At 53.4% G+C, this 57671-nt stretch carries 45 protein-coding genes, 5 pseudogenes and 1 riboswitch (2 of these 51 cut by a window edge); of the genes and pseudogenes, 17 read left to right on the top strand and 33 right to left on the bottom strand.

All coding sequences use genetic code 11. The features are described from left to right. Nucleotides 1–675, bottom strand: partial view of an alanine racemase gene (gene alr / locus ACQ86O_RS07855; protein WP_431224765.1) — the 5' portion only. Its footprint begins 405 nt before the window's first position; only the first 675 of its 1080 coding nucleotides appear in the window; the start codon lies at nucleotides 673–675; its stop codon lies beyond the left edge, outside the window. Between the two features lie 18 nt (nucleotides 676–693). Continuing rightward, nucleotides 694–2106, bottom strand: a complete 1413-nt coding sequence (dnaB, locus tag ACQ86O_RS07850) for a replicative DNA helicase (protein ID WP_431224764.1) — start codon at nucleotides 2104–2106, stop codon at nucleotides 694–696. 177 nt (nucleotides 2107–2283) lie between these two features. On the opposite strand from dnaB, the gene ACQ86O_RS07845 reads away from it, so the two are divergent. After that, on the top strand, nucleotides 2284–3273 hold the full coding sequence (locus tag ACQ86O_RS07845; protein WP_431224763.1) for a quinone oxidoreductase: 990 nt from the start codon (nucleotides 2284–2286) through the stop codon (nucleotides 3271–3273). A gap of 292 nt (nucleotides 3274–3565) precedes the next feature. On the opposite strand, the gene pspG is transcribed toward ACQ86O_RS07845, so the two are convergent. Beyond that, nucleotides 3566–3784, bottom strand: coding sequence for an envelope stress response protein PspG (gene pspG, locus ACQ86O_RS07840; RefSeq protein ID WP_431224762.1), 219 nt, complete (start codon nucleotides 3782–3784; stop codon nucleotides 3566–3568). 158 nt (nucleotides 3785–3942) lie between these two features. Beyond that, nucleotides 3943–4992: a tRNA dihydrouridine(20/20a) synthase DusA gene (gene dusA / locus ACQ86O_RS07835; protein WP_431224761.1), complete on the bottom strand. Its 1050-nt coding sequence runs from the start codon at nucleotides 4990–4992 to the stop codon at nucleotides 3943–3945. A 405-nt stretch (nucleotides 4993–5397) separates the two neighbouring features. On the opposite strand from dusA, the gene ACQ86O_RS07830 reads away from it, so the two are divergent. After that, nucleotides 5398–5679, top strand: a complete 282-nt coding sequence (locus ACQ86O_RS07830) for a DUF5339 domain-containing protein (RefSeq protein ID WP_431224760.1) — start codon at nucleotides 5398–5400, stop codon at nucleotides 5677–5679. A 271-nt stretch (nucleotides 5680–5950) separates the two neighbouring features. On the opposite strand, the gene ACQ86O_RS07825 is transcribed toward ACQ86O_RS07830, so the two are convergent. Continuing rightward, nucleotides 5951–6523, bottom strand: coding sequence for a sugar O-acetyltransferase (locus ACQ86O_RS07825; RefSeq protein WP_431224759.1), 573 nt, complete (start codon nucleotides 6521–6523; stop codon nucleotides 5951–5953). 242 nt (nucleotides 6524–6765) lie between these two features. Here ACQ86O_RS07825 and zur point away from each other — a divergent pair. Beyond that, a pseudogene (zur, locus tag ACQ86O_RS07820) lies at nucleotides 6766–7274 on the top strand (zinc uptake transcriptional repressor Zur). Between the two features lie 112 nt (nucleotides 7275–7386). On the opposite strand, the gene ACQ86O_RS07815 reads toward zur, so the two are convergent. From ACQ86O_RS07815 to ACQ86O_RS07800, 4 genes and pseudogenes are all read right to left on the bottom strand, one after another. Continuing rightward, a complete protein-coding gene (locus ACQ86O_RS07815) occupies nucleotides 7387–7596 on the bottom strand; it encodes a CsbD family protein (protein WP_431224758.1) in 210 nt (69 codons plus the stop codon). A 312-nt stretch (nucleotides 7597–7908) separates the two neighbouring features. Continuing rightward, nucleotides 7909–9256: pseudogene (dinF, locus tag ACQ86O_RS07810) on the bottom strand (MATE family efflux transporter DinF). Nucleotides 9257–9369: 113 nt separating this feature from the next. Further along, nucleotides 9370–9978, bottom strand: coding sequence for a transcriptional repressor LexA (lexA, locus tag ACQ86O_RS07805; RefSeq protein ID WP_431224757.1), 609 nt, complete (start codon nucleotides 9976–9978; stop codon nucleotides 9370–9372). Between the two features lie 124 nt (nucleotides 9979–10102). Continuing rightward, entirely contained in the window at nucleotides 10103–10471 is a 369-nt protein-coding gene (locus ACQ86O_RS07800; protein WP_431224756.1) for a diacylglycerol kinase, read from the bottom strand. Between the two features lie 141 nt (nucleotides 10472–10612). Between ACQ86O_RS07800 and plsB the strand changes: the two genes are divergently transcribed. Then, nucleotides 10613–13078, top strand: a complete 2466-nt coding sequence (gene plsB, locus ACQ86O_RS07795) for a glycerol-3-phosphate 1-O-acyltransferase PlsB (RefSeq protein ID WP_431224755.1) — start codon at nucleotides 10613–10615, stop codon at nucleotides 13076–13078. 46 nt (nucleotides 13079–13124) lie between these two features. Here the strand turns inward: plsB and ubiA are convergent, their stop codons facing one another. From ubiA to ACQ86O_RS07760, 7 genes and pseudogenes are all read right to left on the bottom strand, one after another. Then, entirely contained in the window at nucleotides 13125–13883 is a 759-nt protein-coding gene (gene ubiA / locus ACQ86O_RS07790) for a 4-hydroxybenzoate octaprenyltransferase (RefSeq protein ID WP_431224754.1), read from the bottom strand. Further along, nucleotides 13817–13978 (bottom strand): hypothetical protein, encoded by a 162-nt coding sequence (locus tag ACQ86O_RS07785; protein WP_431224753.1) that lies wholly within the window; start codon nucleotides 13976–13978, stop codon nucleotides 13817–13819. The genes ubiA and ACQ86O_RS07785 overlap by 67 nt, the downstream gene beginning before the upstream one ends. A gap of 29 nt (nucleotides 13979–14007) precedes the next feature. Then, nucleotides 14008–14529, bottom strand: coding sequence for a chorismate lyase (ubiC, locus tag ACQ86O_RS07780; RefSeq protein ID WP_431224752.1), 522 nt, complete (start codon nucleotides 14527–14529; stop codon nucleotides 14008–14010). A 233-nt stretch (nucleotides 14530–14762) separates the two neighbouring features. Further along, entirely contained in the window at nucleotides 14763–15665 is a 903-nt protein-coding gene (gene malM / locus ACQ86O_RS07775; RefSeq protein WP_431224751.1) for a maltose operon protein MalM, read from the bottom strand. 111 nt (nucleotides 15666–15776) lie between these two features. After that, nucleotides 15777–17072, bottom strand: a complete 1296-nt coding sequence (locus ACQ86O_RS07770) for a maltoporin (protein ID WP_431224750.1) — start codon at nucleotides 17070–17072, stop codon at nucleotides 15777–15779. Nucleotides 17073–17101: 29 nt separating this feature from the next. Continuing rightward, nucleotides 17102–18217 carry a maltose/maltodextrin ABC transporter ATP-binding protein MalK gene (gene malK, locus ACQ86O_RS07765; protein ID WP_431224749.1) on the bottom strand — a complete coding sequence of 372 codons (1116 nt, stop codon included), beginning with the start codon at nucleotides 18215–18217 and terminating at the stop codon, nucleotides 17102–17104. Beyond that, nucleotides 18210–19174: pseudogene (locus ACQ86O_RS07760) on the bottom strand (alpha-amylase family glycosyl hydrolase). Before ACQ86O_RS07760 ends, malK begins: the two are co-directional and overlap by 8 nt. Nucleotides 19175–19536: 362 nt before the next feature. Between ACQ86O_RS07760 and malE the strand changes: the two are divergent. Genes malE through malG form a run of 3 tightly spaced genes read left to right on the top strand, consistent with a single transcriptional unit; the run spans nucleotide 19537 to nucleotide 23308 of the window. Further along, nucleotides 19537–20733 (top strand): maltose/maltodextrin ABC transporter substrate-binding protein MalE, encoded by a 1197-nt coding sequence (malE, locus tag ACQ86O_RS07755; RefSeq protein WP_431224748.1) that lies wholly within the window; start codon nucleotides 19537–19539, stop codon nucleotides 20731–20733. Further along, the gene (malF, locus tag ACQ86O_RS07750) at nucleotides 20708–22405 is read left to right on the top strand and encodes a maltose ABC transporter permease MalF (protein ID WP_431224747.1); all 1698 of its coding nucleotides are present in this window, start codon (nucleotides 20708–20710) and stop codon (nucleotides 22403–22405) included. The genes malE and malF overlap by 26 nt, the downstream gene beginning before the upstream one ends. Before the next feature lie 12 nt (nucleotides 22406–22417). Then, nucleotides 22418–23308 (top strand): maltose ABC transporter permease MalG, encoded by an 891-nt coding sequence (gene malG, locus ACQ86O_RS07745; protein ID WP_431225677.1) that lies wholly within the window; start codon nucleotides 22418–22420, stop codon nucleotides 23306–23308. Between the two features lie 136 nt (nucleotides 23309–23444). Here malG and psiE read toward each other — a convergent pair whose 3' ends face one another. After that, nucleotides 23445–23852, bottom strand: a complete 408-nt coding sequence (psiE, locus tag ACQ86O_RS07740) for a phosphate-starvation-inducible protein PsiE (protein WP_431224746.1) — start codon at nucleotides 23850–23852, stop codon at nucleotides 23445–23447. 224 nt (nucleotides 23853–24076) lie between these two features. Here psiE and ACQ86O_RS07735 point away from each other — a divergent pair, with 224 nt between their 5' ends. Continuing rightward, on the top strand, nucleotides 24077–25510 hold the full coding sequence (locus tag ACQ86O_RS07735; protein ID WP_431224745.1) for a capsule assembly Wzi family protein: 1434 nt from the start codon (nucleotides 24077–24079) through the stop codon (nucleotides 25508–25510). Between the two features lie 57 nt (nucleotides 25511–25567). Here ACQ86O_RS07735 and pgi read toward each other — a convergent pair whose 3' ends face one another. Beyond that, the gene (pgi, locus tag ACQ86O_RS07730; RefSeq protein WP_431224744.1) at nucleotides 25568–27214 is read right to left on the bottom strand and encodes a glucose-6-phosphate isomerase; all 1647 of its coding nucleotides are present in this window, start codon (nucleotides 27212–27214) and stop codon (nucleotides 25568–25570) included. Between the two features lie 358 nt (nucleotides 27215–27572). Then, nucleotides 27573–27765: riboswitch (Lysine riboswitch) on the top strand. A gap of 110 nt (nucleotides 27766–27875) precedes the next feature. Here pgi and lysC point away from each other — a divergent pair. Further along, nucleotides 27876–29243 (top strand): lysine-sensitive aspartokinase 3, encoded by a 1368-nt coding sequence (gene lysC / locus ACQ86O_RS07725; protein ID WP_431224743.1) that lies wholly within the window; start codon nucleotides 27876–27878, stop codon nucleotides 29241–29243. Between the two features lie 137 nt (nucleotides 29244–29380). Next, nucleotides 29381–30301: a ketopantoate/pantoate/pantothenate transporter PanS gene (gene panS / locus ACQ86O_RS07720; protein ID WP_431224742.1), complete on the top strand. Its 921-nt coding sequence runs from the start codon at nucleotides 29381–29383 to the stop codon at nucleotides 30299–30301. 92 nt (nucleotides 30302–30393) lie between these two features. Here the strand turns inward: panS and ACQ86O_RS07715 are convergent, their stop codons facing one another. The 7 genes and pseudogenes from ACQ86O_RS07715 to ACQ86O_RS07685 all read right to left on the bottom strand — a co-directional run bounded on the left by ACQ86O_RS07715 (nucleotide 30394) and on the right by ACQ86O_RS07685 (nucleotide 37982). Next, nucleotides 30394–31080, bottom strand: coding sequence for a fimbria/pilus chaperone family protein (locus ACQ86O_RS07715; RefSeq protein WP_431224741.1), 687 nt, complete (start codon nucleotides 31078–31080; stop codon nucleotides 30394–30396). A gap of 46 nt (nucleotides 31081–31126) precedes the next feature. Further along, complete coding sequence (locus ACQ86O_RS07710) at nucleotides 31127–32110, bottom strand: fimbria/pilus outer membrane usher protein (RefSeq protein ID WP_431224740.1); 984 nt, start codon at nucleotides 32108–32110, stop codon at nucleotides 31127–31129. Nucleotides 32111–32545: 435 nt separating this feature from the next. Beyond that, on the bottom strand, nucleotides 32546–33469 hold the full coding sequence (locus tag ACQ86O_RS07705; RefSeq protein ID WP_431224739.1) for a fimbria/pilus outer membrane usher protein: 924 nt from the start codon (nucleotides 33467–33469) through the stop codon (nucleotides 32546–32548). A gap of 91 nt (nucleotides 33470–33560) precedes the next feature. Then, the gene (locus ACQ86O_RS07700) at nucleotides 33561–34211 is read right to left on the bottom strand and encodes a DUF1120 domain-containing protein (RefSeq protein WP_431224738.1); all 651 of its coding nucleotides are present in this window, start codon (nucleotides 34209–34211) and stop codon (nucleotides 33561–33563) included. 66 nt (nucleotides 34212–34277) lie between these two features. Then, nucleotides 34278–34919 carry a DUF1120 domain-containing protein gene (locus ACQ86O_RS07695; protein WP_431224737.1) on the bottom strand — a complete coding sequence of 214 codons (642 nt, stop codon included), beginning with the start codon at nucleotides 34917–34919 and terminating at the stop codon, nucleotides 34278–34280. Nucleotides 34920–35094: 175 nt separating this feature from the next. Continuing rightward, entirely contained in the window at nucleotides 35095–35706 is a 612-nt protein-coding gene (locus ACQ86O_RS07690; RefSeq protein ID WP_431224736.1) for a hypothetical protein, read from the bottom strand. A 628-nt stretch (nucleotides 35707–36334) separates the two neighbouring features. Beyond that, nucleotides 36335–37982 (bottom strand): annotated as a pseudogene (locus ACQ86O_RS07685) (Na/Pi cotransporter family protein). A gap of 329 nt (nucleotides 37983–38311) precedes the next feature. On the opposite strand from ACQ86O_RS07685, the gene ACQ86O_RS07680 reads away from it, so the two are divergent. Both ACQ86O_RS07680 and ACQ86O_RS07675 read left to right on the top strand, forming a co-directional pair. Then, on the top strand, nucleotides 38312–39571 hold the full coding sequence (locus ACQ86O_RS07680; RefSeq protein ID WP_431224735.1) for an FAD-dependent oxidoreductase: 1260 nt from the start codon (nucleotides 38312–38314) through the stop codon (nucleotides 39569–39571). Then, complete coding sequence (locus ACQ86O_RS07675; protein WP_431224734.1) at nucleotides 39568–39840, top strand: ferredoxin family protein; 273 nt, start codon at nucleotides 39568–39570, stop codon at nucleotides 39838–39840. The genes ACQ86O_RS07680 and ACQ86O_RS07675 overlap by 4 nt, the downstream gene beginning before the upstream one ends. Here the strand turns inward: ACQ86O_RS07675 and ACQ86O_RS07670 are convergent. The 5 genes and pseudogenes from ACQ86O_RS07670 to ACQ86O_RS07650 form a co-directional block, all read right to left on the bottom strand. Then, nucleotides 39837–40772, bottom strand: a complete 936-nt coding sequence (locus ACQ86O_RS07670) for an electron transfer flavoprotein subunit alpha/FixB family protein (RefSeq protein WP_431224733.1) — start codon at nucleotides 40770–40772, stop codon at nucleotides 39837–39839. The two genes, ACQ86O_RS07675 and ACQ86O_RS07670, sit on opposite strands and share 4 nt — an antisense overlap. Then, entirely contained in the window at nucleotides 40769–41575 is an 807-nt protein-coding gene (locus tag ACQ86O_RS07665; RefSeq protein ID WP_431224732.1) for an electron transfer flavoprotein subunit beta/FixA family protein, read from the bottom strand. Before ACQ86O_RS07665 ends, ACQ86O_RS07670 begins: the two co-directional genes overlap by 4 nt. A 12-nt stretch (nucleotides 41576–41587) precedes the next feature. Then, nucleotides 41588–42922: an MFS transporter gene (locus ACQ86O_RS07660; protein ID WP_431224731.1), complete on the bottom strand. Its 1335-nt coding sequence runs from the start codon at nucleotides 42920–42922 to the stop codon at nucleotides 41588–41590. Between the two features lie 227 nt (nucleotides 42923–43149). Beyond that, nucleotides 43150–44604 carry an FAD-binding oxidoreductase gene (locus tag ACQ86O_RS07655; RefSeq protein WP_431224730.1) on the bottom strand — a complete coding sequence of 485 codons (1455 nt, stop codon included), beginning with the start codon at nucleotides 44602–44604 and terminating at the stop codon, nucleotides 43150–43152. Nucleotides 44605–44675: 71 nt separating this feature from the next. After that, nucleotides 44676–45460, bottom strand: a pseudogene (locus ACQ86O_RS07650) (SDR family oxidoreductase). 464 nt (nucleotides 45461–45924) lie between these two features. On the opposite strand from ACQ86O_RS07650, the gene ACQ86O_RS07645 reads away from it, so the two are divergent. Together ACQ86O_RS07645 and ACQ86O_RS07640 are read left to right on the top strand one after the other, a co-directional pair. Then, entirely contained in the window at nucleotides 45925–47205 is a 1281-nt protein-coding gene (locus ACQ86O_RS07645) for an MFS transporter (RefSeq protein WP_431224729.1), read from the top strand. A gap of 21 nt (nucleotides 47206–47226) precedes the next feature. After that, nucleotides 47227–48675: an FGGY-family carbohydrate kinase gene (locus ACQ86O_RS07640; RefSeq protein WP_431224728.1), complete on the top strand. Its 1449-nt coding sequence runs from the start codon at nucleotides 47227–47229 to the stop codon at nucleotides 48673–48675. A gap of 34 nt (nucleotides 48676–48709) precedes the next feature. On the opposite strand, the gene ACQ86O_RS07635 is transcribed toward ACQ86O_RS07640, so the two are convergent. Continuing rightward, nucleotides 48710–49276: a glycerol-3-phosphate responsive antiterminator gene (locus ACQ86O_RS07635; RefSeq protein ID WP_431224727.1), complete on the bottom strand. Its 567-nt coding sequence runs from the start codon at nucleotides 49274–49276 to the stop codon at nucleotides 48710–48712. A 117-nt stretch (nucleotides 49277–49393) separates the two neighbouring features. Then, on the bottom strand, nucleotides 49394–53074 hold the full coding sequence (gene metH, locus ACQ86O_RS07630; RefSeq protein ID WP_431224726.1) for a methionine synthase: 3681 nt from the start codon (nucleotides 53072–53074) through the stop codon (nucleotides 49394–49396). Nucleotides 53075–53443: 369 nt separating this feature from the next. On the opposite strand from metH, the gene iclR reads away from it, so the two are divergent. The 3 genes from iclR to edd all read left to right on the top strand — a co-directional run bounded on the left by iclR (nucleotide 53444) and on the right by edd (nucleotide 56849). After that, on the top strand, nucleotides 53444–54274 hold the full coding sequence (gene iclR, locus ACQ86O_RS07625) for a glyoxylate bypass operon transcriptional repressor IclR (RefSeq protein WP_431224725.1): 831 nt from the start codon (nucleotides 53444–53446) through the stop codon (nucleotides 54272–54274). A gap of 230 nt (nucleotides 54275–54504) precedes the next feature. Next, nucleotides 54505–55038, top strand: a complete 534-nt coding sequence (gntK, locus tag ACQ86O_RS07620) for a gluconokinase (protein WP_431224724.1) — start codon at nucleotides 54505–54507, stop codon at nucleotides 55036–55038. Next, complete coding sequence (gene edd, locus ACQ86O_RS07615; RefSeq protein WP_431224723.1) at nucleotides 55035–56849, top strand: phosphogluconate dehydratase; 1815 nt, start codon at nucleotides 55035–55037, stop codon at nucleotides 56847–56849. The genes gntK and edd overlap by 4 nt, the downstream gene beginning before the upstream one ends. Nucleotides 56850–56882: 33 nt before the next feature. Here the strand turns inward: edd and aceK are convergent, their stop codons facing one another. Further along, nucleotides 56883–57671 carry the final stretch of a bifunctional isocitrate dehydrogenase kinase/phosphatase gene (gene aceK, locus ACQ86O_RS07610; protein ID WP_431224722.1) on the bottom strand. The gene runs 972 nt beyond the window's last position, so the window shows 789 of its 1761 coding nt (coding positions 973–1761); its start codon lies off the right edge, out of view; its stop codon occupies nucleotides 56883–56885.

Below are 57671 nucleotides of genomic sequence, written 5' to 3'. Positions count from 1 at the left end.
GGCGTACTGCGTTTCCAGAGGTGATACACCGTACAGAATAATGCCCGGCCGCACCCAATCGCGGTGGGCCTGTGGCCACAGCAAAATCCCGCCGGAAGCGGCAATCGATTTGTGGCCCGGTTTGCCATTGGCAAAGCGCTCGAAACAGTCGATTTGCTTCTCGGTGGCGCCTACTTCCGGCTCGTCGGCACGGCTGAAATGGCTCATGATATTTACCGGCTGTACCACATTACGGCAGGCACACAAACGCTGGTAAAACGCCTCAGCCAGCTCCGGACGAACACCCAGGCGATGCATACCGGTGTCCAGCTTCATCCATACCTGCACCGGGTGCGTCAGTTCAGTCTGCTCTAACGCTTCGAGCTGTTCGATACTGTGCACGGTGGTTTCGATATTATTCGCCACCAGGGTTGGCAAATCTTCGGCACAGAAGAAACCTTCCAACAGCAGGATCGGCTTGACGATGCCGCCAGCACGCAGCATCAGCGCTTCGCCGATGCGTGCCACACCGTAACAATCGGCATCTTGCAGGGTATGGGCTGTTTCCAGCAAGCCATGTCCATAGGCGTTTGCTTTCACAACGGCAATCAGGCGGCTTTGCGGAGCCAGGTGGCGTACCTGTTGCAGATTATGTCGCAGAGCGCGGCGGTCGATCACAGCAGTTGCCGCTTTCATTTTCAGTTCCTTAGCTGATTATTCATCATCATATTGTGGCCCCGCATAGTTATCGAAGCGCGACCATTGGCCGTTGAAGGTAAGACGCACCGTGCCGATAGGGCCGTTACGCTGCTTACCCAGAATAATTTCAGCAATCCCTTTCAGATCGCTGTTCTCGTGATAAACCTCATCACGGTAGATGAACATAATCAGGTCAGCATCCTGCTCAATGGAACCAGACTCACGCAGGTCAGAGTTGACCGGGCGTTTATCCGCGCGCTGCTCCAGGCTTCGGTTCAGCTGCGACAGTGCAACCACTGGCACCTGTAGCTCTTTTGCCAGCGCTTTCAGCGAGCGGGAGATTTCGGCAATTTCCAGCGTACGGTTGTCGGATAGCGCTGGTACGCGCATCAATTGCAGGTAGTCGATCATGATCAGGCTAAGCCCATCATGTTCGCGGAAAATACGGCGCGCACGCGAGCGCACTTCGGTTGGCGTCAGGCCTGAGGAGTCGTCAATATACATATTGCGCTTCTCCAGCAGGATCCCCATGGTGCTGGAGATACGCGCCCAGTCTTCGTCGTCAAGCTGACCGGTACGGATCCTGGTCTGATCCACACGAGACAGTGAGGCCAACATACGCATCATGATCTGGTTGCCTGGCATCTCAAGGCTGAAGATCAGCACCGGTTTTTCCTGCGTCATCGCGGCATGTTCACACAGGTTCATTGCGAAGGTGGTTTTACCCATCGAAGGACGCGCAGCAACGATGATCAGATCCGATTTCTGCAAGCCCGCAGTTTTCTTGTTGAGATCCTGATAGCCGGTGTCAACACCGGTTACGCCGTCATGTGGCTGCTGATAAAGTTGCTCGATACGCGCAACGGTATCTTCCAGAATGCGTTCGATCCCTTTGGGGCCTTCGTCTTTACTGGCTCGGTTTTCAGCGATCTGGAAAACGCGCGACTCGGCCAGATCGAGCAGATCTTCACTACTGCGACCCTGCGGATCGTAACCCGCATCGGCGATCTCGTTGGCGACGGAGATCATTTCGCGCACCACCGCACGCTCACGCACAATGTCGGCATAAGCGCCAATATTGGCGGCACTTGGGGTGTTCTTCGACAGCTCCGCCAGATAGGCAAAACCACCGACCGAGTCCAGTTCACCCTTTTGTTCCAGTGATTCGGACAGCGTGATCAGATCGATCGGCCGGCTCATCTCCAGCAGGCGCTGCATTTCGGTAAAGATCAGCCGATGCGGGCGGCTGAAGAAGTCGTTGGCGACCACCCGCTCGGCTACATTATCCCAGCGTTCATTATCCAGCATTAAACCGCCCAACACGGACTGTTCCGCCTCCAGCGAATGTGGCGGCATCTTCAGCCCTTCCATCTGGCGGTCTCTGGGTTCGTACGTATTTGGTTTATTGGTTGGTTTTTTGCCTGCCATGAAGCGTATTCTTTATCCAGTTGCGAAAGATGGATCCTGACGCGAGAGTATACGTGATTTTTAGCCACGATTCCTGCGCATCATCATGGCGAAAAAGGATTAATCTCTGGGCTGCAAACTGGATAGTTGATGGTGAAAAGCGTAGGGTAAAACCAGGTATTTTAGCGAGGTAACAGCATGGCAAAGCGCATTCAATTCTCCGCCGTCGGCGGCCCGCAAGTACTGCAGTATGTTGATTTTACTCCTGCCGACCCTGCCGCTGGCGAGGTTCAGGTTGAGAATAAAGCTATTGGTATCAACTATATCGATACTTATGTCCGTAGCGGCTTGTATTCTCCAGCTCAGTTTCCTAGCGGGTTAGGCACTGAAGCTGCCGGGGTTGTCATCAAGGTTGGAGCAGATGTCAGCGCAGTCAAGCCCGGCGATCGTGTGGTTTATGCCCAATCTGCACTGGGTGCCTATAGCGAAGTTCACAACGTGCCGCTGGAAAAAGTGGCGATCCTGCCGGATAACCTGAGTTTCGAGCAGGGCGCAGCCTCTTTCCTCAAAGGCCTGACCGTGCATTATCTGCTGCGTCAAACCTATGAGGTTAAGCCTGGTGAAATATTCCTGTTTCATGCCGCAGCCGGTGGCGTTGGGTTGATAGCCTGCCAATGGGCCAAGGCGCTGGGGGCCAAACTGATTGGCAGCGTGGGCTCAGACGAGAAAGCCGAACTGGCAAAACGTGCTGGGGCTTGGGCCACCATCAATTATCGCCAGGAAAATATCGCCCAGCGCGTAGCGGAACTGACTAACGGTGAGAAAGTCAACGTGGTGTATGACTCGGTAGGGAAAAGCACCTGGCAGGATTCCCTGAACAGCCTTAAACGCCGCGGATTGATGGTCAGCTTTGGTAACGCATCTGGCCCGGTTACTGGCGTCGATCTGGCGTTGTTGAACCAGAAAGGTTCGCTGTATGTCACCCGCCCTTCCCTCAATGGCTACATCACCACCCGCCAGGAGTTACAGTATGCCAGCAATGAGCTGTTCTCGTTGATCGGTAGCGGTGCGATTAAGGTTGAGGTAAAGCAGGAACAGAAGTTTGCGCTGGCAGATGCGCAACGGGCACATCAGGTGCTGGAAAGCCGCAAAACCAGCGGCTCCAGCCTGCTGATCCCCGGGCTTTAGGCAAAAGAAAAGGGCCCCGTAAGGAGCCCTTTCCAGATACAGCACTTTGTAGGGGTAGAGCAGAGTCCGCTAGAGATGGGGGTTGCTTTTGCAACACTATTATCAGCTCTCGCGGTGATGAAATCATTAGCATCACTGCTGCGGGAGCCATCCTAGCAGCCGCAAAAAGTAAAAAACATGCTTAATGTGCCGCATTCGCATTTAAAACATCAGGTTGTGATCCCTGCCGCATTAAGAAAGTAACCCGGTGCATTAATTTCAGCGTGACTGACTGAAAATTCAGCAGAAAATATCAATAACGGCGTATCTGCGGTTTCTGCATTGAACGGTATATCCACACGCCGACCACTGCCAGGATCAGCCAGGGCAACAACTTGATCACCATGGCAAACAGTCCGCCTAACAGCATAAAGGCCGCGGCCGCAAACAATGCAGCTATCACACCCAGCAATGAAATACCGGTTACCATCAACATGATGACAAAACCAATAATAAAGAAGAGTTCCAACATAGAGGGCTCCTTGGCTAAACAATGTCTCTGCATTGCTATTTACAAGAAGCGTGCCAACTTGGCAGTGAAGATAACCTGTTGAAATGCTATAAAAAGGGCACCAGATCCCGTGGCGCCCTTAGTCAAAAAAACCAACTTTTAGTCAATTTTTTTGCAGATTACGCCAATTCGGTACGCGGTGATCGTACCAACGCCAATGCTTGCTCAACGGTACGCACGTCGGCGCCCGGTTTATGGGCATTCTCGCTCAGGTGGCGGCGCCATTGCCGTGCTCCAGGAACCCCTTGGAACAGGCCGAGAATATGTCGGGTGATATGGCCCAGATAGGTTCCATTCGCCAGTTCACGCTCGATGTAGGGATACAGCGATTCGATAATCGCCACGCTGTCCAGAACTTCGGTCTGAGAGCCGAATATTTCGCTATCGACCCGCGCCAGAATGCCGGGATTTTGATACGCCTCGCGGCCCATCATCACCCCATCCAGATGCTGCAGGTGGTGTTTCGCCTCTTCCAGAGTTTTCACCCCACCGTTGATTGCAATGGTCAACGCCGGGAAATCACGTTTCAACTGGTAGACTCGCGGGTAGTCAAGTGGCGGCACTTCACGATTCTCTTTCGGGCTGAGGCCGGACAGCCAGGCTTTACGGGCATGAATGGTGAACATATCGCATTCACCCCGCCCCGCCACGGTGGAGATGAAATCACACAGAAATTCATAGCTGTCCTGATCGTCGATGCCAATTCGGGTTTTCACCGTCACCGGGATCGACACCACATCGCGCATGGCCTTGATACAATCGGCAACCAGAGTGGCTTGCCCCATCAGGCAGGCACCAAACATACCGTTCTGTACCCGATCAGACGGGCAACCTACATTGAGATTGATCTCATCATAACCACGCTGCTCGGCCAATTTGGCACAGTGCGCCAATGCCGCTGGATCGCTGCCACCCAGCTGCAGCGCCACAGGATGTTCCTCTTCGCTATACGCCAGATAGTCACCTTTACCGTGGATAATCGCGCCGGTGGTCACCATCTCGGTGTACAGCAGGGTTTCCTTGCTCAGTAAACGATGGAAATAGCGGCAATGACGATCGGTCCAGTCGAGCATCGGCGCGATGGAAAAACGATTAGCAGCGTATTTGTTGGTTCCGCTTGGCTTTTGCACTGATTTGGCAGGGATTACTTTTTCCTGGTTTTGGTTCATGTTCGCTCGTTCTATGTATTTTCTCATTCTTCCCCACGCTGAAAGCCCCTTCTGTCTATGGAGGGCCGGAGCTATAGGGGGAGACGCATGACTTACTATAACATAGAGCAGCGAACGAAGTCTGACCGGGCATAGGCGGTGAAAGCGCGGGGGAATGCATCTGCATAAAAATCATATAGTCATAATGCATTCAGTAAAATATTTGCTGATACGGAACAACGGCATCTTGGTGCTGTGATGGAACCTATATAGGTTAACGCTGGCCGATTGAGCTTATATTTAAAATAGAATGGGCTAAAAATCGAAACAAATTCCTATTTTTTTGCGCTCACTTGTCTTGTTACCCGCGTTTCAAGATAATCTTGCCACCATCATTGGGATGGAATATTGATAGCAGGATGCTCTATGAAAAAGTTAATTTTTATTTTCAGTATGTTAGCCATTTCCTCCTCTGCTTTAGCGGGTGAGATGACTGATACTTGTAAAAAATACGTAGAAGAAGTTGACGCATTAATCGTGAAAGGCTCTGAAAATGAAGCTGCCAAGCCCCAGATGGATGCGTTAAAAACTCAGATGGAAGAAGCCAAGAAACAAATTTCTGCGCTGCCAGAAGCCCAACAGGACGCTTCTTGCAAGCAAGGGATTGATATGATGAGCCAGATGAAAGCCTCCATGGGCATCAAGTAAGTTTTTAGTCGTTATCTCTACGGGCCTCATCCGCCCGTATTCGAATAAAGCCCCTCATAAAAGCCAGCCCTTTCCAAGGACCCATTTTTTATCCAGATAATTTTTCAATAAAATAACCCTGGATAAAGAGCTTAAAGGCTAACAAATTAATTAATGGTGCAGGTCATTAATTCTTGTAATACCGTTCTCTGCGTTTATCTGTAAACACTCATTACCAACGCATGGGTATACTCGCCAGCCTATTCCACTAATCCCTGGCGAGCTTAGAGAATTACGCCAATTCTCGGATCACCCGGCACGGTTGTCCCAGCGCCAATACGTTAGCCGGGATATCGTCGGTGACGATGCTGCCTGCGCCAACGGTGGTACCATCGCCAATAGTCACTCCGGGCAGGATCACGACGTTGCCGCCAATCCAGACGTTGCTGCCAATGACCACCGGCTTGGCCGAAGTGCGAAACGGGAAAGCAGGATCACCGGTAAACCGTTCGCTGGCCTTGAGAGGATGGCTCGGCGTATAAATCTGTATGTTCGGCCCAATCAGCGTGTTATCGCCAATAGTGATGGTATTGCAGTCGAGAAAAACCGCATTCACGTTGATAAAACTGTTCCTGCCGATACTGATATGCTGGCCGTAATCGCACCAGAACGGCAATTCTATCCAGCTTTCATCACCCCAGGCAGCAAACAGTTCACGCAGCAGGCATTTCTTCTCTTCTGCCTGCAGCGAGTCGAGCGCAGCCAACTGTTTCGTCAGGCTCCGCGCCCGGTGGTACATGGCAATCAATTCATCATCACGGCTGTTATACAACTCACCACGCAACAATTTCTCTCTTTCTGTCATCCTCAAGCTCCTGAAAAGGGTTTGGCTCGGCTACGGGTTATACCGCCGCGCTACCCAGTGGCCTATACCAGAAAGCCGCAAAGATGATTTACTCCGGCAAAACAGTACTGGATCGTGAGATACCTCTCATTTCTGACACAGTTAACCGGTTCATGCCGCGTAATCCTGGGAAAACAGGGCAACCCTCGGCGATTGCACTTAAACATGATAAAATCAGTTTCTTTGCGTACCGGGATAGTGCTATGAACCCAACCAACCAGCAAAAGCTACTCGCGCAGGCGGAACGGCTCTGTCAGCAACGTAACGTGCGGCTGACACCGCAACGGCTGGAAGTGTTACGCCTGATGGCTGAGCAGCCCGGTGCCATCAGCGCTTACGATCTGCTGGATCTGTTGCGCGTAGCGGAACCACAAGCCAAACCCCCACGGTTTACCGCGCGCTGGATTTCTTGCTGGAACAGGGTTTTATTCACCGCGTGGAATCAGCCAACAGCTATGTGCTATGCCATCACTTCGAGCAACCGATGCACACCTCGGCATTGTTTATCTGCGATCGTTGCGGGCAGGTGACAGAGCGCACCACCGAAGGGGTAGAAGATACGTTGAAGAAACTCGCGCTGGAGTCAGGTTTTGTATTACGTCACACCGTGGTAGAAGCCCACGGCCTGTGTTCGGCTTGCATAGAAGTAGAAGCTTGTGAGAACAAACACGATTGCGACCATGATCACAGCATTGTGATAAAGAAAAAATAAGCGGATGGTCTAAGAGGACGGGTACATCCTTGTTCCCGCAGCCTTGGCATCAGGGGATAACTGCCAAGGCCGGATGGTGCCGTAGCGCCGCGATTATGGGCGGCTCATCGCGCTACCAACGATACTTGCTGTGATCTTCCCAGGCTTTAACTTCCTTCTCGGCTACCTCTTTCTGATAACCATAGCGTTCCTGGATTTTACCGACAAGCTGTTCACGTTTCCCTTCAATGACAGTCAGATCGTCATCGGTCAACTTGCCCCATTTTTCCTTCACTTTACCTTTAAACTGCTTCCAGTTACCGTCGGCTTGATCTTTGTTCATAATCTCTCCGTTACCAGTGTTAGTCAGTTTTAGATAAATCTGGCTGGGCTTAACTGAATAAGATTTGAGGGTAATAAATGCACCCTGTTGCCAATTAAGCGCGGGCTTAATTCGCCAGCCACGTGATTAACTATAGCGGTTAATCACGCATCCAGCCAAAATCACAGCATTAAACATGGATAGGAAAAATCTTAATAGCAAAAAACTCTGCTAAAACAGGGAGAAAAAGCCCTGAAAACATCGACAGCACTTGTAACAAAATATAAATTCCGCACCAGATCCATCAGTTAATCTGATAAATACGCAGAATACCTATCTGCCACTCACCGGGGATTGGAACCAGGTGCCTTGCACGCTATGACGATGCCATATCCAACCCAAAGCGGCCCCGCGTAATGCTAAAAACACTGCCAACGCCAACCATAGACCGTGGTTGCCCAGCACCGGCAGGGTGAACAGAGTCAGACCATAGCCTGCAGCAGCCACCGCCATACTGTTGCGCATTTCTGCGCCACGGGTGGCACCAATAAACATGCCGTCCAGCAGATAGCACCAGACCCCTACCAGAGGCAGCACCACCTGCCAAGGAAGATAATGATTTGCCAAGGCACGCAGTTCTGGCAGCGAGGTTAAACCCGCGATAATCTGCTGCCCGGCAAAGATATAAATGACGGCAAAACCACAGGCTACCAGACCCGCCTGACGGCAGGCAGCACGCCATACTTTCTGCAATTGGCGACTGTCCCGTGCGCCATAGGCATGGCCGGAGTGCGCCTCTACCGCATAAGCAAAACCGTCCAGGGCATAGGCGGTAAAAGTCAGCAGATTCATTAGCACCGCATTCACCGCCACCACTTCCCCCCATGCGCGCCCCTAAAATGGTTAATGAAGCAAAGCACAGTTGGAGTAATAGCGACCGCAGCATAATGTCACGGTTAAGTGCCAGCAGGCGGCGCAGATTACCGCGCCAGGCGGTACGCAACATCGCCAGTGAGATACCCCGCAATCGCAGAACCCGCCATGAAAGCCACAACCCCAGCAACAGCGTAGCGTACTCGGCAATCACCGTGGCAGCGGCGGCGCCCTGCACATTCCAGCCCAGCCCCATCACCAGCCAGATATCCAGCACAATGTTCAGCAGGTTACCGACAATCAGCAAGGTTACCGGTGCACGCACGTACTGCACGCCAAGCAGCCAACCGAGCAGCACCATATTGGCCAATGCCGCCGGGGCGCTAAGCCAGCGGATCTCCAAAAACCGTTTTGCCTGCGCCAACACTTCCCGATCGCCACCGACGATGTTCAATGCCAGGGTGATCAGCGGGGTGCGCAACAATACAATTACCAACCCGGCCACTAACGCCAGCAATAGCGGCTGCATAAAAGCACGGGCCAGCCGCTGCGGATCCTTTGCCCCCAACGCCTGTGCCGCCAGCCCGGTGGTGCTCATGCGCAGGAACAACAGCAGCATAAACAGAAAGCTGGTCGCCATCGAGCCTACCGCCACTCCGCCCAGATAGACCGGGCTGTCGAGATGACCGATGACAGCGGTATCCACCAGACCTAGCAAAGGAACGGTAATATTGGAAAAAATCATCGGCAGTGCCAGACGCCACAGAGCCTTGTCGGCATCACTGGTGAAGGCTGAAAGCAGGCGCATAGCAATATGTTCCGTAACTAGATAAATAGAGGGTAGTGCAGAAATGACATCGCCCCAGAGCTGGGGCGATATACCCATTGATTATCAATGGGTAGCGGTACTGGGAGTTATGTTTAGATCCAGTCGCCGTTGCGGATCACACCCACCGCCAATCCTTCGATTGTGAAGTTCTGCTGACGCAGATCGACCACAATCGGCTGAAATTCGCTGTTTTCTGGGAGTAGTTCAACGACATTACCGTGTTTTCTCAAACGCTTGACCGTGACCTCATCTTCAATACGTGCGACAACCACCTGCCCATTACGCACATCCTGAGTTTTATGCACTGCCAGCAGATCGCCGTCCAGAATGCCGATGTCACGCATTGACATGCCACTCACGCGCAACAGGAAATCGGCGTTAGGCTTAAACAATGAGGGATCCACTTTATAGTGCCCTTCAATATGTTGCTGTGCCAGCAGCGGCTCACCAGCAGCCACCCGGCCTACCAGCGGCAAACCCTCTTCGTCTTCCATCAGCAGGCGGATGCCGCGTGAAGCGCCGGAGATGATTTCGATCACGCCTTTACGAGCCAGCGCCTTCAGGTGCTCTTCTGCAGCATTTGGTGAACGGAAGCCCAGACGCATTGCGATCTCGGCACGCGTCGGTGGCATGCCCGTTTGCGAAATATGATCGCGAATCAGGTCGTAGACCTCTTGCTGCCTGGTAGTTAGTGCTTTCATTCCGCCCCCTGTTTGTTTATACAGTCTTGCTGTGAGTATATACAGGTAAGTCTGGATTGGGAACCGAAGAATAAATAAAAATCAGGGATTAGCGCGCCGGTTCGCAACATTAATAGCTTCATTTTCAAACAAAATGCTGCCAAAGCACCGATCCCCAGACAAACAGCGCCAGAATAATCGCCAGCATGACTGCCGCCGACCCCATATCCTTTGCCCGCCCCGAAAGTTCGTGATATTCCGACCCCACGCGATCGACAATCGCCTCAATGGCGCTGTTGAGGATTTCGACAATCATCACCAGCAGCACCGATCCGATCAATAAAATGCGCGCTATGGCACCCACATCCAGCCAAATCGCCAGTATGATGGCCACCACGGTTGCGACCAGTTCCTGGCGGAATGCAGCTTCGTTCTGCCAGGCCGCGGTTAATCCTTTATATGAATAGCCCGCAGCTTTAATGATGCGTGTCAGGCCGGTTGCTTGATTTGCCATGTTTAATCTCAAAAGGTGAGTCATAATTCGAATGTGTATTTCCATTGCCACTTCAGGCGCTGGATTTGCCAACACCACAGATCTGCTACCCGGTTTCTGGTATGCTTGCGGCGCATTGCTAACAAGAGGCTACACGTTGTTATGTCAGGTTGGCGTAAAATCTATTATAAATTATTGAATTTACCACTAAAACTGTTGGTAAGAAGTAAGGTTATCCCTTCAGACCCGGTAACGGAGTTAGGGTTGGATCCCTCACGGCCGATTCTGTACGTTTTACCTTATAATTCCAAGGCAGATTTGCTCACCATGCGCGCCCAGTGCCTGGCGCAGGATTTGCCCGATCCCCTTAACCCGCTGGAAATCGATGGCACCATACTGCCAAGCCACGTGTTCATCCACGATGGCCCACGCGTATTCCGCTATTACACACCGAAAGAAGAATCGGTAAAACTGTTCCACGACTATCTGGATCTGCACCGCAGCAATCCGGATCTCGATATCCAGATGTTACCGGTGTCGGTCATGTTTGGCCGCTCACCGGGCCGCGAAGGCCACGGCACGCCGCACTTGCGCCTGCTGAACGGTGTGCAGAAATTCTTCGCCGTATTGTGGCTGGGGCGCGACAGCTTTGTCCGTTTCTCCAACACCGTTTCCTTGCGCCGCATGGCGACCGAACACGGCACAGATAAAACCATAGCGCAGAAACTGGCACGCGTGGCACGTATGCACTTCTCACGTCTGCGTCTGGCCGCCGTTGGGCCTAGTCTGCCAGCCCGCCAGGATCTGTTCAATAAGCTGCTGGCTTCCAAAGCGATTGAAAAAGCGGTCGAAGACGAAGCGCGCAGCAAGAAGATCTCGCACGAAAAAGCCCAACAGAACGCTATTGCGCTGATGGAAGAGATTGCAGCCGATTTCTCATATGAAACGGTGCGCCTCTCCGATCGCGTGCTGAGCTGGACCTGGAACCGGCTGTATCAGGGTATCAATGTCACCAACGCCGAGCGCGTGCGTCAATTGGCGCAAGATGGTCACGAAATAGTCTATGTGCCTTGCCACCGTAGCCATATGGATTACCTGTTACTGTCCTACGTGCTCTACCACCAAGGCCTGGTGCCACCGCACATTGCTGCGGGGATTAACCTGAACTTCTGGCCTGCCGGGCCAATCTTCCGTCGTCTGGGCGCCTTCTTTATCCGTCGAACCTTCAAAGGCAACAAACTCTATTCCACCGTTTTCCGCGAATATCTCGGCGAGCTGTTCACCCGTGGTTATTCGGTAGAGTATTTTGTCGAAGGTGGGCGTTCCCGCACGGGTCGTCTGCTGGAACCGAAGACCGGTACCCTGTCGATGACTATTCAGGCCATGCTGCGCGGGGGCACTCGTCCTATTACGCTGGTGCCGATTTACATCGGTTATGAGCATGTAATGGAAGTGGGCACTTACGCCAAAGAGCTGCGTGGGGCGACCAAAGAGAAAGAGAGCCTGCTGCAGATGTTGCGCGGCTTGCGTAAGCTGCGCAATCTGGGTCAGGGCTACGTGAACTTTGGCGAGCCATTGCCGCTGACCTCGTATCTTAACCAGCATGTTCCGCATTGGCGCGAGTCCATCGACCCCATCGAAGCACAACGTCCAAGTTGGCTGACGCCCGCGGTCAACGATCTGGCGGCGCAGATTATGGTGCGTATCAACAACGCCGCCGCTGCCAACGCCATGAACCTTTGTTCAACCGCGCTGCTGGCCTCACGCCAGCGTTCGCTCACCCGTGAGCAGTTGCTGGAGCAGTTGGATTGCTACATGCAACTGATGCGCAATGTGCCTTACGCGCGCGATGTCACCGTACCGACACAAACGCCGGACCAGTTACTGGATCACGCTTTGAACATGAACAAGTTCGAAGTGGAGAAAGACAACATCGGCGATATCATCATTCTGCCGCGCGAGCAGGCCGTGCTGATGACGTACTATCGCAACAACATCCATCACATGCTGGTTCTACCGTCACTGATTGCATCTATTGTTATGCATCATCGCCGCGTATCCCGTACAGAACTGTTACGCCAGGTCAGCCTGATTTACCCAATGCTGAAAGCAGAACTGTTCCTGAGTTACGAAAAAGAACAACTGCCAGAAGTACTGCAGCCGCTAATCGATGAGCTGGCACGCCAGCAGTTGATTTGCGATAAAGGGGATGATCTGGTGCTGAATCCGGCGCGTATCCGCCCACTGCAACTGTTGGCGGCCGGGGTGCGTGAAACCTTGCAGCGCTATGCCATTACCATGTCGATCCTCAGTGCCAACCCAAGCATCAACCGTGGGGCATTGGAGAAAGAGAGCCGCATTATGGCCCAGCGTCTGTCGGTACTGCACGGCATCAACGCGCCAGAGTTCTTTGACAAGGCGGTGTTCTCCACACTGGTGGCGACGCTGCGCGAAGAAGGTTACATCAATGATATTGGCGATGCGATCCGCGAGCACACCATGGAGGTTTACAACATGTTGAGCGATCTGATCACGCCAGAAATCAAACTGACCATCGAAAGCGTCAGCATGCCGGAAGAAACCAGCGCGCCACCGGTAGCGGTAGAAGAGACAAAAGAAGACGAGTAATCAGCAGGCTTCAACCAATAAGGCATCCGATGGATGCCTTATTTAATCAGACATAGTTGAGCGCAATACCGATAAACAGCACCAGACCAACGTAGTTGTTATTCAGAAAGGCACGGAAACAGGCGTCGCGATCGCGGCTGGCCACCTGCTTTTGCTGGTGGATAAACAGAGCCCCAGCCAACAGCAGCGACCAGTAAAACGCCATACCCAAGTGCATCAGGTAACCGACCCACAGCATCAGCAACAGCGTAGCAAACTGCAGCAACCCAACAATCAATTTGTCATAGCGGCCAAACAGCACGGCAGTAGATTTGATGCCAATCTTCACATCGTCATCCCGGTCAACCATGGCGTACAGAGTATCGTAGGCCACCGTCCAGCAGATGTTGGCCAGAAACAGCAGCCAGCAGCTCAGAGGTAACGACTCGCTGACGGCGGCATAGGCCATCGGGATCGACCAACCAAAAGCAGCCCCAAGCACCACCTGCGGCAGATTGGTTACTCGTTTCATAAACGGGTAAACCCAGGCCAGAGCCAAGGCCGCCAGTGACAGCCAGATGGTCATGGCATTCAGGGTCAGTACCAGCGCAAAAGAAATCAGCACCAGCGAGACAAACAGAATTTTGGCTTCTTTCTCGCTAACGCGGCCACTTGGTAACGGACGGCCTGCGGTACGCTTCACATGCCCATCAAATTCGCGGTCGGCATAGTCATTAACCACGCAGCCTGCAGCACGCATCAAAAAACACCGAGCACAAAAACCAGCAACACCGGCAGCGAAGGTATCCCTCTCCCTGCCAGCCACAAAGCCCACAGCGTGGGCCACAGCAACAATAGCGCGCCGATGGGTTTATCAATGCGCATCAAATGGGCATAAGCCTGCCATTTGCTTTGAATCACGCTCACTTCCAAGATTTTTTCTCCCCTAATTATGCCGGGAACCTCTTTTCCACCGCATACAGTGGAGAGTCCGGTAAAAACAGTTCAGTCAGCAGCAGAGGCTTGCCGGCCAGGCGCAGACGGGAACGCCTCGCCCATAAACCTTTCTGCTGACCTATGTCGATATAATCACGGGTCAGATTATTGCTGCTGAACAGATAACGGCCCAGCGGCAAGGTGCCCAGATCTACCAGCGCTTGATCAGGCCCGCTCAGGGTTTCTTGCGGGATCACGGTGCGCCCCAGCAACCAGGGTTGGTCATCACCCAGCAACACAATCTCACGCAGCCAATAGCGCTCACTGTAGGGTAGATGCGCCGCCTCTTCGGGCAACCGATCGCGGGTGACGAAGCACTCGCGCTGTGGTTCAACATGCACGCGGCCACAGTGGCGCTCAAAACGGCGGGTCATGGAACCCAGCTCCATCAGCCAATCGCTGACGGTGGCAGGTATTGGGGAATGCTCAGCTAACCACTCAATGGGCGGCAGGATAGAATCCTTGGTGCCAGACATTGCTTCACTCCATGCAGGAAACCGCAGCGGGCTGACAGCTCCAGACAATACAAATCGTTAACAGATGGCCATTGTAACGCAGAAATTCGAAAGCGGCAGACTGATTCGTGGTGAAATCCGTGGGGTTTTAACTGGAAGGTCGTTGGTAAAACAAAACCAGAGTCACACATTCTGGGATAAAAAAGGTGCGCCGAGGCGCACCAATCATCAAGCCAGCATTGGCAGCGTGGGGGTTACCCCTTGCCTTTCACACTCCCAATAAACGTTTCTCGCGCGGTGGTAGAACCCAGTTTTTCAGCCTCATTCATCAGTTTCAGTGCTTTATCGATATCGCCCGCCTTAACCGCCTGTTTGATACCGTTATTGAAATAAGCCTCGGTGTCGTTGAGCATCGGCTCTGCCGGAGCGGCAGCTACCGGCGCTGGTGCGGCAGTGGCCGGTGCAGCAGAACCCACCACGACCGGTGGCGTTGCCGGAGCTGGTTGCAACATACCGATCATGATATTGCTGCTCCCTTGCTCAGCCGTCACTTTCAGCTTCAGCAAACCATAGGGGCTGTGACTGGCGACCGGATCCGGAATATCCGGCACCGCGTTACCCACCCCTTGCGCATAAGCTTTAGCTGGGTTCGTCAACATGGTGGTTTTGGCCAGATCCTGTTCAGTGGTGTACACCAGCATATAAATCTGTTTCTGACCCAGCGCCGGGGTCAGTTTTAACGTGCCTTCCAGCCGATCGGCAGACATTACGCCCGGCGGCTGATAAGCGAAATAACTACTCGGATAATAGGCGGCTGGCCGCAGATGCTCATCCAGCACCAATACGCTCGGCGCATAGATGGCGTTTTTATTGGCCAGGCTGCTCATTTTTATTTCCAACGCACCGCGATCGGCGGGTAGCGTAAAGGCCGCAACGGCCCCCTGGATTTGCCCCTGATTAATTTGCGGGCTGACATTATTCAACTCCACATCCTGGCTGATTGGCGGCACTAATGGTTGCCATGGCAGGCTTTGCAGGGTGGCACTACTGATGGCTGGAGCTACAGAAACGTTGGCCGGCGTATCGGCATTGGCGGCTAGCGGTGCTCCGATAGTCAACGCCAGAGACAGGCAGAGTGACAGCAGATTCTTTTTCATTGTTATACCCTCTCGCTTAGAGCGTGTATTCCGGTGGTGGGCAGGCAAGAGCACCGCAACCGGTGAAACAGGAGAGGGAAGGCGTGCAGGCGCCTTCCCGTCATGCTTTTATTACCACCAGATTTCCATCTGGGCACCGAAGGTAACTTCGCTGTCTTTACCACGGCTGAAGGTATGCGTGCTGGTGTCGTTATAGGCAGTACCTGCGTTATAACCGACGCCAGAATCGTTGTTGGCATAACCCCACTTCTCGTCCCAGTTGGCGTAGGTAGCGAAGACACGGATAGCCGGACGTGACCAGATGCTGTTACCCGCCTGCCACTGTTGCGCCAGAGTGACTTTATATTGGCCGTTGCGATCGCCGGTACGCTGGGATTTCACGTTGTCATAACCGGCTTCCAACAAGGTACTCATGATTGGCGTCCATTTGTACATCGGACGTATGCCCACGGTGTACCAGGTGGTGCCGTTGTCATTGTCGCGGTTGATATCCTGATACATGGCAACGTACATCAATGCCCAATCGTCATTGAAGTCGATGGCGCCGTGATCCAACACGCGGATCATCTTGCCGTTGTCATCAATGGTAGAGCCCTGGCTACGACCGTTATTTTGAGCGGTCATGGAGTCGGTGGCATATTGCACAGTAAATTTGTTATAGCCGTTCAGGATGCTTTGAGTATGTTCCGCAGTAAACAGCCAACCGTCTTTGCTTGCCCCGTCGGCCAGGTGGTAGCCATCTTGCTCATTGGCACGGCCATAATCCACACCCAGTTCCAACGTACCGCCTGGGTTCAGCTCAAGACCCGCCAAACGCAAGTCGTAGGTATCGTTGACGGTTGGACGCTCATCACGTTGGTTATCGATATAGCCTAAAGAACCACCGGATTCGGTGTTACGGGTCACGGCAGCAGACAGCTTACCGAAGCCCAGATCGATATTTTCCAGACCGGCACCTGGGCCAGAGATATCCCAGTAGTAGAAGTCGATCATATGGACGTCATGGCGCTGGTAGAAACGTTTACCGGCCCACATGTTGGCACCTGGCAATGCGTCAATCAGGTTTTTACCCTGCACGTTCGCTTCACGGAAGGCCGGGCTGGTAGACTCCCAGTCATTCTGCTGTGAGACGGAATAAGCCACGTTAGTGTCGAAATAGAAGCTCTTATCGCCCTCTTTCCACACTTCCTGGCCCAGTTTGATTTCAGCATAGGTTTCACATTCGTTACCGAGACGGTATTTGCTGCTGGCACCGGTAGTCTGGAAACATTGTTGTTCACCGCCGCTCCCGGTCCAACCGATACCGGAACGCGCATAGCCGTGGAAATCTACCGCCATGGCTTGTGATGATAAGACACCGGCGGCGACAGCCAGTGTCAGAGGAAGTTTGCGCAGAGTAGTCATCATTATTCTCCAGTTATACAGACCTTGATGCTTTAAACGCCCGGTTCCAGATGCAGCCGTTTGCACGCCGTACCGTCCTCGCGGAACAGATGACAGCGGTGCGGCGGCAGGCCGATTGCGAATGTTGCACCTTCTTCTACCAGCACCACGTCGTTCTGGCGGTAAACCAGGTTTTGACGAATTGCCGGGATTTGGATGTGGATTTGCGTCTCGTTACCGAGTTGCTCCACCACCTGAACCTCGCCCATCAATGCCACTTCTGATTCGGAGCTCGGTAACAGATGTTCTGGGCGGATGCCCAACGATAGATTGGCCCCAACCTCAATGCCCTGGCCTTCAACAGGCAGCCACACCAGTTGGCTATTGGGCATCGGCAGTTCAACCTGCACGCGTTGAGGTTCCACACCGGTGACTTTCACCGGCAGGAAATTCATTTTTGGTGAGCCGATAAAACCTGCGACAAAACGGTTGGCTGGATAGTGGTACAGCTCCAGCGGCTTGCCGATCTGGGCAACGCGCCCAGCGTCCAGCACCACGATTTTGTCGGCCAGCGTCATCGCTTCGACCTGATCATGGGTGACGTAAATCATGGTGCGCTGCAGACGTTTATGCAGGCGTGAGATCTCAATGCGCATCTGCACGCGCAGCGCGGCATCCAGGTTGGAAAGTGGTTCATCCAGCAGGAATACATCAGGCTCCGCCACCAGCGTACGGCCAATCGCCACACGTTGGCGCTGCCCGCCGGACAGGGCTTTCGGGCGACGATCCAGTAAATGCGCCAGTTGCAGCACTTCTGAAACCTGGTTGACACGCTGGGTGATTTCCGCTTTCTTGGCCCCGGCCAGCTTAAGACCGAATGACATGTTGTCTGCCACGGACAGATGCGGGTACAGCGCATAAGACTGGAATACCATGCCAATGCCGCGCTCAGATGGCGGCACTTCATTCATGCGTTTTTCACCGATAAACAGATCGCCGGAGGTAATATCCTCCAGCCCGGCAATCATACGCAGCAGCGTCGACTTGCCGCAGCCTGATGGCCCGACAAACACCACGAACTCACCGTCATCGATAGTCAGATTGACGTCTTTTGAAATCACAACCTCGCCAAAGGCCTTATAAACGCTGTGCAGTGTGACGCTAGCCATGCGTTACTCCCTGCTTTCGCAGTCAATATTCCGTGTAAAAATGGCGGATGCAAAACCCGCCAATGCCCATTGATGACCCTCTTGCTGCGCGCCGTACTGCCATGCCAAAGGAGTGGTCGCCTCAGACGGCGCGGCCGGCTGAGTATAAGGCTGCAGGTTAATAAGAGCTTCAAGGCATTGATCCTGATGAGTAATAAGTAAGCGAAGCACGCCATTTTCCTGGCTGACCAGGCTCAATTCCCCGTTCTGGATCACCGATAACTGGCGCAGGGCAAGCAGGGCTTGGCAGTAACGTAAGGTTGAATTGCTGTCGTGCTGTTGGCGGCTGATAGCCAAAGCGCGATGTTCAATAGCTACCTGCTGATACCAGTGGATTTCCCCGGCGGTGACCTGTTCCGGTGCTTCATGCCAAGGCATCGGCGTTTGCGCGCCACGGGGTTCCTGCAGGCTCGCGGCATGGGGTAGCCCCAGTTCTTCGCCCTGGAACAGGCAGATCGGTGCAGGCAGCAGCGCCAACAGGGTCAAATAGGCCTGGGCAGATCGCAGGTCACCCTGCCCCCAGCGGCTGACGACCCTTGGCTGATCGGCCTCCCCGGTGCTCCAGACGTTTTCAGCCAACCGGCTGCGATGAGCATTCAATACCGCCACCAGCTTCTCTGTACTGAATGGCACCACCTCCAGCGCCAGCGCACTGCGTGCATAGTGCTGCCCCGGCGCGGCACTACGGCAGATACGGTTAGTCCCTTCACCGTGCCAAAGCGCCAACCCGTGGCCAGCCAATTCCGCCCCAGTTTCCGGTGACAACGCCTGTGGTAACAGCAGGCCATCCACAGTCAGCGTTTTCAGATACGGCAATGCCGCCATCATGCCCTGCACATCACCCACACCATCGCCGTTTCCATCGCGGAAACTGACCGGATGGATCCGGTACAATGTTGGGTGAGTGGCGGTACGCATCGGCAACATAAATCCAGGTTCCTGAAGCTCTTGACGGAGAAAAATCAATGTTGCCGATAGTGAGGTAATGCCAGGAAGGGGTAATCATCCGTAACAGGATTTTTCATGGGGGAGGAGATGGGAGGATGAGAGAACGACGGTACCCGGCGAAAGTTCCCTGCATAAGTCAAATCTGTGATCTTACTTGCAAAAATAGCCCCCCTTTTTGTGGCTGACGCCACAGAATAGGGCACTTTGCTAGCTGGATCACACTACTCAGGGCAGGGGCGTAGAGAGGGGGAGGATGAGAATGTATCAGGTTGTGACCCACTATGAGCGCGAAACCGCTCTCCTTACCGCAGTGCCCACAGAAGGATTGGATTATGAATCGCAGAATGACAACAACCGTACGCCGGCTTGCGCTTTCAACATTAGCAACGCTGGTGCTCTCCTCCTCTGCCTTCGCCAAAATAGAAGAAGGCAAACTGGTTATCTGGATCAACGGGGATAAAGGCTATAACGGCCTGGCCGAGGTGGGTAAAAAGTTTGAGAAAGACACCGGCATTAAAGTGACCATCGAACACCCGGACAAGCTGGAAGAGAAGTTCCCGCAGGTTGCTGCCACCGGTGATGGCCCGGATATCATCTTCTGGGCTCACGACCGTTTCGGCGGTTATGCACAATCTGGCCTGCTGGCAGAAATCCATCCTTCCCAAGCTTTCCAGGAAAAAATTTACCCCTTCACCTGGGATGCAGTACGCTTTGACGGCAAGCTGATCGGCTACCCGATCGCGGTTGAGGCCCTGTCGCTGATTTATAACAAAGACCTGATCAAAGACGCGCCAAAGACTTGGGAAGAGATCCCGGCACTGGATAAAGAACTGCGGGCCAAAGGCAAGAGTGCCATCATGTGGAACCTGCAAGAGCCGTACTTCACCTGGCCAATTATCGCCGCCAATGGCGGTTATGCCTTCAAGTTCGAAGATGGCAAATACAACGTCAAAGACGTGGGTGTAGCGAATGCCGGTTCACAGGCTGGCCTGCAGTTCATTGTCGATCTGGTTAAGAACAAGCACATCAACGCCGATACCGATTATTCCATTGCGGAAGCCGCCTTCAACAAAGGCCAGACGGCGATGACCATCAACGGCCCATGGGCCTGGACCAACATCGAGCAAAGCAAAATCAATTATGGCGTTACGCTGTTGCCAACCTTCCAGGGTAAACCTTCCAGGCCTTTCGTGGGTGTTCTGACTGCCGGTATCAACGCCGCCAGCCCGAACAAAGAACTGGCGACCGAGTTCCTGGAAAACTACCTGCTGACCGATCAAGGCCTGGCTGATGTTAACAAAGACAAACCTTTGGGTGCCGTCGCGCTGAAATCGTTCCAGGAACAACTGGCGAAAGATCCGAAGATTGCCGCCACCATGCAGAACTCGCAAAACGGCGAAATCATGCCAAATATCCCGCAGATGAGTACCTTCTGGTATGCGATGCGTAGCGCCGTGATCAACGCCATTACTGGCCGCCAGACGGTGAAAGCCGCCCTGGAAGATGCTCATACCCGTATCACCAAGTAATACCCGGGCAATGCGCGGGCTACCCAGCCCGCTTTTGCCCTGCTGTGCGGGATGCAGTCGGCATCCCGCGGTAATACCCCTGAAAGGAACACCCTATGCAATTAGCTCACGCCGGTTCCGCCGCGCGAAAAAATCGAAGTGGTGGCAAAGTGACATACTGAAATGGCTGGTCGTCGGCCTGTTCAGTCTGTTTACCTGCTATCTGATTGTGTTGATGTATGCACAGGGAGAATATCTGTTTGCCATTTTGACGCTGGTATTGGTCAGTGCCGGGCTCTATGTGTTCGCCAACCGCCGCGCTTATGCCTGGCGCTATGTCTATCCTGGTGTCGCCGGTATGGGGCTATTCGTCCTGTTCCCGCTGATTTGCACCATCGCTATCGCCTTTACCAACTACAGCAGCACCAACCAACTGACTTTTGAACGTGCACAATCGGTGCTGATGCAGCGCCAGTTCCAGGCTGGCAAGACCTTTACCTTCGGTCTGTATCCGGCAGAAAACCAACAGTGGCGCCTGCAGTTAACCCACCCGGACACCGGCCAATTGCTGATTTCCACACCGTTCAGCCTCAACAGCAGTGAATCGCAAACGCTGAAACTGGCGGTGGAAAGCGCTGAACCTGCCGGGGAGCGTGCGACGTTAAGGGTGATCACCCAGAACCGCCAGGCCCTGAGCCAGATTGTCGCCACCTTGCCAGAGGGCGGCGAGCTACGCATGAGCTCTCTGCGCCAGTTCTCCGGCACCAGCCCGTTATACCGGCTTGCCGAAGATGGTAAAACGCTGGTGGATAACCGGACCCAGGTGCAATACCGCCCCAACTCAGACACCGGTTTTTATCAGGCCATCAATGCTGAAGGCAATTGGGCTACCGACACCCTCAGCCCTGGCTTCACCGTCACCATCGGTTGGAAAAACTTCTTACGCGTGCTGAACGATGAAGGTATCCAGAAACCATTCGTCTCCATCTTTATCTGGACCATTATTTTCTCGGTGATGACCGTGATCCTCACCGTCGCCGTTGGTATGGTGCTGGCCTGCGTGGTGCAATGGGAGGCGTTGAAAGGTAAAGCGGTGTATCGGGTGCTGCTGATCCTGCCCTATGCCGTGCCTTCGTTTATCTCCATTTTGATTTTCAAAGGGCTGTTCAACCAGAGCTTCGGTGAGATCAACCTGATGCTCAGCGCACTATTTGGCATTAAACCAGCCTGGTTCACCGATCCCATCACCGCCAAAAGCATGATCCTGATCGTTAACACCTGGCTGGGGTATCCGTACATGATGATCCTGTGCATGGGCCTGCTCAAAGCGATCCCCGACGATCTGTACGAAGCCTCGGCGATGGACGGAGCCAGCCCGATGCAGAACTTCTTCCGCATCACCTTCCCACTGCTGATCAAGCCGTTAACACCGTTGATGATTGCCAGTTTTGCCTTCAACTTTAACAACTTCGTGTTGATCCAACTGCTGACCCGCGGTGGGCCGGACATGATTGGCACCACCACACCGGCCGGTTATACCGACCTGTTGGTGAGCTATACCTACCGCATCGCCTTTGAAGGCGGCGGTGGCCAGGACTTCGGGCTGGCGGCAGCCATTGCCACGCTGATCTTCCTGTTAGTAGGCGCACTGGCGATCTTGAACCTGAAAGCCAGCAAGATGAACTTTGACTAAGGGAGAACGATGATGGCCATGGTGCAACCCAAATCCCAGCGCGTACGCCTGTGGATCACCCATATTCTGATGTTGAGTTTTATCGCCCTGATTATGTTCCCATTGCTGATGGTAGTGGCGATCTCCCTGCGCTCCGGTAACTTTGCTACCGGTAGCCTGATCCCGGATCAGATCTCCTGGGATCACTGGCGGCTGGCGCTGGGGATGAGCGTCACTCACGCAGACGGCAGCGTTACCCCACCGCCTTTTCCGGTGCTGCTATGGTTATGGAACTCAATTAAGGTTGCGGCGATCACCGCCGTGGGCATTGTGACGCTCTCCACCACGTGTGCCTATGCGTTTGCCCGCATGCGCTTTCGCGGTAAGAGCACTTTGTTGAAAAGCATGCTGATCTTCCAGATGTTCCCGGCGGTGCTGTCTTTGGTGGCGTTGTATGCGTTGTTCGATCGCCTGGGACAATACATTCCATTTATCGGCTTGAATACTCATGGCGGCGTTATTTTTGCCTATATGGGCGGCATTGCACTGCATGTCTGGACAATAAAAGGCTACTTCGAAACCATCGATAACTCGCTGGAAGAAGCCGCCGCGCTGGACGGAGCTACGCCATGGCAAGCGTTCCGCCTGGTGTTGCTGCCGCTCTCGGTGCCGATATTGGCGGTAGTGTTTATTCTGTCGTTTATCGCGGCGATCACCGAAGTGCCGGTGGCCTCATTGCTGCTGCGTGACGTGAACAGCTACACCCTGGCAGTGGGGATGCAGCAATATCTGAATCCACAAAACTACCTGTGGGGTGACTTTGCCGCCGCCGCCGTACTGTCCGCCATCCCGATCACCGCGGTATTCCTGCTGGCGCAGCGCTGGTTGGTGGGGGGGTTGACCGCCGGTGGAGTGAAAGGTTAATTATGTGCCGGGCTCGCCTGGGCCCGCTGAGCGTAAGGTTTTCGTTTAGGCCACTGCAATACGTTTGATGTACTTGGTTTCTCTCTGATCGATACCTGTGTCTTTGGCGGCCTGCGCGGGCCGCCATTTTTATGCTTTATTCTCGCTTCAACCGATCGGTATTGGCCAGGTACAAAGTGATAACCAATACCAATATCGCCCCGGAATAAATCAGCGTATCGAAAGGATTCTCATGATCAACGATGATCAGGCGAATAATCGCGGTGATCCCAATATAGATAAAATAACGCAGTGGAAAGTGATATCCCGACTCAAAATACTTGACTATCAGGGCGATAAATTCGAAGTAGAGAAAATAGATCACAATTCCCTCTATCAGTTGATATGAAGAAGATTCCTCATTGCTAACAAATAATACCTTCGCCAGATGGAAAGTTTCCTTGATTAAAAAAACCACCAGAATCGCAGCCAGCAATAGCAAACCCACGTTCAGAACCCGCTGTAACCCTTTCGCTATCATCAATGAGCGTGACGTTTTTGCCATGAGAACTCCTATCAATCAATCACATATAATTTTAGATGATTTATAATAAGCTTTATCCTAAAGTTGCCCCAGTTCTATTTCCCTGAATTAATCCCTTTACTTTCAAGTTGTTGAAGAAATTCGTTACGCTTGTATATATTTGTAGCAAATTGAAATGTCCTCTATCATGGGGGCAGATTCTGGCACAATGCCTATAAATTCCAGTCATTAAGAAAGGAACTTTCATGCAAGCTAAACTTCACGCACTGGTAGCAGCAGGCCTTTTCACCTGTTCGTTCGCCAGTTATGCCGGCGGACTGGTCACTCCTGATAATGATTTACGTAATGATCTCGCCTGGCTATCCGATCGTGGTGTGATTAACGTCAGCTTGTCTACCTGGCCACTGAGCCAGGAAGAGATCAATTCGGTATTGGCCCAGGCCAAACCAGTGACCAATACCGAAAAGAACATCATCGACCGCGTACAACGCCGCGTTGGTGATTTGAAAGCCAATATCCGCGTGAGCGGCTATGCCGCCACCGACAAGCCAGGTACGCCACAAGGCTTTGGTCAAAACCAGTATGCCGATAGCAGCCTGACCATCGGAGCAGGTGCTAACGGTGAATTCTGGGATGTGCGCCTGCAAGGTTCTGTAGAAGGCGATCAGCGCATCACCGATGGTTCCAAGTTCAATTTGAATGGTTCTTACGGTGCGATCAAAGTGTGGAACCAATGGCTGTCATTTGGTGAAGTCTCCCAATGGTGGGGCCCTGGTTATGACGGTAGTCTGATCCGCTCCGACGCCGCCCGCCCAGTAGCTGGTTTTATGCTGCAACGTGCCGATCAATCGCCGTTTGAAACACCCTGGCTGTCCTGGATTGGCCGCTGGCAGTACCAGATCACCGCTGGCCAACTGTCACAATATACCGCAGTTCCAGACACCAAACTGTTTGGCGGGCGCTTTACTATGATGCCAACCAATTTCCTTGAGCTGGGTGCATCTCGTGTCATTATGTGGGGTGGCGAAGGGCGTCCACAATCTTGGCACTCCTTCTGGGATGCCTTTGTCGGTAATGATAATACTGGCGACAGATATAATGACCCTGGTAACCAGCTTGGGGGCTTTGATTTTAAACTTAAGCTCCAGCCTCTAATTGGTATGCCTGTTAGCCTTTATGGTCAGATTACCGGTGAAGATGAAGCGGGGATGTTGCCATCCCACAACGCATATCTGGTTGGGTTAGAAGGCCATCCAGAATGGGGTCCGACCATCATTAACTGGCATATTGAAGGGACAGATACGCGCTCGAACGGCAAAGCGAATAATGTAATGTATACCCATTACATCTACAAAGACGGCTACTACCAGCAGGGTTACCCTCTGGGCCACGCCATGGGCGGTGACGGCCAGATGCTGTCTGGCCGCGTAGAGCTGGTGCTGGACGATAACCAACGCTGGAGCACCCGTTTGGTCTATGCCAAGGTCAATCCAAACAGCCAGAGCATCAACCAGGCGTTCCCGAAATCCGACACGCTGAAAGGCATTCAGTTGGGCTGGGGCTATACCTTCCCGCACCAGGTGAAGTTTGATACCAGCCTGTGGTACACCGATAACAACCACAGCACCGCCGATGACGTGGGTGCCGGTGTCAGTATGGAAGTGCCGATTAATCTGTGATGCCCACGGAAATCAAAAAACCCGCCGAGGCGGGTTTTTTATTGGCTTCAGAACAGCTTAACGCCAGGCTTTAAAGCGATTGATCAGGCCGTTGGTTGAAGTGTCGTGGCTGGTTACCGCCTCTTTACCCGCCAGTTCCGGCAGGATACGGTTCGCCAGTTGTTTGCCCAGCTCTACGCCCCATTGGTCAAAGGTGAAGATGTTGAGGATCGCGCCCTGGGTGAAGATTTTGTGCTCATACAGCGCAATCAGGCTACCCAGGCTGAACGGCGTGATCTCACGCAGCAGGATGGAGTTGGTTGGGCGGTTGCCTTCAAACACTTTAAATGGGGCAACGTGCTTAACCTCTTCCGGCTTTTTACCCTGTGCGGCGAACTCTTCCTCTACCACTTCCAGCGATTTACCAAACGCCAGCGCTTCGGTCTGCGCAAAGAAGTTCGACAGCAGTTTGGCGTGATGATCGCTCAATGGGTTATGGCTGATGGCCGGCGCAATAAAATCGCAAGGAACCAGCTTGGTGCCCTGATGGATCAACTGATAGAACGCATGCTGGCCGTTAGTGCCTGGTTCACCCCAGATAATCGGGCCTGTCTGGTAATCCACCGGGTTGCCGTTACGGTCAACGTATTTGCCGTTAGATTCCATGTTGCCCTGCTGGAAGTAAGCGGCAAAGCGGTGCATATACTGGTCGTATGGCAGGATCGCTTCGGTCTCTGCGCCAAAGAAGTTGTTGTACCAGATACCGATCAGCGCCAGCAACACCGGCAGGTTTTTCTCCGCAGGGGTCTGTGCGAAGTGCTTGTCCATCTCATGCGCACCACTCAGCAACTGCTCGAAGTTTTCAAAGCCCAGCGACAGCGCGATAGACAGACCGATGGCGGACCACAGAGAGTAACGGCCACCCACCCAATCCCAGAATTCGAACATATTGTCGGTATCGATACCGAACTCGGCCACCGCTTTGCCGTTGGTAGACAGCGCAGCAAAATGTTTAGCTACGTGTTTTTGATCGCCAGCGGTGTTCAGGAACCAGTCACGCGCACTCAGGGCGTTGGTCATGGTTTCCTGGGTGGTGAAAGTTTTAGACGCCACCAGGAACAGCGTAGTCGCCGGGTCCAGCGGTTTTAACGTTTCGGCGATATGGGTGCCGTCCACGTTGGAAACAAAGTGCATGTTCAGGTGGTTTTTATATGGGCGTAACGCCTCAGTGGCCATATACGGGCCAAGATCCGAGCCACCGATACCGATGTTGACCACGTCGGTAATCGGTTTGCCGGTATAACCTTTCCAGTCACCGCCAATCACGCGGTCACAGAACTGTTTCATCTTCGCTAATACCGCATTCACTTCCGGCATCACGTCCTTGCCATCGACGATAATTGGCGTGTTGCTGCGGTTACGCAACGCGACGTGCAACACGGCGCGATCTTCAGTGCGGTTGATTTTCTCACCGGCAAACATCGATTTGATTGCACTTGGCAGGTCGGTTTCTTTCGCCAGTGCCTGTAGCTTCTCCAGGGTTTCTGCGGTGATGCGGTTTTTAGAGTAATCCACCAGCATCTGATCGTTGAAAGTGGCAGAGAACCTGGAGAAACGCTCGCTATCCTGAGCAAACAGATCGCGGATCTGGACGTCTTTCATTTGTTCAAAGTGTTGCTGCAGGGCTTGCCAAGCAGCGGTTTGACTAGGATTGATATTTTTCATAGCAGCGCTCTTATGCTTGAGGATAAATGTGACGTGATGGACCGATTGTAGCCTGTTAGGCTGTGATTATGATCTCTTTTCTTGCGATAGACGTTAACTCTCAAACCCTGACGTTGCGTTTTTACCTTTCCACAACAAACTCCCTGTAAATCAGCTAACAGACTGTTATCACCACGGCACAACTCTGAAAAAAACTCTTTTTATGCCCGCCGCAAGGCGGCAGTTTGCAGCCAATTGAGCCATGGCAAGCTCTGTACAAGGATGGAGCATCGGCAAGATGAAAATCCCTCAACGACTGCCCGTTGACAGCGGCACGTAAACCCGTTATTCCTAACATCCTACTTGCGCACCTGGTGTGCAAGCCAGAAGAGGCGCGTCGCCCAGGTAAAGTGTCAGAGGAGCCGAGATCCGAAGATGGCACTGGAGGGGAGCGACGCCGAGGTGTGATGAAAGCGGCAATCATCATATCGGCTACAGGGGCTGAATCCCTTGGGTTGTCACCATGGACTGTCCCGCAAGGACGGTCAGCAAGGTGGGGCGCTTCTGGGTGTATCGTAGTCTTAACCTCTACGCCTGCCCCCTGTTTACCGCTCTTCCCTTGTGCCAAGGCTATGGAAATAAAATGCCATGTTGAAATGGTATCCCTGACACGAGGTTTTACATGAATCAAGCAGCACCCCTGAACTCAATCGTAGTGGCAAAATTCGGCGGCACCAGCGTGGCCGATTTTGAGGCGATGAACCGCAGTGCCGACGTGGTACTTTCCAATCCCAATGTGCGTCTGGTGGTTCTCTCCGCCTCAGCCGGGATCACCAATCTACTGGTAGCGCTGGCCGAAGGCTGCGAAGCCGAAAAACGCCTCCATCAGCTCGACGAAATTCGCCGTATTCAGTATGCCATCCTTGATCACCTGGAGAACCCGGCGGTGATCCGTGATGAAATCGACCGCATGCTGGAGAATATCAGCATGCTGTCAGAGGCCGCGGCTCTGGCAACCTCCAACGCGCTCACCGACGAACTGGTGAGCCACGGCGAACTGATGTCCACCCTGCTGTTTGTGGAAATTCTGCGTGACCGTAAGGTGCAGGCAGAGTGGTTCGACGTACGCAAAGTGATGCGCACCGATGACCATTTCGGCCGTGCCGCGCCGGATAACGCTGCACTGACAGAACTGACCCTGACGCTGTTAAAACCGCGCCTGCAGGAAGCCCTGGTGATCACCCAGGGCTTTATCGGCAGTGAACCCAAAGGCCGTACTACCACGTTGGGACGTGGCGGCAGCGACTATACCGCCGCCCTGCTGGGTGAGGCGCTAAGCGTCAGCCGCGTGGATATCTGGACAGACGTGCCAGGTATCTACACCACCGATCCACGCATAGTTCCTGCCGCCAAACGCATTGATAAAATCGCCTTTGAAGAAGCGGCGGAAATGGCGACCTTCGGCGCGAAAGTGCTCCATCCTGCCACGTTGCTGCCTGCGGTACGCAGCGATATCCCGGTCTTTGTCGGCTCAAGTAAAGATCCCGCCGCTGGCGGCACGCTGGTATGCAATACCACAGAAAACCCACCGCTGTTCCGTGCACTGGCCTTGCGCCGCAAGCAAACCCTGCTGACGCTGCACAGCCTGAATATGTTGCACGCACGCGGCTTCCTGGCCGAGGTGTTCAGTATTCTGGCCCGCCATAATATCTCGGTAGACCTGATCACTACCTCTGAAGTCAGCGTTGCCTTGACCATGGACACCACCGGTTCCACCACTACCGGCGGCAGCCTGCTGACCACATCGTTATTGACCGAGCTTTCTTCGCTGTGTCGGGTGGAAGTGGAAGAGAATCTGGCGCTGGTCGCCCTGATCGGCAACAAACTTTCTCAGGCCTGTGGCGTCGGTAAAGAGGTGTTCGGCGTGCTGGACCCGTTCAATATCCGCATGATCTGTTACGGTGCCAGCAGCTATAATCTGTGCTTCCTGGTACCGGGCGATGATGCAGAGCGTGTGGTTCAAACGCTGCATCACAATCTGTTTGAATGATCCCCAAAGGCGCGGCTTTGCTGTCGCGCCTGACAAGCAGAAACCTGTTCATAATCCATAGAGGCTCAGCCCACTGGGCCCATAACAACGCACACCGCTACCCTCCCGTTCAATTCAGGCAAAGGATAACCCCTCTCATGCTGGCAAAAATCACACGTTTATTCCCCTTATGGGCCGTGTTGCTTTCCATTGCGGCCTACTACACCCCCTCGACTTTTACTGGTCTCAGCCCCTACGTCAGCATACTGCTGATGTTGATCATGTTTGCCATGGGCGTCACCCTGCGCCTGGATGACTTCAGACGCGTGCTGTCGCGCCCCGGCCCGGTAGCTGCGGGGATCTTCCTGCATTACCTGATTATGCCGCTGGCCGCCTGGCTGCTGGCGATGCTGTTCCGTATGCCGCCGGATCTCTCCGCCGGTATGGTGCTGGTGGGCAGCGTAGCCAGTGGCACGGCCTCCAACGTGATGATCTATCTGGCGAAAGGTGATGTCGCCCTGTCGGTGACCATTTCGGCCGTTTCTACACTGGTAGGCGTTTTTGCCACCCCATTGCTGACCCGGCTGTATGTCGATGCCGAGATCAGCGTGGATATCATGGGGATGTTATTAAGCATTCTGCAGATCGTGGTGATCCCGATTGGGCTGGGCCTGATCGTCCACCACAGTTTCACCAAAACCGTCAAGCGGGTTGAGCCTTGTCTGCCAGCCTTGTCGATGGTGTGTATTGTGGCAATCATCAGTGCGGTGGTTGCGGGTAGCCAGAGCCATATTGCCTCGGTAGGCTTTGTCGTGATCATTGCGGTGATCCTGCATAACGGCATCGGACTGCTGAGCGGCTATTGGGGAGGCAAGCTGTTTGGCTTTGACGAATCCACCTGCCGCACGCTGGCCATTGAGGTCGGTATGCAAAACTCCGGGCTGGCGGCAACGCTGGGCAAGATTTACTTCTCACCGCTGGCCGCGCTGCCAGGTGCGTTGTTCTCGGTGTGGCACAACCTCTCCGGCTCACTGCTGGCAGGTTACTGGTCAGGCCGCCCGATCAAGAAAAGGGATTAAACCCCACCAAAAAATGAGGGTGCCCGAGCCTCGTTATAAAGCCGGGCCCCTCTTACCACCAGCTAGCGACACTCCTGCATGGCGCGGTGCCTTTATTTCACGGGTAACGTGACATCATTCTGTTTAAAGCCATAACGGCCCAGCGGAGTAATGGTTACGGATGTCACCTTGCCCACCACATCCACTTTCTTTTCTTCACCCGACATCAGATAGTAATTCTCCAACTGCACATTTTTCTTTGAGGGCAACAGAGTTAGCTGGGGGGCCAGACGTACCACATGTAATCCGCTATTCTTCACCACCAGGGTTGTCCCTACCTGGCTAAAGCGCAAGTCTTCCCAAGGAGATTGGCTTACCGCCACCGCTTTAGGTTGCACAATCAGCCCAATGCTCTGGCGTACTGGTATGCGTGCGCTGTTATCCACCGCCTGACCCACCCCTTCAAAGGAAGCCTTCAGCATCACTTCGTGGGGAAGCACCGCTCCCTGTTTCAGCACAAAATTCACCTGCTGACTCTGCCCGGCATCAATCCGGGAAATCGGCGGCGAAATCATTACCATCTTGCTAAACGCCTTGCCATCCAGATCTTCAACCCTGGTTGCCAGCAACATCGGCTCCGAGGTCGTGTTCTTGATACTGAAGTTTACCCGTCCGGTACTTTCCTCTAGCACTATTCCCATACTTTCTAACTGGAAAGAGGCCAGGGCCGATGGCATTCCCGCCATAACCAGTAAAATACTGGCGACAATCTGGCCAATGAACCACGTTATATTTCTCATCTTTTATCCTATTTCGTTACGCTTGATTATTTTGTGCCAGGGTGGCCTAACGGCAGACAGCATCCCGCTCTTCATACAATACCAACGGGTCAAATTCCGCCGGAACTTCATAACTCACCAGGCATTCATTCCTATTGACGCGACGCACGCGCAAAACTTTGCCAATATCTTCATTCACCAGCATCAGGTTGCCTTCCCCCATCAGGGTGCCCACCAGCCGTCCTTTCTCATCATGTACCGATGATCCGGTGGGTAAGATGTCTCCTTGCTCATCCCGCAAGGTCAGTAATAATTGGCGGACCTCGGTAACCCGAAATTGCCTTTTCACCACGGTACCACGCGCCAGTTCCAGCTCCAGAGCCGTGCTGTTCAGCCGCAGGTTTAACGGTAGTGATAAGGTATCTATTTGTGCCTTTAACGGCATATAGGGTGTGGCCGAGGGCAATAACACATCACCGGCAAAATCGGTGATACCCTCACCCGCGCCAGTCACCCTGGCGCCTGACTGCCCTGGCACGCTCACCACCACTAACGTATCGCCCGCCCGTTGGGGTGACATTACCCAGGTGTTATTGGCTACGCCCAACGACCCCGAAGAGACCAAAGACTGCGAGAGGCTCCCCTGGCTGGAGCGTGATGCTCCCAGCGACAAGCGGGTGTAGGCGGTATTGCCACTCAGGTTGCCACTGGTCTGATACTCACCGTGGCTATCGCGAGCGATATCAAGATAGCCATTTAATGGCCCCGCGACGGTACCCTGCCAACTGCTTCCTAGCGTCATTTGATTGTTTTTGCGCAGTTGCAGGCGGCTGCTAACGCTCCCTCCACCTAGGGGTAAGTTCAGCCCAGCATAGACAGCAGCCCGATCGTGGGACGAGGATTGTAAATTCAGACTCAACGTCGCCGATCCGAGCCTTCTCCCGTAGGCCAGTGTATGCATCAAACTTTGTGTGCTGTCGTAGTAATACCGCTCGTGCGACAGACTATAGGCAAACGCTCCCCATTTCGGGGTATTCCAGGACAGAGCCAACCCCCCGAATAATGCGGCCGTGAGTCCGAATCATTTTCGGCATCATCCGCAGACGGGTGAAACGATGCATCCGCTTCCCGGTATCCCAAGGTGCGATATTGCGCAGACAGGGATAACGAAACGTTGCGGCTCAAGGCCAGTTGCCCCTGCATATCCAGTTGAACACCCTGCTGCCGCCCCCGACCGTACACGGCACTCCCGGATAACCAATTACCCTGCTCACTGCCAAAACTCCCCTGCCAGGCCAGCCGCTGGTATTTTGCCGAAGCCATCCCCCCAGGCCAACCTGCCGGGAGCCGCTTGAACTGAACCTTTTTTCTCCCATCAACAATGCTGGCGGGGAAGCTGTACCTTGCTGCCCACCATAAGTACGATAGCGCCCCAAGGCGAACTGATAACCGCTTTGCCGCCCTTGCTCATCACCGAAGCCCGGCGTCACAATAAAGTGCTGCTGAGCCCCTCGGCATCAGTAACCGTGACCTGAGTTTCAACCCCCGTAGCGGCCTGACCCAGATTGTCCAAGGTAAAAGGCCCCGCAGGCAGCAGCGTACGGTACATCACCTGCCCACGCTGTTTGACTTCCACCGTCGCCTGGCTTGATACGCTGCCCTGTATGGGAACCACCAAGGTTGCATGAGAAAGTTGAAAACGTTCACTGGACAGTTGCAAACCGGTGATAGGCAAACCGCCGCTTAACGCCCCACCAGCACTAAACTCCCCAAGCTGTACCAATGCTCCCCACTGCGGGAAATCACGCGTTGCAGAGGTCTCATACACATTCAGTTGACTCCCGAACTCATTCATACTGTAGTTGGCGCGATTACGAACCACCCAGTTACTGATATTCAGACCAGGCTCCAGCATGGCCTGCCACGTTTGCTGGTTGCCATAGCTTCCCTTCATCCTATTGCCGTACAAATCATAATTCAGCATCACGGCATAGCCCCCACGCTGCTCACTACGCAGTTTGTCTGGATCAAAAGCCTCTTCCGGCAATGTGAGCTCTACGCGGAAGGTGCCAGGAAATACCCGCATCTGCGCCTGTGGCCAACGGGATCCAATACGTTCACAGTCGCCAAGAGGCGAGGTCAGTTGCAAACGCAGCGTTTCGGCCAGACGTGCATCCAGGCACAGCTCCCCTTCCTGTCCAAAACGAACCTCTTCCTGATAGCGTTGCGCAGCATTTACCTCCAGCTCGACCTGGTGAACCCCAGGTAAAAACCGTGAAGTCGAAAAAAACTCCGCAATATCAGCGTTATATCCCAGTTGCTCAAGGGTTTTCACATCAAATCCGGTCGCCCCTGCACGCGTCATCAGCAGGATCGACAACCCCCATGCCACCGATGCCTTTTGCCTCATGGGCGGTTCCATTCCCTTGATTGCCCGACCTGCGTCGACATAAGACATACACAGAGGGGGGATACCCCCTCTCAATTAACTTAAGACAGATTTACAACCCGAAGCCAAACTCCATGGTGGCAGAGCCATCCAGGCTTGCATCTTCAGGGAGGGGACCTTTCATATCACTCTTGGATGCCAGGAAAACATTTGCAGTAATATTGAAAGCAAAATCTTTGCCGATAGACATCTCTTGCGCACCCGAGGCTGGTGCCCAGCCAGTGCGTTGACCCAGCTGGATCGGCACGGTATATGCCGTTGTTCCGACAGTTGCGTTATCCAGCGACGTAAATAACCGGCTAGTTTCACCATCTACCGTCGCGTCATTGATATGTAATTGGTAAAAGCCCATTTTCCCGGTCCCGTTCACATTACCAAGACCTAAACTCCGGCCTAACCCGCCGTAGCTCGCGGTACCCGACCGGTTGTCTGAGGTAATGAATGACAGCGCAGTAGGCGCACTGCACTTCACATGTACACCGCCATTACTGACAGTTTTCAGATCGGTCACTTTACTGTCTGAAACTTGCGACTGTCTGATTTCGCCGAAATCAAACACGCCGTTATTCTGCATTGTCACTTCACAGGTTGACGTAGAAATTTCACCAACAACCTTGATTTCTGCACTAATGTCTGACGCCAGTGTTGCAGCAGAAAACAGTAGCGATGACAGAGCCGTTAATTGCAATACATTCTTTTTCATCAATATATATCCTTATGTATATTCGTCTCCCTGAATATCAGGAGGCGTATTTATCCGTAATAAAAATCAGAGCCCGTAACTGAAGTTCAGCGTGGCTGAACCATCCAGTTTGGTATTTTCCGTAACTGAGCCAGCCATATCCTTTATTGAAGCCAACACGGGTTCGATGACCAAATTAGCTTGGAATAATTTGCCGCTAATCTGAGCATTGTTGTCATCTGCCCAACCGGTTACCTTGCCTTTATCAATAGTGGCAGTTGAATATGCGATAGTTGAAGTGTTGCCTTTCTGCGTGCTGTAGAGCCCGGATTCAGCACTATCAACCTTGGCAGTCGACAGTTTCATGGTGTAATAGCCTAATTTACCCCTGCCGTTCACATTACCGAGACCGAAATGCGTGCTCCCGGCCGAACTGGCAGTGCCTTCACGGTTATCAACCGCGCTAAATTTCAGATAGGTATCGGCATCGCATAAAACATTTAGCGAGCCCATGATTTCTCTCATTGGCGTAGCTTCGGAAGACTTGATTACACCATGAGAGATTTTACCCAAATTAAAAACGCCACCATCTTTTAAATAAACCGTACATGAAGGTATTGCCATCTTCCCCTTCACTGATAATTCAGATGACATAGCTCCCGCCATTGCAGCACCCATGCTCAGCATCATGACAGACATGACAGCACCTGAAATAATTGTTTTTTTCATAAATATATCCATATAGTTTTCGAATAAAACCCGCCCCCATTCTTGAGCGCAGGCAAGCTCTGAGAGTAATATCCCTCCCATTTCACTTTATTACCACACGGGTTTACCTTGAGGTAATAAAAATAAAAATTTTACGTCCCATCAACAAAGATTAATAAGGGGATCGAACCGACATTTATATACCGAAAGTGAAATCCAACGTCGCTGAACCATCCAGTGACATTGCTTCCGTCGCAGCATTTTCAGGAAGAGTCAACTGTGGGTAAACCGTAATATCCAGGGAGAAAATCCGCCCCGCCTGCGGCCCCGCACGCATCATTACGTTTGCCGGCATTTCCCAACGAGTGCGTTTGCCAGGGAGCAGTGACATGATGCCAGCACGCGCCATAGGACGACCGGCGGTTTGTGGTACTACCGCCGTCCGGTCAATGCGAGCATTGCTTATTCCCAATCGGTAATTCCCCATAGACTGAGAGCCACGTCCACCACCAAGGCTAAAGTAGCCAGCCCCGTGATTGCCGGTGGATTGGCTCCGGTTATCTTCCGGGATAATGTCCATATACGCCGCACTGTCGCACTTCACGCGCCATGATTGCGTCAAGGCTGGCAAGCTATTTGAATTTTCTGGCAGTTTGATTTTCCCAAAATCATATACCCCATTATTGGGAGCAATAACCTCACAACGGGGCAATATTATTTCGCCAACTACCTTAACTTCACCGGGAGACATTCCTGCCAAACAACTTGCTGATAAAAGCATTGTTGCTCCGGCTATTTTCTTGAGCATTTGAGCCTTCAGTAAACCACCTCCATTTTATTTCACAATCCCTAATCGCAACACTATTAAAATCAAACAGGCTCATAGTTTATTGCCGCAATAGTCTAACAAAGCCATTTAAAAATTAAAACACACTTTCACGCCTGCAAAACACCAAGTGAAATAACGGAATAAAAATCCAATTATTTATTGACAATGCAGATTGAATTAATTAATAAAAATATAACAAACCTAATAAAAATAAAATAACGATATATAATATTATTAATTATAGAATTATCCAAACGATACTCTGGTCAACCCGCCCCTGCATAAAATATTCTTCATGATGCGGGAATAATAAACCTAAGATACCGGTCTAATTTTCTGGAATCGCTCATGAGTTTGGGACGAATTTCTTAGAACAAATCGGCAAAACCAGCAAAAAAACTGTTTTATAGGACATCGTTAATCCAACATTTGCCCTCTCAGGCACACTATCGCATTAGGATTTGGATTATAAAATGAGAGGATTGTGAACCTGCGGTAAGCTGGAGGAGTTAGGTTATCGGGCACAGGGCACCCATACAGGTGAAGAGCTCCAGCTTACTTCACCCAGCCTATCTGGTGCCCTGCATCGTTCGTCAACGCCCAGGGGTTAAAGCCTGCCGGGCATTTCCTCCCAGTCACGGTCGTCGTCTTTCTCATCCTGATCAAGCGCGTTATAGGCCACCGCGCAAAACAGCGAGTTAAGCCGTTTCATATCCCCCAATAGTGCCAGGTGGAGCGAGCTGGTTTCGATACTCTGCACGTTTTGCTGATGCAGACGATCAACGTGCGCGTGGGCATAGCGACGATCCAGGATGCGGAAACGGTGCTTGGCACGGCGTAACCGCTTGGCACTGGTGATATCCCCGGAGAGAAATACCGACAGACTCAGGCGTAAATTATCGGTCAGTTTTTCATGTAACTGGTCGAGTTCGGCCAAACCTTCAGACGAGAATGATCCGCGCGCACCATGCGATTGATCCGCCACATCGCTGGCCATACGCTCGATGATATCGCCTGCCTGTTCCAGGTTGAGGGCCATTTCAATGATCTCCGCCCAGCGGCGCGAATCCTCTTCCCCCAGATCTTCCCTCTGGATCTGTGCCAGGTAGAGCTTGATGGCGGTGTACAACACGTGGACATCATCGTCCAGACGGCGAACTTCTTTGGCCTGGATACGCTTACCATGCAACACTTCATGGTGCAGGATCATCATATGCTCAACCACATCCCCCATCCGCAGGGTTTCCCGCGCCGCGTTGACCAGTGCCAGGCTTGGCGTATCCAGGGCGCTGACGTCGAGGTGGCGTGGCCGCAAACGCGGATCTTCAGAAGGCGCATCGACGATCCACGTTTCGCATAGACGCGCCATCGGCCCGGACAACGGTATCTGAAGCAGGCAACGCACCAGGTTGTAGAACATGTGGAAATAGATCACCAACTCTTCTGCATTTCCAGGCAGCCGCTCGATACCGTGCGCAATCAAGGAAACAAACGGCAGCACCAACGCACTACCCAGCAGTTTAAACAGCAGGCTACCCAACGCCACGCGACGACCTGCGGCATTCTGGCCGCTGGTGTTAAGCATCACCAACAGGCCGCTACCCAGGTTGGCACCGATTACCAGGCACAGCGCCACCTGTAAAGAAATCACGCCTGAAGCTGTCAAGGTCGCGGTCAACAGTACCGCCGCCAGGCTGGAATAACTGATGATGGCAAACAGGGCACCAATCAGCGCATCAAGCATCACGTCGCCGGTCAGCGACGAGAAGATAACCTTAACGCCATACCCCTGCGTAATTGGCGTGGCTGCGGCTACGATCAACTCCAGCGCCAGTACAATCAGGCCCAGGCCAATGGCAACACGCCCCATCTGGCCAACGCGAGTCTGCTTACGGCTGAGGAATAAAATCACGCCGACAAAAATCAACAGCGGCGAAAGCCAGGAGAGATTGAAAGTCAGTACCCGCGCCATGATGGCAGTACCCACATCGGCGCCCAGCATGATCACCAGAGCAGGCCCGAGCCCCACCAGTCCTTGTGCAACAAAAGAAGAAACCAGCAACGCGGTCGCGTTACTGCTTTGCACCAGCGCAGTCACACCAATCCCGGCTACAAAGGCCAAAGGTTTTTTCTATACTGCTGCTCAAGACCTGGCGCAAATTGGCGCCATAGACCCGCATGATCCCGGTACGTACGATGTGAGTTCCCCACACCAGCATGGCGATGGCAGAAAGCAGGTTCAGAAGGGTCAACACGGAAGGAACGCTCCATTAACGCCCGGCTGGATATAACAGGCTATCCCGCCTGCCAGGCGTCAATTCGGCAGGATAGCGGGAACGGGCTGCTGACCGCTGGAACCTTTCAAAAAAGTGTTCACTTGGTTGTTATCGAGAAATACCTCAGCGAAATCATGCAACTTCCCGTAAAGCAACAGTCTCCAATTGTAGCGCAATTTCATTGCCACCGGGCGTCAATCGGCCGCAGGGGGTTAAGCACGCAGACTCACGGCATAAAAACTGTGCGGAATCAATGAACCCTGGAGCGCAACTGTTATCCTGCTTGGCATACCAGCCCAGGAGATAGAATGCCGATGGAACAACTTGGTTTTGAGACCATTATCGTTGGCGGTGGCATCGCGGGCTGCACTGCCGCTTTGCTGCTGGCTCGGGCTGGCATCAACACCCTGTTATTGGAGCGTGGCAGCCAGGCGGGCAGTAAAAACATCAGCGGTGGCCGTTTATATACTCACGCCCTGGCGCAGTTGATCCCGGATTTTGCCGCTACAGCTCCGCTTGAACGCCATATCACGCAGGAAAAACTTTCGCTGATTAATGGCGATAGTGCAGTGACGCTGGATTACCGCCATACCTTGCCCTGCTCGCACAGCCTGTTGCGCGCCCGCTTTGATCCCTGGCTGATGGAACAGGCGCAAGCCGCGGGTGCACAATGCCTGACAGGCGCACTGGTTGATGAGCTTATCGTGCGGCAAGGCCGGGTTGTGGGCGTTATGGCGGCAGGTGAAGCGTTATTTGCCAAAACGGTGATCCTGGCGGAAGGGGCCAACACGCTGCTGAGTGAACATGCGGGGTTACAGGCCAAACCAGCAATATCAACGATGGCTATCGGCGTTAAAGAAGTGTTGGCCTTACCCCGCGAGCGGCTGGAAGAGCGTTTCTTACTGGAAAATGACCAGGGTTGCGCCTGGCTATTCGCTGGCCAACCCACGCAAGGGAAAGTCGGCGGAGGTTTTCTGTATACCAACCGCGATAGCCTGTCGCTCGGCGTGGTGTGCAACCTTTCCAGCCTTACAGACAGTAAAATAGCCCTGCCGCAGATGCTGCAACAATTCAAGCAACACCCGGCGGTGCAGCCATTGCTGAAAAATACCGAACTGCGCGAATACAGTGCTCATCTGATACCCGAAGGTGGCGCACACAGCATGCCGCCACTGTGTGGCCCGGGTTATCTGCTGGTTGGCGACGCTGCGCGCCTGTGTATCAATACCGGTCATACCGTGCGGGGGATGGATCTGGCGATGCTGTCAGCGCAAACGGCGGCCGAAACCCTGATTGCCGGGCAAGAACCGCTTCACTATCCACGGCGATTACAGCAAAGCGCGCTCTGGGCGCTGATCCAACAATATCGCCGCCTGCCGGAAGTGATGTTGCAGTCGCCACACTGGTTCACCCGCTACCCACAGTTGGCAGCCGCTGTGCTGCAAGAGATGTTTGAAGTCAATGGCAGTGCCCCCACGCCACTACGCAAGCTGCTGTGGCGCCATGCTCGCCGTATCGGCCTGAGGCAATTACTGAAAGATACCGTCAATGGAATGCGCAGTTTATGAATAAACCGGATTTGAGCCACAACCATTATCAGGTGGATACTGCCAACCCGCACATCATCCTGGCCGATGCGCAGGACCGCCTGATGCTGATGCGCTTGGTGATCGCCTGCCCAGCAGGACTGTATCAGTTCCAACCGGACGGCAGCCTGCACTTTGACGTGCATGGTTGCCTGGAGTGCGGCACCTGTCGCCTGCTGTGCGGGGAGGCGGTTATTGCCCGCTGGCGCTATCCCGATGCAGGCCAGGGAATTGAGTTCCGTTTTGGCTAAAGGACATTGGCTAACGCTTCTAACACTTCGTGCATATCACCAACAATACCTACGTCTGCCTGTGCAAAAATAGCCGCCTGCGGATCCTGGTTGACCGCCACAATCAGCTTGCTGTGGCGAATACCCATAATAAACGCTGGCGCACCGGAAGCCCCGGCGGCAATACAGACCTCGGGGGCGATGATAGCGCCGGACATCCCCAGCAAACGATCCATTTCGCACCAGGCATTCATCACTACCGGCCTGCTGGCGGCCAACTCCGCGCCCAGTCGCGTGGCCAACTGCTGCAAATGGGCTACGTTCTGAATACTGCCAGCCCCTTCCCCGATAGCCAAAACATAGCGAGCCTGATTAAGTGGTGACACTTGCTGTGCAGGGGCGCTGGTTGATGCCAGCACCCAGGGTGCCTCAGGGAGTTCTGCTGGTTGAAAGCGTTCCACGAAGACGGGCCCCGGCAATATTTCCGCACTGGCGACACCGTTACGGGCCACGCTCAGGCACCACGGCGCCCGCGCCATCATCAATTCTGCTGAGAGATGGTTGCTGTAGGTCGCCTTCGTTACCCGGCATTGATCAGCGGAGACCTGCGCCTGTTCAACCGCACAGCAGGCCGCCCCCGCGCTCCGGCACGCCAGGCGCGTTGCCAATTCCCCGCCCTCATCGCCCGCAAACAGCAATAACTGCGGCGCGAAGGCCTGCTGCATCTGTTCCAACACCGCGAGCCTCACCTCCGCCAGGCGAGAAGCGGCAACCCAGCGTATTTGCCCCAGCTTACCCTCCAGGCGTGGCAGGCTCTGCGGCGTTTCACGACTGAATAACCACAGTTCCAGGCTCTCGGCGCTAAGCTCGCTCAATTGCAAAAAACGATTGATCTGGCCAGCCTGCACATAAAAATCGGCGATATCAGCATCCAGGATCACCGCAATATTCATGATGACCACCGTTCGCTGAGATAATCCTGGCACAGCCGCTGCACTTTCTGCGCCACCGTGTCCCCCTCAATCAGCACCCCGGCACGCCGGTGTTCCATCGGCGTCAAGTCACATAAGCGCAGATTACCGGGCGGTAACATCGTTACGCCCAGATCGGCAGGCGACAAACGCTGGATCTGCCGTCTGCCTGCCGCCAATTTTTGTTTCAGCGTAGGCACTCTTAATGCACTCGCCTGTTGTGAGTTACCCACCACCAGCACCAAAGGGGGTTTCACGATCATCACCTCCAGGCCATAAGCGCTTTGCCGGGTCACTTGCAAAGCCCCGGCTTCGGCAGCCGGAGCAAGCTGGCAAACACCGGTAAGGCAAGGCCACCCCAGTCGTTCCGCCAGCATCAAAGGAGTCTGGCCGCTTTGCCCCTCAATACTTTGTGCCCCCATGACGATCACCGACTGCGCCCCAACCTTTTCCTGATAAGCCGCAGTCAACGCGGCAATCGCGGCTGGGTTAAAGCGCAGATCCCAATCCGCAGGGAGTTCAATGCGCACCGCTTGCTGATACTCCAACGCCAGCAGTTGCTTCAGGACGGGTTCAGCCATCGCATCCGCTACCGTCAGCACGCTGAGGCTGAGTTCCATCTTTTCGCGCAGCATCAGTACCATTTCCGCAGCACATTCGTCATAACCACTCAGCAACCGCCGGGCAAAACTGGTGTCTATCTGCAACTGTTCATCCGGCTGCCAGTCAGACTGCGCCAGCATGCCCAGATCCGGCGCGACCTTAATCGCCAATAGCAGGTTCATCCGTTCCTCCTGTCAGTGGACACTTACCGGCTTTACCGAGGAAGCCCCCACCAGCGTCATATCTTTGGTTTCCGGTGCCCATAAGATGGATACCACCGCCCCCAGCACCAGTACCCCCGTCAAGATCAGCATGGTGCTCTGCAAACCCAGAGAGATCATCGACATCGGCAACAAAGCGGTGCCAATGGCTGACCCCAGACGGCTCATCGAAGTAGCAAAACCGACGCCTAATGAACGGATATCGGTCGGGAAACTCTCAGCAGGGAATACGCCAACCAGATTACTGACCGCGGAAATAGTCAGGGTAAACAAGGCAAACAGCAGCAGCATCGCCCCCTGCCCTGGCGGCACAAACGCCAATACCCCTAAACTCAGCGCCAGGATCCAGAACGCACCGATCAGGAAACGGCGGCGTGGCAACCATTGGGTGAAAACAATCCCCACCAAGGCTCCGACCATGAGCAAGCCGTTAAGCAGCAGGTCGGTAGCAAAATTCTGACTCTGCCCCAGGCTGGTAAGGATCGAAGGCAAGAAGGTGTAGATGGCAAAATAGGGGATCACCAAACAGACAAAGAACAGGCTGTTAAAGGCAGTGCGCCGCCAGTAGCGCGTCGAGAATAAGGTGTGAATATGGCGTGCGGTTTCTAGCGGGATTTCGTCATTCAGCACCACATGCGGGCCAAAACAGCGCCGCACCACCCGATGAGCTTCGGCTATCCGCCCTTTGCGCATCAACCAGCGAGGCGACTCCGGCGTACCGATGCGCAACAGCATAATCAGCAATGCCGGAACGGCGCTGGAGGCCAGTAACCAACGCCAGGCATCTGGCCCCAGATCGGTAAGTAAATGGCTGACAAAACCGGCTGCGACATAGCCCAGTGTCCAGATCACACTGAACGATCCCAACAGGATCCCCCGGTGTTTGCGCGGCGAGAATTCGGCCAGCATGGTATGGCCGACGGCGTAATCACCTCCCAGCCCAATCCCCACCAGCACCCGCAGCCAGAACAACTGTTCCGGAGTGGTAGCAAAAAATTGCATCACCGAGGCCAGGGTGATGATGACGAAACTGAAACTGAAAATTTTCTGACGGCCTATATGGTCAGAAATCCAACCCAGTATCAGGCTCCCCAGGAACAGACCAATCAGTGCCGAGCTGCCAATCATCCCTTCCCAAAACGGCGTCAGTGCCATCTGCGGTCTTAGCTGGGCCAGCGCAAAACCAATGACCCCCAGCACATAGCCGTCGGTAAGATGAGCGCCAAAAGTCAGCCCCGCCATTTTCAGATGGAAACCGTTAAGCGGAATATCATCCATGCGCACTTGTTGAGGCGGTCGAGGTGCCATCGTTACCCCCTTATTTCAGCGCGAAAACGCATTGCATAACATGAGGCCTTTTCCTTTATAAGGATCGCAATGAGAGGTTCAGCTCAAGTGATATGCCCCTCGCCCTAACCTTCCTCCTGCGGGAGCGGGTTAGGGTGAGGGACATACCGATTTGCCGAATCACTGACAAGAGGGCATTTCCCTACACCGAGACAGGCTAACCATCAAACGATGGTTATAAATGATGATTATTTTTCAATCGGATAAATAGTGCCCGCGTTCATGATGCCATTAGGGTCGTACACTTCTTTCAGCGCCTTGAGGATATAGTAAGCACTGCCGTGTTCATCCTTGGTCCAGTGTACCCGGTGCTTACCGATACCGTGGTGATGCACCATCGAACCGCCCTGTTTGATGGTTTCTTCCACTATGATTTTATTCAGTGGGTTATGGTATTTGTCGATCTCCTCTTCCGGCTTGCAGCCCACCACATTGTAGTCATACACAAAGTACATATTGGTGCCGTTGATGTAACTGTGTGACGAGTGGCCACCAAGCATAGTGATATCATCGGCATGAGGAAACTCTTCACGGATACGGCGGATCACATTCTCGTAAATGGTATTGATGCTGCCCCAGTCGCCAGACACTTCGGTGGTGAAGCCCATATTGTTGGTCTTCATAATCTGCACGCGCTCTGCGGCAACTTTATCCGGTCCCCAGTTAAGGTTGTTGAACCAGGTTTCAATCAGCTTGCTGTCGACCCGCTTACATTCCGGGTAACGCTGCACAATCTCTTCAATACCGGCACCGGTGGCCTGCGCGATCCCTTTCGCCCCTTCGGCCATAAAGATCATCACACATTTGCCCTCGGCAAAATGGGTAAAGTGTTGGGTTCCGTCTTCTGCGTCATACAGGCGGGCAATCGAAGGGCGATAACCTTCAACCATCACTTCACGCAGGATGTTGAAACCGGTTTGCATGTTGTCGAGGATATAGCCGTAGAACAGGTTGTTTTCCGGCATATATTTGAAGATTTTCACCGTCACTTCGGTGATAAAGCACAGTGCGCCTTCGTTGCCGATAATCACATGGCGAATATCTGGCCCAGCCGCACGACGCGGCACGTTTTTAATGCGGGTGATATTGCCATTCGGGAATACGGCCTCCAACCCAACCACCATGTCCTCAATCGCCCCGTAAAGCGTGGAGAACTGGCCAATACTGCGCGTCGCTACCAGGCCGCCCATTTGCGCCAACGGTTTGGATTGCGGAGAGTGGCCGGTCGTATATCCTTGGGCACGCAATTGATTTTCCAGCACTTCTAGCGGTACTCCGCACTGTGCCGTCGCCTGCATATTACGGATATCGATGCTGATGACTTTGTTCATTGCGGAGCCATCCAGCACCACCGAATTCTTCACCACCGTCTCCAGTCCGCCTTCGGTAGCCGAAGCCCCGGTGCGCGGCACGCCGTTGATACCGTGCTGATTCATAAACGCCAGCACAGCAGACACCTGTTGGGTATCAGCCAGTTTCACTACGGCGGCTGGCAACGGCTGAGTAAATACACCGTGAATATCAGCATATTTCCTGAAGCGGTCTACGCTGTTTTTTTGCAGCACTTTTTCGTCGGTAATAACCCGCTCCGGACCAACAATTTCTTTCAGCTGAACAACAATTTCTTCACGAGATAAAGACATAATCAACCCTTCTTGATATAAGAATAGATAAAGGAAATGCAATTAAAATTAAAAGGAACCCCTCCTCTGACTTAACGAACCAAATAACCACCATCGACAACCAATAAATGACCGTTGACATAATCGGATGCGCGACTGGCTAAAAACACCATTGCGCCCATCAGGTCCTGTGTTTCACCCCAACGGTTGGCAGGAATATGATCAAGCACACGCTTATTGGTTTCTGGGTTTTTACGTGTTTCAACCGTAATATCAGTCGCATAATAACCCGGTGCAATACCATTCACCTGAATATTATATTGCCCCAACTCATCACAATAGGCCTTGGTGAAACCGGCCAACGCATGTTTGGTTGCCGAATAAGCCGGTGACCACTGGCCGCCAAGATAAGAGAATAAAGAGCAAATATTAATTATTTTCCCCTGCTTTTTCGGGATCATGATTTTCGCTGCTTCATAGCTCAATTCAAATGCGGCGGTCAGGTTGATGTCAATCATCGGATCCCAATCATCGCGGCCAAAATCCAATACCTTGTTCAGCTTACAGATCCCGGCGTTGTTCACCAGAATATCCACTGAACCAAAGGTCTCCAGACACTGGGCGATCACTCTGGCAGGGGCGCCTTTTTCCGTGATATCAACCTGCATGAACTCAACCTTAACCCCTTGTTGTTCAATGAGTTCGCGGGTTTCCCCTTATCCATAATAAAGCTAGGAATAAACAGATTGGCACCAGCCTTGGCCAGCGCCATGGCAAATGCCTGACCCAGACCACTGTTGCCACCGGTCACAATGGCGGTTTTGCCTTTCAGCGAGAAGAAATCTAATGAGAACTCATTTAACGCGTTTAATGACATGGTCCTGCCCCTTGGTCTGAAAAAAACGCAAAAAAAGAGAAAAGCAACCTTCCCCACACTTGGCAGAGAAGTTACTTTTCTCATTGTCTCTAGTAACTGGCAAAAAAAGTAACACAACCGCTCAGTATTATTCCGTGACACTAATCACAATTTCATTTCCTGGTGATTTTTGCTGATAATTATCACTTATTTACTGCAAATTAACCGATGAATTAATGCGCAATCAGATTTAAGCCAGTCGGTCTCCCTTCATTTTGTGATAACTCTCACAGATGAATTGAGCAGCAACATGTTATTTATTACCGCAGTTACTGAAAGAGACGAAGAGAAAAGTAACTTCCTGCCTGGCGGGAAGATTGCTTTTCTCTTTTTTTGTTTAACGCGATTTACCCAATAAATGTTAATTTCAGTTAAAAAAACTGAATATTGACAATAACCAAGGTAAATCCATGCGGAACTTCACCATGGAAAAATCCAATTCCCACCGTTGGTTAACGCTCGCAATAATAAGTATCAGCGGCGGAGTAAGTTTCGATCTGGCCTATCTGCGTTATATTTATCAGATACCCATGGCCAAATTTATGGGATTCTCTAATACCGAAATCGGGTTAATTATGAGTACATTCGGTATTACCGCAATTATTCTGTATGCCCCCAGTGGGGTCATTGCCGATAAGTTCTCCCATAAGAAGATGATGACCTTCGCCATGATAGCTACCGGTTTATTGGGGCTGGTGATGGCGGTTTACCCTCCATTCTGGGTGATGATCCTGATCCAGGTTGCCTTTGCTGTCACCACCATCCTGTTGCTGTGGTCCGTTTCCATCAAGGCGGCATCGCTGCTCGGCAACCATGAAGAGCAAGGAAAGATCATGGGGTGGATGGAAGGGTTGCGCGGCGTTGGCGTGATGGCCCTGGCGGTATTCACCATGTGGATTTTCTCGCTGTTCGCACCGGAAAACCCGAATAGCCTGAAGGCGGTGATCCTGATCTACAGCGGCGTTTATATTCTGCTGGGTATTCTGTGCTGGTTCTTTGTCAGTGACGGTTTTACCACCAGCGCCACGGAAGAAAAACCACGCCAATTCAGCCTGAGCGATATCGTCTCGGTGCTTAAAATCAGTACCACCTGGTATTGCAGCATGATCATCTTCGGCGTTTATACCATTTACGCCATTCTCAGCTACTCCACCAATTACCTGACCGAAATGTACGGTATGACCCTGGTTGCCGCCAGTTACATGGGGATCGTCATCAACAAAATCTTCCGTGCCATATGCGGGCCGCTGGGTGGGTTGATCACCACTTACACGAGGCTGAAATCGCCAACACGTGCCATTCAGTTACTGGCTCTGGTGAGTATCGCGACCCTGGCCGTCCTGCTGATCACCAACCAGAACCCAACCTCGGTAGCCGTTGGTATCGGCCTGATCCTGCTGCTGGCATTCACCTGTTATGCCTCACGCGGGCTGTATTTTGCCTGCATCGGTGAGGCCAGAACGCCGAAATATATTATGGGTACCACCGTGGGGATCTGTTCTGTTATCGGCTTCCTGCCCGATGTGTTTGTCTACCCCATTATCGGCCATTGGCAAGACACGCTGCCCGCCGCCGAGGCCTATCACAATATGTGGCTGATGGGATTAGGCGCGACCAGCCTGGTGGTGGTGTTCACCTTCCTGCTGTTTAACAACATCAAACGCTCCGGTGCCAAAAATACAACCGCACTGCCGGTGACCGAATAATTATCTCAAGGAGTTGGCGACATGAAGAGCAAGTACCTGATGGGTGTGGACGTCGGCACCCAGAGCGCAAAAGTGGTTATTTTTGATCTGGACGGCAACGCAATTTGTGAAGGGAAGCAGCAACTACGGAAAATGGATATCCCGGCACCGCTGCTGGCAGAACACCCGGATGACGATTTGTGGGATTCGCTCAAAGTGGCATTCCGCCGGGCTATGCAGCGTTTTGGCGACCGTGGCGGCAAGCCGCAGGACATTCTGGCAATGGGTATTTGCATCGTGCGGTGCTGCCGGGTACTGCTGAAGGCCGACGGTGAGCTGGCCTACCCGGTGATTAACTGGATGGACAAGCGCCTGAACAAGCCTTACGAATATATCGATGCCTATCAGGGCATGCGCTATGTGACCACCACTTCCGGTTACATTACCCATCGCCTGACCGGTGAGTTTAAAGACACCTGCGCCAACTACATTGGCTGGTGGCCAATGGATAATGACACACTGGATTGGAGCACCGATCCTGCCGCTTGGGAAAGCTGTAATCTCACCCACAGCATGGTGTTGGACGTGGTGAAACCGGGTGAAGTGCTCGGGCATATCACCCAACAGGTTGCCCAGCAGCTTGGTGTACCTGCCGGTATTCCGGTTGTCGCTACCGCGCATGATAAAGCGGTGGAGGCGCTGGGTGCAGGCTCGCTGGATGAAGGCGTGGCACTGATTTCTCTCGGCACCTATATCGGTGCGATGGTACACGGCCATGCTAACGTAAAAGATGCACAGAATTTCTGGCCTTTCCAGGCCTCCATCCCTGGCCGCTATCTGTATGAATGCATGGGTGTACGCCGTGGCATGTGGACCATCAGTTGGTTCCGCGATCAATTTGGCGCAGCAGCCATGTCAGACGCTCATGATGCCGGCGTCAGTATTGAGGAATTGTTGAACCAGGAAGCCGAACGCATCCCGGCCGGTTGTGAAGGCCTGATCACCGTCCACGACTGGGCACCGCCATCAGAGGCCGAATTCCGAAAAGGGGCCATGATTGGCTTTGATGGCCGCCATACCCGCGCCCATATGTACCGTTCGGTGATGGAAGGCATCGCCTTCACCATGAAAAATCACATGGACAAGATGGCGTTGGAGCTGAAAACACCGTTCAAAAGCCTGATAATTTCCGGTGGAGGCGCCAATAGCGATCTGTTTATGCAGATTTTTGCCGATGTGTTTGGCATCCCCACCAGCCGTAATCTGATGAAAGGCTCGGCAGCGGTGGGTTGTGCTATCAACGCCGGGATGGCGGTGAATGTCTTCAGTGATTATGAGCAGGCAGCGCAGAAGCTGGTACACATGGGGGACAGTTTTGCACCTAATAATGATAATCATCGGTTCTACAATCAGTTGAACCAGCAGGTGTATCAGCAAGTGAACAAACACCTGGACCCGCTGCTACAGGCGCTAAGTCCGTTGGTCGACTAAAAGAGAGGGGGCACCTACGTGCGGTGCCCCTTGATTACAGCTTCAGCTTCCATACTTCGTGATTAGTGGTCGCTACGGCTATCGCCCCAGCCCCCAGCGCGGTTTGCGCATCATCTTCATCACATACCAGGCCACCGGCAATAATCGGCAAATCGATTTTTTCCGCTACCCAGCCTAACACCTTTGGCATGCAACCCGGCAGGATCTCAATGCAGTCCGGCGTCGATTGCGCCACCTGTTTGTCGATATTGTGAAAGGAAATTGAGTCCATGATAAACAGCCGGTGGATGGCGTAAAAACCGTGCTGACGCGCCGCTTTCACCATGGAGGCCTTGGTGCTGATGATGCCATCGGCCGCCGTGACAATTTTCAGGAAATTAATCACGATCTCCTTGTTGGAGCTGCCTTCCAACAAATCAACATGCACAAAAGCATATTTCCCGGCTTCCTTGATCTGCTGCACGATACGGCCAATATTGCAGATATTGCCGTAAAGTACCGAGATGATCTGGCAGTCCGACTTCACCGCAATCTGCAGGCTCTCATTATCTTTTACCGCTGCGATCACCGGATGCAGCGTTAACAGTTCGACGATAGACACGCGATATATTCCCTTGGATAAAACCCGATCCAACACCGGCGTTACCGGCCCCTCTCACTCCATTCTTTCTTGCAGCAGCCAACAACGCTGCCGCTTGAAAGACGGCGGGTATAGCAATTAATCCGCATCGTAGCCCAGATTCGGGGCCAACCAGCGCTCAACGTCGCCGATCTTCATTCCCTTACGCTGCGCATAGTCCTCGACCTGATCGCGTTGGATCTGTGCCACGGCAAAATACTTGCTCTGCGGATGGCTGAAATACCAGCCAGAAACCGCAGCGCCCGGCCACATGGCGAAGGATTCTGTCAGTTTCATGCCGGTATGGCGGTTAACATCCAGCAATTGCCATATTTCCGCTTTTTCAGTGTGTTCCGGGCAGGCAGGATAACCAGGCGCCGGGCGAATACCTTGGTAATTCTCCCGGATCAGCTCTTCGTTACTCAGATTTTCATCGGCGGCAAAGCCCCAGTGCAGCTTTCGTACCTGCTCATGCAGGTATTCGGCAAAGGCTTCCGCCAGGCGATCGGACAGGGCTTTGACCATGATTTTATTATAATCATCGTGCCTGGCATCATAGGCCGCTGCCAGTTCATCTTCTTCCAAGCCGCCCGTCACGGCGAATGCGCCAAAATAGTCGGCCTTACCGCTGCTTTTTGGCGCCACAAAGTCGGCCAGGCAGTAATTCGGGAAGTCGGTTTTTTCCGTTTGCTGACGCAGATGGCGGCTAACCACCAGCACCTCTTCGCGGCTTTCATCGCGGTACACTTCCACATCATCCCCAACGCGGTTGGCCGGGAACAGGCCATAGACGCCACGCGGGTTGAGGCTGCCGGTGGCGGCCAGCATATCCAGCATCTGATTGGCATCCTGGAACAACTTCTTGGCTTCTTCCCCCACCACTTCATCTTCCAGAATGCGTGGGTATTTGCCCGCCAGCGACCAGGTCATAAAGAACGGTGTCCAGTCGATGTAGTGACGCAAGGTATTGATTCCAACTTCCACCGGGAATACGCCCAACTGGTTCGGTACCGGTGGCTGGTAGTTTTCCCAATCCAGCACCATGGCGTTATCCCGCGCTTGTTGCAGGCTGACCGGCGCTGTTCGCGGTTTTTTACGTGCATGCTGGATACGCACGGTTTCGTACTCTTTGCGTGTGCGGGCGACAAACTCATCCCGCTGGCTATCTGACAGCAGCGCAGAGACTACACCAACGGTGCGTGAGGCGTTCTGCACATAGGTGGTCGGGCCGCTGTAGTTCTGTTCGATCTTCACTGCGGTATGCGCTTTGGAAGTGGTGGCACCGCCGATCAGCAGCGGCAAGGTAAAGCCCTGGCGCTCCATCTCTTTCGCCACGTTCACCATCTCATCCAGCGACGGGGTGATCAGGCCAGACAGGCCGATGATGTCCACTTTCTCTTCGCGCGCGGTTTTCAGGATTTTGTCCGTCGGCACCATCACACCCAGATCGATAATTTCGTAGTTGTTACATTGCAGCACCACGCCGACAATATTCTTGCCGATGTCATGCACATCCCCCTTCACCGTCGCCAGCAAAATTTTACCCGCCGTTGTGCCTTGCTGCTTGCTGGCTTCAATGTAGGGCTGAAGATAAGCCACTGCCTGTTTCATTACGCGGGCCGATTTTACCACCTGCGGCAGGAACATTTTGCCCTCGCCAAACAGGTCACCTACCACGTTCATCCCGGCCATCAGCGGCCCTTCGATCACTTCGATCGGGCGATCCGCTTGCTGACGCGCCTCTTCGGTGTCTGATTCGATAAATTCGGTAATGCCTTTGACCAGCGAATACTCCAGGCGTTTTACCACCGGCCAGCCACGCCATTCGGCCTGCTGCACCGCTATTTCACTGTCTTTGCTGCCACGGTATTTCTCTGCCAGCTCCAGCAAACGCTCGGTGCCGTCCTGGCGGCGATTGAGGATCACATCCTCTACGGCTTCACGCAGTTCGGTGCTCAGATCGTCGTAGATTGCCAACTGGCCGGCGTTGACGATCCCCATATCCATACCGCTGCGGATCGCGTGGTACAAGAACACCGCGTGGATCGCCTCGCGAACCGGATCGTTGCCACGGAAAGAGAATGAAACGTTGGAAACGCCGCCGGAAATCATGGCGTGTGGCAGATGGGCTTTGATGTCGGCGCAGGCCTCGATAAAGTCGACGGCATAGTTGTTATGCTCATCAATACCGGTGGCGACGGCAAAAATATTGGGGTCAAAAATGATGTCTTCCGGCGGGAAGCCAACACGTTCGGTCAGGATCTGGTAGGCACGACGGCAAATCTGGAACTTGCGTTCACGGGTATCGGCCTGGCCGACTTCGTCGAAAGCCATCACCACCACAGCGGCCCCATAGCGGCGCACCAGTTTGGCGTGATGGATAAAGGCCTCTTCGCCCTCTTTCATCGAGATAGAGTTGACGATGCCTTTGCCCTGAATGCATTTCAGGCCCTGCTCAATCACGCTCCACTTGGAGGAGTCGATCATGATCGGCACGCGGGCGATATCCGGTTCACCTGCAATCAGGTTGAGAAAACGCACCATCGCCGCTTCGGCGTCGAGCATCCCCTCATCCATATTGATATCGATGATTTGGGCGCCACTTTCTACCTGTTGGCGCGCAACATCCAGCGCCTCGTTGTATTTCTCTTCTTTGATCAGCCGTTTGAAACGTGCTGAACCGGTCACGTTGGTACGTTCACCGACGTTGACGAACAGCGATTTGGCATCAATATTCAGCGGCTCCAGGCCGGACAGACGGCAGGCCACCGGTAACTCTGGCAACTGTCGTGGTGTCACGCCCTCCACCACTTTGGCCATCGCAGCGATATGTGCCGGAGTGGTGCCACAGCAACCACCGATGATATTGAGGAATCCGGCCTGCGCCCATTCCCCGACCTGTTTAGCCATTTCTTCAGCATCAAGGTCGTATTCACCAAAAGCATTGGGCAAACCGGCGTTCGGGTGCGCCGTCACATAGCTTTCAGAAATACGCGCCAGCTCCGCCACATATTGGCGCAGTTCATCTGGGCCAAGGGCACAGTTCAGGCCAAAGGTCAGTGGTTTGACGTGACGCAGTGAATTGTAGAACGCTTCCGTGGTCTGGCCGGAGAGGGTACGGCCAGAGGCGTCGGTGATAGTGCCGGAAATCATGATCGGCAATGTCACGCCCAACGCTTCAAACTCGGTTTCCACCGCAAAGGCCGCCGCTTTGGCGTTCAGGGTATCGAAGATGGTTTCGATCATGATCAGATCGACGCCCCCTTCGACCAACGCGCGGGTTGATTCACGATACGCGTCTACCAGCAGGTCAAAGGAGACATTACGGAAGGCCGGGTCGTTAACGTTCGGCGAAATAGAGGCAGTGCGGTTGGTCGGGCCAAGCACGCCAGCGACGTAACGAGGTTTGTCCGGAGTACGCGCGGTCCATTCGTCGGCGCAGGCACGGGCCAGTAAAGCGGCCTGATAGTTAATCTCGGCGGACAGCGACTCCATGTGGTAGTCGGCCATCGCGATGGTCGTCGAGTTGAAGGTATTGGTTTCGAGGATGTCGGCACCCGCCTCCAGATAGGCATTATGGATCGCCGTGATCACTTCGGGTTTGGTCAGCACCAGCAGGTCATTATTGCCTTTAAGATCGCTTTGCCAGTCCGTAAAACGCTCACCACGAAAATCCTGCTCCTCCAGGCGATAGCTCTGGATCATGGTGCCCATGCCGCCGTCCAACACTAAAATGCGCTGCGCTAACTGCTGACGCAGTTGTTCCACTCGATTCACCACCACTTATCCCCTTTATCCTGCAAGCCACTGCGGTATTGTTCACACAATGAAACGACCCGATACTATTTCACCACCACCCAAATGCTGCATACCCTATGGATTTCAAGTTGCAGCCAGGCGCCCAGCACGTTCCCCCTGAACTTACTAAGGTCAGTGGCTGGGATAAACGAGTGCAGGTAACCACGCTGCGGCTTGAAAGACGCCGGGTATCGGTCATCCTAGCACAGGTTATGACCGCAAAGATGTTAGCGGGTATTGAGAGTTTTTCAGGTTCACTCGCTAACAGATCCGATGAGCGGATAAGCACCTTGCAATTCACACTCAAAAAACGAAAATGAATTCCATCATACGGAAAATAGAAGGTGAATCATGGCCACACCCGTACCCGCCAAGCGAGGCAAGAAGCCGCGCACAGCAGCACCGGCCGCCGGGGCCGCAACCGGCCAGGTCCAGTCACTGACTCGTGGCCTGAAATTGCTGGAGTTTATTGCCGAAGCCCATGGCAACGTCGCGCTGACCGATCTGGCCCAGCAAGCCGGTTTACCTAATTCCACCACTCATCGCCTGCTTACCACCATGCAACAACAAGGGTTTGTGCGCCAGGTCGGCGATCTTGGCTTGTGGACCATGGGCGCACATGCTTTTGTGGTTGGCAGCAGTTTCCTGCAAAGCCGTAATCTGCTGGCAATGGTGCACCCAACACTACGCCGTTTAATGGAAGAATCCGGTGAAACGGTCAACCTGGCGGTGATGGATAAAGCTGAAGATCAGGCGGTGATTATCGATCAGGTGCAATGTACCGCACTGATGCGTATGTCTGCGCCGATTGGCGGCAAACTGCCCATGCATGCGTCCGGCGCAGGCAAAGCCTTTCTGGCAACGATGACTGACGAGCAGGTCACCAGGTTGCTGCATAAAAAAGGTATGCATACTTATACCCCGCACACGCTGACGCCACATAACCTGAAAGAAGGGCTGGCGCTGATCCGCAAACAAGGGTTTTCCTTCGATGATGAAGAACATGCCCTTGGCCTGCGCTGTCTGGCCGCCTGCATCTTTGACGAGCATCGCGAAGCCTTTGCGGCCATCTCCATCTCAGGCCCGGTTTCGCGCATTACGGACGATCGTGTTACGGAACTGGGCGCGCTGGTGATCCATGCTGCCAAAGAGATCAGCCTGGAATATGGTGGTGTGCGCTAAGATCCACCCTGCCCTCATCTTGGCCAGGCGGCCAGGATGAGCCCTCTGTTATATTTCTGTGACGCCCGGTAGACAGTTTGTTTAGCTCCCCCTCAAAAGTATGAAATCGATCACAGTTAACGATCCTGACGACTAAAGCCGATTGCAACTTGAATAACTTCCCCGACAATGTTACCGATAACATGTTACCGGTAACATTGCAATACAGCGCAGGAGGGGAGTAACAAGCCATGACCAACAACCAGAACCGAATTTACGTCATTATGGGCGTTTCCGGCAGTGGTAAATCCGCCGTCGCCAGTGCTGTTGCCCAGCAGTTATCCGCCAATTTCCTTGACGGTGATTTTCTACATCCACGCAGCAATATTCAGAAAATGGCATCCGGCGAACCGTTGAATGACCAGGATCGTGCACCTTGGCTGGCCGCATTGAACGATGCCGCCTTTGCCATGCAGCGTACCAATGCGGTGTCAATTATCGTTTGTTCTGCGCTGAAAAAGCATTATCGCGATCGGCTGCGTGCTGGTAACAGCAACCTGTCGTTTATCTATCTGCATGGCGATTTAACGGTGATTGAGGCGCGCCTGGCGGCCCGCAAGGGGCATTTCTTCAAACCGCAAATGCTGATAACGCAGTTCGCTACGCTGGAACAGCCGGGTAACGATGAGAACGACGTGAAGAGCATCGATATCGACCAACCTCTGGATGCAGTGATTGCCGATACCGTTCGATATATCCAAGACTGTAATGTGAGGACGGTATGATTAGCCACACCCTGGCCCGAGTTACACAACGCATTATTGAACGTTCGCAACCCAGCCGCACTGCCTATCTGGAGCGTATCGACGCTGCCCGAACGCAGACCGTACATCGCTCACAGTTAGCCTGTGGCAATCTGGCACACGGCTTTGCCGCCTGTCAGCCCGAAGATAAAAATGCACTAAAAAATATGGTGCGCAGCGATATCGCCATCATTACCGCCTACAACGATATGCTCTCCGCCCACCAGCCTTATGAAAGCTATCCGCAACGGCTGAAACAGGCGTTGCACCAGGTCGGGGCGGTGGGCCAGGTTGCCGGTGGCGTCCCCGCCATGTGCGATGGCGTGACGCAAGGGCAGGACGGTATGGAACTTTCGTTGATGAGCCGCGATGTGATTGCCATGTCAGCCGCCATTGGGCTTTCGCACAATATGTTCGATGGGGCATTGTTCCTGGGGATCTGTGACAAGATTGTGCCGGGGTTGGTGATGTCGGCCCTGTCCTTCGGCCATCTCCCCGCAATATTTGTGTCCGCCGGGCCAATGAGCAGCGGGTTGCCAAATAAAGAGAAAGTGCGGGTGCGCCAGCTGTATGCCGAAGGCAAAGCCGACCGCCACGCCCTGCTGGAAGCAGAGGCCGCTTCTTACCACGGTATAGGTACCTGTACCTTCTACGGCACCGCCAACACCAACCAGATGATCATGGAGGTCATGGGGCTACACCTGCCCGGTGCCTCCTTCATCCACCCGGATACACCACTGCGTGAGGCCCTGAATGATGCCGCAGCCCGCCAGGTGACGCGCCTGACCGAAACCGCCGGTAATTATCTGCCAATAGGCCAACTGGTGGATGAAAAAGTCGTGGTCAACGGTATCGTATCGCTGCTGGCTACTGGAGGGTCAACCAACCTGACCATGCATATGGTAGCGATGGCGCGGGCCGCGGGAATCATCATTAACTGGGATGATTTCTCTGAGCTTTCCGATGTAGTCCCTCTGCTGTGCCGTATCTATCCCAACGGCCCGGCGGATATCAACCAGTTCCAGGCTGCAGGAGGCGTACAACTGGTGGTACGTGAACTGCTGAACAACGGCCTGTTGCATCAGGATGTGCATACCGTTGCCGGTTTCGGGCTGGAGCGCTATACCCAAGAACCCTGGCTGAACAATGGGCAGCTAGCCTGGCGTGAAGGGGCGGAAAGTTCTTTAGACGACAACGTTATTGCCAGCGTCACCTCCCCTTTCGAGCATCATGGTGGGACCAAGTTGCTTTGCGGTAACCTTGGGCGGGCAGTTATGAAAACTTCGGCGGTGCCTGCCAATAACCAGATTATCGAAGCCCCGGCGATAGTGTTTGAAAGCCAGCACGATATCGTGCCCGCCTTCGAAGCCGGTAAGCTGAACCAGGATTGTGTGGTGGTGGTGCGCTTCCAGGGCCCACAGGCCAATGGCATGCCGGAACTGCATAAACTGATGCCACCGCTCGGCGTGTTGATGGATCGTGGTTTCAAGGTAGCGTTGGTGACCGATGGCCGCCTGTCTGGCGCTTCTGGCAAAGTCCCTGCGGCGATCCACGTCACCCCGGAAGCCTACACCGGCGGTCTGCTGGCAAAAGTACAACCAGGTGACGTAATCCGCGTGAATGGCCGCACTGGCGAGCTGCAACTGCTGGTTGATGAAGCAGAGCTTGCACGACGTGAATCAGCCCAGCCAGACTTGAGCAATCAACGTGTCGGAAGTGGCCGTGAGTTGTTCGGTGCTTTACGCAGCCAACTTTCCGGTGCGGAACAGGGTGCTTGCTGCATCGCCTTTTAACCCAGTCGGGGCCCAGATTGCAGGGCCCCACTTTCAACCGGCCTGCTCAATGGCAGCCGCCACATAACCTGAAGGCAACCGCTGGCTGAATCGGCGTTTTTTACGGTAGGCGAATACATCTTCTACATGGCCATCCTTGATGCGTTGCTGCAGCCCTCGCCAATAATCCGCTTCAAACAGATCGCTATGCATTTCTTCAAAGACTTTCCGAATACGCCTGTCACCACAAAGGAAATGGCGGAACTCTTCGGGGAAGACGTCGTTAGGTGAAATGCTGTACCAGGGTTCACTGGCCAGTTCATCCTCCGGATAGCGCGGTGGCGGGATATCACGGAAATTCACCTCGGTCATATAGCAAATTTCATCATAGTCGTAGAACACCACACGGCCATGGCGAGTCACGCCGAAATTCTTGAACAGCATATCGCCGGGGAAGATGTTGGCGGCAGCCAGCTGTTTAATCGCATTGCCATACTCTTCAATAGCATCATGCATCTGCTGCTCGTCGGCCTGCTCCAGATACAGGTTCAGCGGCGTCATCCGCCGTTCCATATACAGATGTTTGATAACTATGCGATCGCCAAGATCCTCCAGCTTCTCTGGCACTTCACGCTGCAACTCCGCCAGGAGTGCCGGGCTGATGCGCGCCTTATCGACCACAAAGTTCTCATACTCTTGGGTATCGGCCATACGGCCAACACGGTCATGTTCTTTCACCAACTGATAGCAGGCCATTACCTGCGCCTGGGTGACCTCTTTCTGCGGAGCGAATTCATCTTTGATTATTTTAAAAACCCGATCAAAAGACGGCAGGGTAAATAC

The organism is Serratia sp. L9, from assembly GCF_050632285.1.
Lineage (GTDB): Bacteria > Pseudomonadota > Gammaproteobacteria > Enterobacterales > Enterobacteriaceae > Chania.
This window is presented reverse-complemented; position numbering and strand designations above follow the sequence as displayed.

Bases quoted from the DNA above. Each gene is read 5' to 3' on its own strand.
- dnaB (WP_431224764.1), bottom strand. From the start codon at position 2,106: ATGGCAGGCAAAAAACCAACCAATAAACCAAATACGTACGAACCCAGA.
- ACQ86O_RS07845 (WP_431224763.1), top strand. From the start codon at position 2,284: ATGGCAAAGCGCATTCAATTCTCCGCCGTCGGCGGCCCGCAAGTACTG.
- pspG (WP_431224762.1), bottom strand. From the start codon at position 3,784: ATGTTGGAACTCTTCTTTATTATTGGTTTTGTCATCATGTTGATGGTA.
- dusA (WP_431224761.1), bottom strand. From the start codon at position 4,992: ATGAACCAAAACCAGGAAAAAGTAATCCCTGCCAAATCAGTGCAAAAG.
- ACQ86O_RS07830 (WP_431224760.1), top strand. From the start codon at position 5,398: ATGAAAAAGTTAATTTTTATTTTCAGTATGTTAGCCATTTCCTCCTCT.
- ACQ86O_RS07825 (WP_431224759.1), bottom strand. From the start codon at position 6,523: ATGACAGAAAGAGAGAAATTGTTGCGTGGTGAGTTGTATAACAGCCGT.
- ACQ86O_RS07815 (WP_431224758.1), bottom strand. From the start codon at position 7,596: ATGAACAAAGATCAAGCCGACGGTAACTGGAAGCAGTTTAAAGGTAAA.
- lexA (WP_431224757.1), bottom strand. From the start codon at position 9,978: ATGAAAGCACTAACTACCAGGCAGCAAGAGGTCTACGACCTGATTCGC.
- ACQ86O_RS07800 (WP_431224756.1), bottom strand. From the start codon at position 10,471: ATGGCAAATCAAGCAACCGGCCTGACACGCATCATTAAAGCTGCGGGC.
- plsB (WP_431224755.1), top strand. From the start codon at position 10,613: ATGTCAGGTTGGCGTAAAATCTATTATAAATTATTGAATTTACCACTA.
- ubiC (WP_431224752.1), bottom strand. From the start codon at position 14,529: ATGTCTGGCACCAAGGATTCTATCCTGCCGCCCATTGAGTGGTTAGCT.
- malM (WP_431224751.1), bottom strand. From the start codon at position 15,665: ATGAAAAAGAATCTGCTGTCACTCTGCCTGTCTCTGGCGTTGACTATC.
- ACQ86O_RS07770 (WP_431224750.1), bottom strand. From the start codon at position 17,072: ATGATGACTACTCTGCGCAAACTTCCTCTGACACTGGCTGTCGCCGCC.
- malK (WP_431224749.1), bottom strand. From the start codon at position 18,217: ATGGCTAGCGTCACACTGCACAGCGTTTATAAGGCCTTTGGCGAGGTT.
- malE (WP_431224748.1), top strand. From the start codon at position 19,537: ATGAATCGCAGAATGACAACAACCGTACGCCGGCTTGCGCTTTCAACA.
- malF (WP_431224747.1), top strand. From the start codon at position 20,708: ATGCTCATACCCGTATCACCAAGTAATACCCGGGCAATGCGCGGGCTA.
- malG (WP_431225677.1), top strand. From the start codon at position 22,418: ATGGCCATGGTGCAACCCAAATCCCAGCGCGTACGCCTGTGGATCACC.
- psiE (WP_431224746.1), bottom strand. From the start codon at position 23,852: ATGGCAAAAACGTCACGCTCATTGATGATAGCGAAAGGGTTACAGCGG.
- ACQ86O_RS07735 (WP_431224745.1), top strand. From the start codon at position 24,077: ATGCAAGCTAAACTTCACGCACTGGTAGCAGCAGGCCTTTTCACCTGT.
- pgi (WP_431224744.1), bottom strand. From the start codon at position 27,214: ATGAAAAATATCAATCCTAGTCAAACCGCTGCTTGGCAAGCCCTGCAG.
- lysC (WP_431224743.1), top strand. From the start codon at position 27,876: ATGAATCAAGCAGCACCCCTGAACTCAATCGTAGTGGCAAAATTCGGC.
- panS (WP_431224742.1), top strand. From the start codon at position 29,381: ATGCTGGCAAAAATCACACGTTTATTCCCCTTATGGGCCGTGTTGCTT.
- ACQ86O_RS07715 (WP_431224741.1), bottom strand. From the start codon at position 31,080: ATGAGAAATATAACGTGGTTCATTGGCCAGATTGTCGCCAGTATTTTA.
- ACQ86O_RS07705 (WP_431224739.1), bottom strand. From the start codon at position 33,469: ATGAGGCAAAAGGCATCGGTGGCATGGGGGTTGTCGATCCTGCTGATG.
- ACQ86O_RS07700 (WP_431224738.1), bottom strand. From the start codon at position 34,211: ATGAAAAAGAATGTATTGCAATTAACGGCTCTGTCATCGCTACTGTTT.
- ACQ86O_RS07695 (WP_431224737.1), bottom strand. From the start codon at position 34,919: ATGAAAAAAACAATTATTTCAGGTGCTGTCATGTCTGTCATGATGCTG.
- ACQ86O_RS07690 (WP_431224736.1), bottom strand. From the start codon at position 35,706: ATGCTCAAGAAAATAGCCGGAGCAACAATGCTTTTATCAGCAAGTTGT.
- ACQ86O_RS07680 (WP_431224735.1), top strand. From the start codon at position 38,312: ATGCCGATGGAACAACTTGGTTTTGAGACCATTATCGTTGGCGGTGGC.
- ACQ86O_RS07675 (WP_431224734.1), top strand. From the start codon at position 39,568: ATGAATAAACCGGATTTGAGCCACAACCATTATCAGGTGGATACTGCC.
- ACQ86O_RS07670 (WP_431224733.1), bottom strand. From the start codon at position 40,772: ATGAATATTGCGGTGATCCTGGATGCTGATATCGCCGATTTTTATGTG.
- ACQ86O_RS07665 (WP_431224732.1), bottom strand. From the start codon at position 41,575: ATGAACCTGCTATTGGCGATTAAGGTCGCGCCGGATCTGGGCATGCTG.
- ACQ86O_RS07660 (WP_431224731.1), bottom strand. From the start codon at position 42,922: ATGGCACCTCGACCGCCTCAACAAGTGCGCATGGATGATATTCCGCTT.
- ACQ86O_RS07655 (WP_431224730.1), bottom strand. From the start codon at position 44,604: ATGTCTTTATCTCGTGAAGAAATTGTTGTTCAGCTGAAAGAAATTGTT.
- ACQ86O_RS07645 (WP_431224729.1), top strand. From the start codon at position 45,925: ATGGAAAAATCCAATTCCCACCGTTGGTTAACGCTCGCAATAATAAGT.
- ACQ86O_RS07640 (WP_431224728.1), top strand. From the start codon at position 47,227: ATGAAGAGCAAGTACCTGATGGGTGTGGACGTCGGCACCCAGAGCGCA.
- iclR (WP_431224725.1), top strand. From the start codon at position 53,444: ATGGCCACACCCGTACCCGCCAAGCGAGGCAAGAAGCCGCGCACAGCA.
- gntK (WP_431224724.1), top strand. From the start codon at position 54,505: ATGACCAACAACCAGAACCGAATTTACGTCATTATGGGCGTTTCCGGC.
- edd (WP_431224723.1), top strand. From the start codon at position 55,035: ATGATTAGCCACACCCTGGCCCGAGTTACACAACGCATTATTGAACGT.